Raw genomic sequence first — 40,884 nt, 5'->3', positions numbered from 1 at the left:
GATCAAAGCCCGCCGCATGAGACAGGACTTCTTCAGCTTCGAACCCACCCACAAACTGTGGCTCCTCGGCAACCACCGCCCCGAAGTCGGAACCGGCGGCTTCGCGTTCTGGCGCCGCATGCGCCTGATCCCCTTCGAACGCGTCGTCCCCGACCACCGCAAGATCGACAACCTGGCCGACATCCTCGTCATGGAGGAAGGCCCCGGCATCCTAAACTGGCTGATCGACGGCGCCCGCCGATACCTCGCCGGCGAACGCGACCTCACCGGCCCCGAACGCGTCCGCATCGCCACCACCGCCTACGCCGAAACAGAAGACCACACTGGCCGCTTCTACGAAGAGTGCTGCACCCTCGGCCCCGACTTGCGCGCCGAGCAGACCGCCCTCTACGCCGCCTACAAAGCCTGGTGCCAGAATGAAGGAGCGCCGGCCATGTCGTCCCGGGCATTCGCCGCCCGCACACGCGAACTGGTTGGGCTGGCCTCACCCAAAGAAATGATCCTGTCCAACCAGCGCAAGCACTACCCGGGCATCGGACTGCTCACCGACGACGAGAGGGACACCACCGCATGAGTTCCCTGATCAGCGCCGACGAGATCAGCCACGAAACCGAGATCGTCTGGCTGGAGGACATCGACACCCTCGACTACGTCCGCCAGAGCCTGGACCGCCTGCCCACCCGCAAAGGCAAACCGGCATACCACCGCGACGGCCGCATGGTCGGCTACGCCCTCCTCGGCCCCACCGCCAAGCCCTCCCGTGCCTCGGGGACCTTCCGCCGCCGCGTCTTCTGGCTCCTGCCTCACGACCGTGACAGCGAGCCCGACGGCCTGTACGCCAAGAGCGCGCCCGCCGAGGCCATTGACCCCCGCACCCTTGAGCCGCGGGTGAAGGGCTACAAGACCGAACGCTCCGAAGGCGGCCCGCCCTCCAAAGCAATGCAGGAGCTGGGCATAACACTGCCGCTGTAACTGGAGCCGTCTCGAAGCCATGGGGAAGTCACTTCCCCGTCGGCAGCGTAAGGGGCCTGCAGCCTTGAGTGCGGCTCCGGGTGAGACGGCAGCGAGTCACTGTGGTGCGGGAGGATGTCATAGGGCATACCGTGCAAATTGCTTCGCCTGACAGGACGGCGGGGTGGACGGTCCCGCGTTCGTTCGCACGCCACGCGGGACCGTCTACGAAGCCTGGCAAGCTGACTCCTGCTCGCTGATTGCAGCCTCAAGCTGCAGCGCGCCGCCCCTGGCGGGGCACCGGTGCTGGGGCGCGGGCGCGCGGTCAGCTCCCGCTGTTCATTGTGCCCCGGCTGCTTGCGACGTGACGGTGCGCGCTCGTGACGGTGTCCGTCGTCCCGTCACCGTCCCGCCGCTTCCCCAGATGACGCACGGCACCCGAGGCGTGCTGGGATGGTTGTAGAAGACGAAGTCCCCGCCGTCTCTCACCCGCCCGTCGGCACGGAGCAGCAGCGCCGAGGCGTCGGCACCCGGCGCACCGGGGCCGCCGGACCAGCTGAGCTCAACCTGCACCGCCTCGGCGGCGACGGGAAGGTTGCCGCCCTTGCTCATCGAAGTTCGCTGTCATGCGCCCAGTCTGCCCAGAGAACCCGGCACCGGGACCGTCCCATAGACAACTACACGCACACGGCTACGCGCAGGGCAGCGGTGGCACGGCACCGACGATCGCGCGTCGACCTGACGCCCTGCTCGTACGAGACGGCGGCCCTGCTTCGCCTGTCCCTGCTCCAGGCAGGAGCCAGGACGTTCGACACGATCGCGTTGGCGCTGTGTCTCATGCCGCTGGAGTTTGGACCCTTCGGGCCAGAGCCGCTGAGCATCCGGCCGAGCCGCGAGCAGGACAGGAGAGGAGACCCGTCCTCCAAGGGCAGGGCCCGGCCGTCTTGGATGCCACTCGATCGAGTGGCAGACCGTTCACGGTGCAACCACAACAGCTTGCTGCCGGTCCTGCAGATGCATCAGCATCCGTTCAACTGTGGGGGAGTACCTCTTGCGCACGCGTTCCATCCTGGCCGCCGCCGTCACCGCGGGCACCCTGGCCGCCCTCGTTCCCGCCGTGTCGGCTCAGGCCGCCGAGTACAGCTCGGCGCTGAAGGTCCGCGGGATCCAGTACGACGCCCCCGGCCGGGACTCCAACAACTGCTCGACGGGCAACACCGACGAGGAGTACCTGACGATCAAGAACTACTCGTCCTCGGCGACCGTCAACCTCAAGGGATACGTCGTCAAGGACGCCGCCGGCAACCGCTTCGCCTTCACCGCCAACCACTACCTGCAGCCCGGCGACTCCACCAAGCTGCGCGGCGGCCACGGGACCGACTCCGACGCCAGCAACGTGGTGTACCGCGACAACTGCAACTTCCTGTGGAACAACGACCAGGACACCATCTACCTGTACAAGCCCTCCGGCAGCCGCGCGGACGTGCACTCCTACACCAAGCGCGACAACGACCGCGACGGCAACGGATACATCAACTACCACGGCTGACATCCACCGGCGGCACGCCATCCCGCCGTGACCTGTCCGATCAATTTCGCCCGGCCGGGACTGCGTGAGCGGCCCGGCTGAGGGTAGACGGCTGATCGACTGGGGAGTGGAGCGCGAGGGCGGCGCGGACCTGCGGAGCAGGCGCGCCGCCCTCGCATGTGCGTGTGGAGGGACGTCACGCGGATCCAGCACAGAGGGGCGTGCTTCGGTGGTGGTGACGCCACCATCTGGCGACGACCACGCAGAATCCGGCGTGCGCGTCCAGGCCGGCCACCGCCTCGCCGACGCGGCGGGCTGCCGGGGCGCCTCCGGTGCCCGAAGCCATTCACGAGCCGGACGACGCTCCACCGCGCACCGGCAGGCCCGGCCCGGCTGGTGCCGGCCCATCTGCGACGCGCTCACACCCGTGCCGGGCCGCAACCGGCCTTCGGTGCCGCTCGGCTTGGATGGTCGTCGATGGCCGAGTTGGTACACAGCATGCGCAATATTGATATTGGACACTCCTAATGGTCTCTGATCTCCTTTTCCGCATGAGACGAAAATTTCGACTGCGGTTAGGGCTCGCGACGTTCACCGCTTCGGCGCTGCTGGGCGGCCTTGCCTACGCGTCGGGTACCGCTACCAGTGGCACCGGTGACGCGGGCGCCTCCGCAGACACGGACACCGCTGGGAAGACGCCTGCCTCAGGCGCCGACCTCCGGGCGCAGGACGACGCCTCCTCCGCTTCCGGCCTGACCAAGAAGCTGCAGGCACTCGAGAGGTCCTACGAGGGACGGATCGGCGCGGTGGGCATCGACCTGGAGACCAGCCGGACGGTCGGGTACCGGGCCGATGAGCGTTTTCCGTTCAACTCCTCCTTCAAGGTGTTCGCGTGTGCGGCGGTGCTGGTCAAGGCGCGCACCAGCGACCCGGGGCTGATGGACCAGGTGGTGCGCTGGACCCCCGCCGACATGGGCGGATTGACCGCGAACTCCCCGGAATCTACCGAGTACACCGACACGGGGATGACGCCCGCGCAGCTGTGCCGCGCTGGGATCACCAAGTCCGACGGTTTCGCGGGGAACATGCTCCTGGAGCAGATCGGCGGGCCGCGCGGGCTAACCGCGTTCTTCCGCGCCATCGGTGACCGGACGAGTCGCCTGGACCGGCCGGAACCCTTGCTGACCGAGTGGGAACCCGGCGAAGTGCGGGACACCACCACCCCCGCGGCGGCGGCGCGGACCTTCACTGAACTCACGACCGGGAGCACCCTTCGGGCCGGCGACCGGGCGCGGCTGGTCGGCTGGCTGAAGGCCAGCCTCACCGGGGCCAACCGGATCAGGGCGGGACTCCCGAAGGACTGGACGGCCGGCGACAAGACCGGCACCGGCGGCGCGAGCAATCATGGAACCGCCAACGACCTGGCGATCGTCTGGTCGCCCGGATCGGACGCGCCGCTCATCCTGTCGGTGTTCACAAATCGCACCCACGACAACACCGCACACGACGACAAGGTGATCTCATCCACCGCCACCGCACTGGCCACGGCCCTCGGTAGACGGAGCCTTCCCCCTGAGTAGTGGACACGCTGATAGTTGGCGGTCGGCCGACGTGGTGACCGCTCGAGCGCTGCTGCGGGCACCTTGCCAGAGCCGTGTCCGGCTGGCAGTGAACGAGCGCAGAAACCTGCTGGCGCAGTGCCCCGATAGCCTGCTGCCGGGTGGCCGGACGGCTCTGCCACTTTTCGCCGCCGCCCAGCACTCACCGGTGTGCACAGCGTCGACCTTCGAGCGGTTGAGCCGTACTAGAGCAGCCACTCGGGCGGCAGCGGCCGCATCGCCGCGCCCCGGCGCCGTTCTGCCTCGCATCGCTCCTCCACCGCAAGGCGACGGGCTGCCGCCGGTGCAGCGCCTAGGTCGATGGTAGGCCAGACTCTAGGGAGCGGTGACGTGCGCGTGATCGGACAGGGGGCGGGGGCGGTGAAGGCACGGTTGGCTGGTGGTGCGCCGCAGCGCGGGCCAGATGCCTTCGACGGGGTGGAGGTCGGGCGCGTAGGCGGCAGTCGGAAGAAGGTGAGAAGCGCGGCGAGAGCGAGGCCCGCGCGCCCGGCTGCTGCCGGACCCGGGTCGTGCAGCGCGACGGGCGGGAGCCGTCCGGGTTTGCCGCCGTGCTCCAGCAGGGCGGTCCTGGCGTTGACAGCCTGAAGGCGGAGTCGGCGACGACGCTTCGACGGTGCCTACGGGGCGATCGCCAACGATAACCTCAACGGTGGCCCGGTCCCCGTGGTTGCTCCACAGACACCGGGGACGTGGTGGTCAATTGTCCCTGATCGGGATCTCGGCGAGATCCGCCGTCGCCCATAGGCCCACCGGCTTGTCGTCCCCACCGGCGGCGAGGAAGCGGCCGTCGGGGGAAAAACTGACGGCGCGGAAGGAGCAGGCGTAGCGGGTGAGAGGCAGGCCGAATGGGCCGTGGGACACCGAGTCCCACAAGCGGACGGTGCGGTCCATGCTGACCGAGACCAGTAGCCGCCCGTCAGGCGAGAACGACATGCCCCGGACTGCGTTGCGGTGACCGGTGAGTGGATCGCCGACGGGATCACCGGTGCTCGGGTCCCAGAGGCGGACCGTCCCGTCCCAGTCGCCGGAGGCCAGGAGGCGGCTGTCGGGTGAGAACGCCAGTGCCCGGATCTCGCTGCCGTGTCCGAGCAGCGGTTCACCCTCTGGCTCGCCACCGTCCGCGCGCCACAGCCGTACCGTGGCACCGGCGCCTGCGGAGGCGAGCAGGCGTCCGTCCGGCGAGAACGCCACGGCTTCGACGCCGCCCGTGTGCCCCGCGAGCGGGGCGCCGACCGGCTTCCGGGTCACCGGGTCCCACAGCTGTACGGTCCGGTCACGGCCCCCGGTTGCCAGCAGGCTCCCGTCGGGAGAGAAGGCAAGAGTCCAGAGTGTGCCGTTCTCTGCGAATGGCTCACCGACGGGATCACCGGTGAGCGGGTCCCATAGCCGCACGCTTCGGTCGCGACCCGTCGTCGCCAGCAGGCAGCCGTCGGGGGAGAACGCCACGCACCTGACCCCGTCCCCGTGCCCAGTGAGAGGGACGCATGCCAGCTCGCCGGTGGCTGCGTGCCACAAGCGCACCAGCGGGTCGTCGTTCACAGTGGCGAGGAGCTTCCCGTCGGGCGAGAACGCCAAGGAGCGCGCGCCGCAGCTCTGTTCGCCGAAGAGGAGGCGGGCCGCCGAGGCATCGGATGCGACGGCGCGTGCGGTGGCAAGGGCTGGGACAGCGACAGGAACGGGCGAGGCGGCGGCAACGGCAGACGCCGTGGCCAGCGGATCGGGGTCCCGTCCCAGGGTGGCAGGGCGGCGGACCGCAGGCAGCGGCGCCGTACGCAACAGCTCCAGGTCACGCCAGCGCGTGCGCCAGACTTCCAGGCGCGGATCGTCACGGCCGAGCGGATGCGGGTGGCCCTCGTGATCGTGGGCGAGCAGTGTCCGCACCAGTGCCATCAGGAAGTCCAAGCGGGGCAGCCGCTTGCCGTTCAGCGTCTCGCTGACCGCCGCGGCCGATAGGGGCCGGTGCCGGGGAGCTCGCCGGGCGATCTCCCGCAGCGGCAGGTTGCCACGCTCGATCCGCAGCGCCTTCAGATCGGCGGCGAACACGGCCAACCGCCGCCCGAAGTCGTCCTCCGGCGCAGCGGCGGTGCCATGTACGGCATCACGGTCGGCCACCCGTCACCTCCTGGTGCGTGCCCACCAGGATAAGGAAGAGCCCGGTGTACCAGCGGCGTTCGGCGGTGTTCGGCGCAGTTCGGTTCGGTACGGGCTCGTTCGTGCCATGACGCCAACGGCGCTCGGCCGGGCTGTGCTTGAGGCATGACACTTCTTCCGCTGCTGATCGGCCCGCTTGGGCGCGTGCTGCTAGTTGCTCTGCTCGTCCCAGCCCTGCTCGTGGCCCTCATCGCCACCGTCCCCGCTTTGGCAGTCCTGCCCTTCCTGACCGACGGTACAGACCGCGCGGTCCGGCTCCTGCGGGCACACAACGCGTACCTCCGGACGCTGCTCACCACGAGCCTGCCCACGTGATGACGCCTGCAGCCGCGCCCCGGACAGCGCGGTGGTCGGCCGCACGCCGGCCTGCCTTGGTCGCAGCCGCTCGCCGAAGCTGCGACTAGCACGGTTGTCTGACAGAGCGTGACCTCCAGCGCGACACCGGAGCCGGTGAAGTGGGCATGCATGCCCCCAGTGATCGAGCGGAGCGTCTCGTTCAGTTGGGTGTGGTGGAGCTGGGACAGGGCGTGCCACAGGTCGCCCGGCAGATCCTGCGGTGCGGTCTCTTCTCGGCTGCGTCTCATGCGGCCTGTGTACGGCCTGCGGTGGGCCGGCAGACGGCAGGAGCTCCTGATCCACGAGGCCCACACTGCGGGCCTCACCCGGCCTTTCCCCCCCACGCCCCAGGCCGCCCTTCCGGGCGGCGTGGGACGCGGGCGGGTGACGCTGCCGCCCTCGCGCTGCACAGTGCTCGGCGGCCCGCGGACCAGCGCCCATCGTGTCTCGGCCGCGGGCTCTTGTTTGGCGTTACGTAGCACTGCGCAGGGAAGGAACGTGTCGGATGCTGACGTGACGCAGATCGCCGCGAGGACGTTGGGGGACGTACATGGTCTGGGCGATGAGTAACGATTACGCCGCCATTGTGACGACGATCAACGCGGCTGTCCTGCTGGTGGGGACGGTCCAGTACACCGGGCTGACCAAGCGGGTGGGCGACAGGATGCTTGCCGCAACGCGCGAGCAGGCCGAGGCCAAGGCGCTCTTGCTCGACCAGCGGCGCCTAGGCACTGAACCGTCACCGGAGTCCCTCGTCCGGTTGCAAGAGCAGCGTGACGAACTGCGTCGGCGGACCCGGGCCAACGCCGTGGCCAGTTTGATCTGGTCGGCGACGTGCGCGTTGCTGTTAGTACAGCAGATGCGCATCCTCGCGTGGACCGGGACGGCCCACCCCGGACCGGCGTCAGAGTTGGCGAGGTCATCGTTCTACGTCACCGTTACTGGGGTGCTCGTGCTTGTCGCGGAACCGTTGGTCCGTGGCTGCTATCGGCTCTGGCGAGGAGTCCGGTGGGGCTCGCTGGAGTACAGGAAGCACTACCCCCGGTCGGAAAGGCGTTGGCTGGACCGGCAGGTGCGCGGCGCGACCCGGTTGGCGGCAAGCCAGACCACGTCGCCGGCCCCCGCCCCGACGCTCGGCGCGCCACAACCTCGTCGGGCAACCCTGGGCGCCGATGACTAACTGATCATTCCAGAATGAGGTTCGGAGTCGTCGCAAGCAGATGATGCTGAGGCGAGTTGGAGCAGTCCGAGGTGGAGGTCGGCGCGTATCTCGTAGCGGGTCCGCAGGCGTTTGAACTGGTGGAGCCAGGCGAAGGTGCGCTCGATGACCCACCTGGTCTTGCCCAGGCCGGATCCGTGGGCGGTGCCCTTGCGGGCGATCTTCGGCGTGATGCCGCGAGCGCGGAGGAGTCGTCGGTGCTTGTCGTAGTCGTAACCGCGGTCGGCGAACAGCCGCCGCACCCGGTGACGAGGCCGACCCACCAGGCCGCGGATGCGGGGGATCGCGTCCAGCAGGGGTATGAGCTGGGTGACGTCGTGACGGTTTCCGCTGGTCAGCGATACCGCAAGAGGTGTTCCGTGCCGGTCGGTGATCAGGTGGTGCTTGCTGCCCAGGCGGCCGCGGTCGACCGGCGAAGGTCCGGTGTGAGCCCCCCTTTGAGGGCCCGGACGTGCGAGGCGTCGACCGCGGCGTCCTCCATGTCCAGCAGGCCGGCTCTGCGGAGTTCCGCGAGGAGGATCTTGTGCAGGCGGGGCCATACGCCGGCCTCGGTCCAGTCCCGCAGGCGCCGCCAGCACGTCACCCCGCTGCAGCCGATCGTCTCGGTCGGCACGTCCGCCCGGTCACACCCGTGCGCAGGACGTAGACGATCCCGCGCAGAGCCGCACGGTCATCCGCCGGCAGCCGGCCCGGATAGCGCCGACGCCGCGGCGGGCGAGGAGGGAGAAGCGGTGCGACACGTTCCCACAGATCAGCAGGCACAAGATCATCCGACACCCCCAGAACTGTGCCGCCCACCAGCCCAACTGCCAAGTCCCTGAACCAAACTCGTTCTGAAATGATCAGTAAAGCGTGCGAGTCCCACAGGGCTTAGAGTCGTCCGACGAGCAGCCCCAATAACAGCTCGTCCGCGAGGCGGCGCACCGGTTCACGGAGTGTGTGGCATCAGCCCGTGTGGCCTTCGGGGTGGGCCGCGTGTCGGCCCACTGGATGGCTGAGCAGGTGGCGGGGGTCGGTGGCGCGCGTGATGGCTCTCTCGACGGCGGCGACGCGGTCTGCGAGCAGGCTCAGGGCGGCGACGGCCCGGCCGAGGGCGTCGTCGCCGGAGCCGCCGAGGGCCTGTGCTCGGACGTACGCCGACGTGATGGCTGCCCAGCGAGCCTCCTGTTCGCCGGTGAGCGAGCCGCGCAGGGCGGCCAGCTTGAGGAGGTTGGCCTCCGCGCCGGCGGTGAGGGTCTGGGCCTCGCCGGTGTAGTGGTCCTCGATCACGGCGGCCAGTTCGGTGTCGTTCATGACCGGGGAGACCCGCGCCGCGATCTTGTTCATGTTGCGGTAGGAGCCCTGGAGCCTGAAGGGCGGTTCGGTACGGGTCTCTTCGGCCTGGGCGGCGGAGGCGATGTAGGCGGCGTTGACGGCGAGGACCGTTTCACGGGCGGTGAGCAAGTGGCGCAGGACGGCGATGACGCGGTCGAGTTCGGCGGGGGAGTAGGGATGGGTCAGCCGGTCGCGCCGGGCGGTCGGGTCGTCGGCGGCGAGGCGTACCAGCAGTTCCAGGTCGGCACGGTCTCGCCCGGCGAGGGGGGCCGTGACGGGGTGGGAGGTGAGGGCGTTCTCGATGAAGCTCAGCGCGAAGGCGTCCTCCTTGCCGGTCAGGACGTCGCCGAGGTTCCAGACGTCGGCGCGGTTGGCGAGCATGTCGGGGATGTGGAAGCGCTGCCCGGACTCGGTGTACGGGTTGCCGGCCATGCAGACGGCGAAGCGCTTGCCGCGCAGGTCGTGGCCGTCCAGGGTGCGGGTGGTGTCGCACAGCGGGATGAACTTCTGCAGCAGCTCGGGCGAGGTGTGCTGGATGTCGTCCAGGTACAGCAGGACGTTGTTGCCCGCCGTCAGCGCGAAGTCGATCTTCGCGAGTTCGTGACGGGCGGTGGCGTTGGGGGCCTCGGCAGGGTCGAGGGAGGTGACACCGTGCCCGAGGGCGGGTCCGTCGACTTTCACGAGGAGCAGGCCGAGACGGTCGGCGACGTACTCCATGAGGGTCGTCTTGCCGTAGCCGGGTGGTGAGACGAGCAGCAGCAGGCCGTGGTTGTCGGTGCGCTTGCCGTCTCCGGTGGCGCCGAGCTGTTTGGCGAGGTTGTCACCGATCAGCGGCAGGTACACCTCGTCGACGAGACGGTTGCGCACGAAGGAGGACATGACGCGCGGGCGGTGTTCGTCCAGCCGCAGACGGCGCCGCTCGGCGGCGAGGAGTGCGTTCCTGCGCTGCTGGTAGGCGCGGAATCCGGGAACCACGCGAGTGGCGAAGTCCGCCGTCCTGGCCAGGAACTCGTCGAGACGCAAGGGCAGGGCACGGCGGTCGATCCGCGGGTGGGAGCCGAGCATGCCCTCCACGCGCGCCGCGACCGGTCCGTCCAGGTCGTAGCGGTCCAGGCCGGGGCAGACCTCGATCGCCACGGCTTCGGCGAGGTCCCCGTCGTCGACCACCTCGCCGCACGAGGCGGCGTACGAGGCGAGCCAGCCCTCCACCAGACGCCGCGCGGACGCCAGGTCGCCCGCCGAGAGCCGGTCGCGGACGTCCTCGTCGTACGGCGTGGAGCCGGCCGCCCTGCGGAACTTGTCCAGCAACGTGCGCGCCGCCGGGCCCGCGGCGAAGGACTCGCCGGAGGACAGCTCCTCGACCAGGTACTCGGCGGCGCGGCCGGACAGCTGCCCCGCCTCGGCGAGTTCGGCACGCAGCGCCTCCATCGCCGGTGCGGCGCCGAACGTCTCCCGTGCCCTTACCAGCATGACGGCCTCCCGTGCCCATGCCTGCCGGGCCTCGGGATCCGTCCCGTGGGCCCAGAACAGCTGGGCGGCGGCGCGGTCGGCGGCCGGGTAACGCAGCAGCCCGGCCTGCTCGTACAGCCCGAGAAGTGCGGAGAGGACGGCGGTCGCGTCGTGGTCGTGGACGCCGCGTTCGTACCCTTCGTCGTACGCGGCCTCGGCCGCCTCCCGCACGAGTGTCGCGAGGTCCGCCCCCGCCAGGGCACCGGCGCCGTGCTCGGCCAGGAGCCGTGCCGCCAGGTGTTCGGCCCGGTAGACGTCGGCGTTCTCGGAGGGCAGGAACTGATCCCAGTGGGCACGGGTGTCCGCGAACCCGGGATCGGTGACCGGGCGCCGGTAGTCCGTGCCGGTCAGCGCGAACGCCATGCTCCCGTCCGCGTGTGGTACGAGGGTCAGTTCCGGAGGACGGGTGTTCACGGCGAACCGGTGGCTCCCCAGGCGGATGGTGTCACCACCGTCCGCGAACAGCTCTGCACGGTCCCGCAGTGCCCGGACGGCCTCCTGCCGGGCGGCCTTGAGGCGCCCCTCCAGCTCTTCCGCCCGCACGTGGTCGCCGAGTTCGCGCAGTTCGTCGGTGGTGCGCCGGACCTTGACGGCCATGGGGTCGGAGGCGAAGCAGGTGTTGACCGCGTCGATGCTGTCCAGGCCGCTCACGCGCCGGGCGATGGTCTCCAGGACGCGCCCGGCTGACGCGGCGAGACGCTCCGTGCGCCGGGCCCGGGCGTCCTGGAGTGTCTGCCTGCGCGCCGAGAACGTGTCGTGGACCTCGGTGCGCTTGTCGGTGATCTCGGCCAGGAAGCCGTCATGATCGGCGAAGCGTGACTCCAGGATGTCCAGCCGGAGCAACAGCCGGGCAAGCTGCGCGTCGCACGTCTCCGGAGTGTCCGCGGCGGTCAGGGCGCCGGTGACCGACTGGGCGAGCAGCGCGAACTCGGCGGCGAACTCCGCGCGCCCCTCCCGGTCCATCAGCTCGCGGCGGCGCGCGGCGAGGGTCGCGCGGGCGCGGTTGAGACCGCCCAGCACCTCGGCGATCCGTTCCAGGATGGCGGTCCGAACGGTGGCGTCGCCGATGTCCAGGCCGGTGACGACCTCCGTGAGGGCTTGCAGCCCGAGGACCTGGGCGTCGAGCCGCTCGGCCACCGGTGCGGCCGCGGCAGCCGTGGTGATCGCCTCGGCCTCGGTGGTGAGGCGCTCGACTTCCGCGTGGTGGGCGCTGAACGCGTCGTCGCGGCGGAGGAAGTCCACGGCGCGCCGCGCGGTGGAGACGATGTGGGCCTCCGCGTCCTCGGCGAGCGCGTCGATGGCGTCGGTGTCCGCGTAGCGCATCTCCTTGAGGGTTGCCAAGTGGCCTTGTGCCCGGCGCAGTCCGGTGATCCGCTCGATCCATTCCCCCGTGGTGGCGGGCGCCTCCCCGCGGACCCTGCGCACCAGACGCCGCAGTTCCCCGGTCGCCTCCGCGAGTGCTTCGGCCGCCTGCCGGGTGAGGGCCTGTACGGTCGCGAACTCCGCCAGCACCTGCTGCGCCGTGGCCCGCACCTCCTCCAGCGGGGTGCGCAGATCGCCGGCGTCCGCGTCGCCCAGCCAGTGGAAGCGGTCGGCGGCCCGGGTGCAGGCGGCGACCAGAGACTCGTACAGCTCGGCGGTGGCGGTGGTCTCCGTGGCCTGCCGGGCGACGGCGAGACAGGCGGAGATGCCGCGCACGAGGTCGGCGTTGCCGATGCGGGCGAGCGGTCCGTCCCCCACCGCCGCGGTGTGGGTGTCGGAGACGTACGGCGTGCTCCAGACCTGAACCGGGTGCGTCCTTGCGGGCTCGCCGGCCTCCGCGCGCAGCAGGGTGAGGGTGCCGTCGTCGAAGAGCGCGTACCCATGGCAGGAGAGCGGGGCGGCGACCTCCTTGCGGATCAGGTTGTACGGAAACAGGAGGGCGCGGCCCGTCGCGCGGGCGTGGAAGGCGAACAGCACGTCCTCGCCGTCGGGCGAGCGGATCGCACGCTCGAACTCCAGGCCCGAGACGTCCGTGTCGAAGGTCTTCACCGCACCCGTGGCGAGGCAGTAGCCGCCGGGGAAGACGATGCCGTGGTCGTCGGGAAGCCGACGGCACGACTGCCCGATCCCGTCCAGCCGGACGACGGACCCGGTGAGTGTGTGGAAGACCAGGTGCCGCCAGGTGTCCTCCTTGTAGGGACGGACGCGCAGCAGCACCAGGGCGCCGACGACCGCGTAGGCCACCTCGGCGTCCGCGAGGGACTGCAGCGGCTCGTCGACCGGCTCGCTGTGGATGCCGTCGGCCGTCTCGGTGTCGTTCTCGGTCTTCACGGTGAGCGCTCCGCCGACCGTCGAGACGAAGACCGTGCCGTCGGCGACGGTGATGTGCGGATGCCGGCCCGGGACGTGGTCGTCCCGGGTGGTGCCGATCCAGGTGACGTCGTGCGGGGCGGGCAGGACGTGGTCGCGCTCGCCGCGGGCGTCGAGGAAGCGGACCTCTCCCGAGGGGGCGAGGGACCAGCGCAGGACGCGGATGTCGTCGGCCTGTTCCCCTGTCCGGAACACGGCGAGCAGTTTGCCCTCCACATGGCGGAGCTGAAGGAGCCGCGCACCCTGGAAGTAGCGGTGCAGAGCGGCGTGTTCCCGCACGAAGTCGGGGTCGTCGAGCAGGCCGGGAACGGCATCGTCCGGGAGACGGTGCAGATCACGGTCGTACAGGGCGAAGACCTCGGCGGCCGGGGCCTCGTAGCCGACGAGCAGCGCGTCGCCGACGGCGACGAGGTCGCGGGCGACGAGGCTGCGCTCCGTGCGGAGGTGCCGCGTCCCGGCCAGGGCGAGTTCACCGGCTCCGAAGGTCTGCGCGCGGGCGGTGTCGAGGGCGTCGGCACGCCGCGCCAGCTCAGCGGCCCGGGCCCGGAGGCGATCGCGCAGGACCTCGTACGTACCGGCGTCCAGACCGCTTTCCGTCCCGGTCCCTGTCACTGTTCCGCTCCTCGTATCGGTGGGTTCGTCTCCGGAGCTGCCGCCCCCCGCGCGGCAGCTCCGGAAGCTGTTTCGACGGTGCGTCAGCTCTTGGCCGCGCCGTCCAGACCGGCGAGCTCGGCGACGGGCATGTCGGCCAGGCCCAGCTGCCGCGCCTTGCCGATGAGCTCCTCCAGCTGCCCCGACCCGGCCGGCATCAGCTTCATGAGCAGGGCGGACACGGTCAGGTTCTGCACGTCGGCGGTGGAGACGGAGCCGAGTACCTTCGCCAGGTCCTCGGTGAAGGAGGCGGAGCCGTCCAGCCAGGGTCCGGCCAGCGTCCTGGCCGTCTGCGAGTTGTCCACGAATCCGTCCACGGCCTTGCCGAGCGAGATCGACTGCAGGAGCCGGTCGAAGAAGACGGACTCGCCGCCGACGATGCTGATGTCCGCGTTCTCCAGTCCGGTGGCGAGCACCGTGGCCTGTGCCTCGGCGACCTGCCGCTGCACGTCCAGACCGGCGAGCCGGATGTCCTTCTCGGCCTCCAGGCGCAGGCGGTACTCCTCGTGGCTGCGGGACGCCTCGTCCAGCGCGGCCATCGCGGCGGCCTTCTCGGTGAGGCCCGCGGCCTCGGCCCTGAGTTTCTCGCCGATGGCGGTGGCCTCGGCGAGGGCCTTCTCCCGACTGCCGGCCGCTTCGGCGCGCAGCCGTGCCTCGGTGGCCCCGGCCTCCGCTCGGCCGGCCTTCTCGATGACGTCGGCCTCCTTCTCCCGTACCTGGACGGCGGCCAGGCCCTCGGCCGCGGCCTCCGCCTGGATGCCCTCGGCGAGGCGGACCTTGGCGCGGGCGTCCATGTCGGCGGCCTTGTGACGGGCCTCGGCCAGCGTCAGCTCCTCCGCCGCCCGGTGGATCGCGGCCTGCTCGGCGGCCTCGGCGGCCTTGATGTCCTTCACCAGCCGCTCCTGCGCCTCCGCCTCGGCCGCGATGATCACGGCCTGGCGCTGCCGCTCCGCCTCCTCGACCGCCCGCAGCCTCTTGATGGACTCCTCCTGCTCGGCGACCGTCCGGTCCACGGCGACCCGCTCGCGGATGACCTCGGCGATCTCCCGCTTCTCCGCCTCGACCTCCTTGGCGGCGGCGATCCGGGTCAGCTCGGTCTCCCGCTCCCGGCCGATGACCTCCAGCAGCCGGTCCTTCTCGATGCGCTCGCTCTCGATGGCGATGACCCGCTCGCGGTTCTTCTGCGCGACGGCGACCTCACGCGCCTGGTTCTCACGCTGGATCCCCAGCTGCTCCTCGGTCCTGAGGAAAGCGCTCTGGGCGCGCAGCCGCTCCTCCTCCACGACCCGCGCGGTCTCGGCCTCCTCCCGGGCCCGTACGGTCTCGATCTCCCGGCGCTGCTTGATCTCGGCGTCGGCCTGGCGGCGCTCCAGTTCCAGGATGGTCTCCCGGGCGTCGACGTTCTGCCGGGTGATCTCCTTCTCCTCGGTGCGCTGCGCCTCGTTGGTGCGCACGTGCTCGGCGGCGGTCAGCTCGGTGATCTTGCGGATGCCCTGGGCGTCGAGGACGTTGGCCGGGTCCAGCTGGGTCAGCGGCGTCTGCTCCAGGTAGTCGATCGCCGCGTCCTCCAGGTGGTAGCCGTTGAGGTCGACGCCGATGACCTCGATGATCCGGTACCGCAGCTCGTCGCGCTTGGTGTAGAGGTCGGTGAAGTCCATCTGCTTGCCGACCGTCTTCAGCGCCTCGGAGAACTTCGCGTGGAACAGTTCCTGGAGTGTGTTCCGGTCGCTGGCCCGGGCCGTTCCCACCGCCTGCGCGACCTTGATGACGTCCTCGGCGGTCTTGTTCACCTTCACGAAAAACGTGATCCGGATGTCGGCCCGGATGTTGTCCTGGCATATCAGACCGTCCTTGCCGGTCCTGGTGATCTCGATCGCCTTCACCGAGATGTCCATCACCTCGGCCTTGTGCAGCACGGGCAGCACCATCTGGCCGGTGAAGGTCACGTCGACCTTGCGCATCTTCGACACGATCAGCGCCTTGCCCTGCTCCACCTTGCGGAACAGCCGGCTGACCACGAACAGCACGGCGACGGCGACGAGCAGGACAACGGCGACGAGTACGCCGATTCCCAGAGTGATGGCATCCATGAGTAATCCCCGGATCTGAGGGTGAGAGCTGAAGTGAGTGGGCGCTGGTTCAGCCGCGCCGGCCGAGCACCGTGTCGGAGACGACTGCGGTGGAGCCGTCCCGGGTCGCGACCTGCGCTCGGCCGGCCCGCGCGCCCACCCGGCCGGTGCGCAGGGTGCGGGTCAGCGTGGAGGGGGCGTGCCGGGACGGCCCAGGTTCATCGGGGAAAAGCTTGGCCAGCGGGCGTACGGCCGCGCGGGTCAGACGCCAGGAGCCGAGGACCGAGAGGACCAGCAGGACGGCGCCGAGGAGATGCACCAGGGCATCCGGCCACCCCGTACGGCCGAGGAGTACGGAGCCGGTGACGGCGAAGAGCCAGGCCATGACGATCAGCAGGGTGACCGACACCGAGACGGGTACCCCGCCCAGGTTCAGAGCGTCGGCGTCCACGTCCGCGTCGAAAGCGTCGTGACCGGCGGCACCGAGCAGGACGAGGAACCAGAAGCCGACGACGACCACGAGAGCCGCCGTGAACGGCAGGGCGGGGAAGCCGGCGATGGCGTGCACAAACTCGACCATGACACTTCCCCCCTTTTCCGCGGCGCGGCACGCTGCTTTCCGGGCTCCGGCATGCGCATCACGCGACGACCCCGGCACCGGGCATGCTGACAGGGCGGCACGCCTGTTCGCATTGCCGTACACCGGCAATCTTCACGGCCCGTCCATGCCGGTCGCAGACGCCTGGCGTCCGCATGCCACCCTGGGTGCCGCGCGTCGGGAGATCATCACCGGCGCGATGGGAACGGGGAGGGGCCATGGCGGAACGGGACACCACGGACGAGTACCTGGAGGGGTACGCCCGGATTCTGGCCGGCGCCTGCGCCACCGGCCGGAGACTGACCCGGGACGAGCTGGAGGCACTGCGGGCACAGGGTGAGCGGGCCGCGGAGGCCGGGCTCGGACTGCGGCTCCTGGTGCGCGCCCACCTCTCCGCCGCCCAGGACGTACGGGCTCAGCTGCGGGGGGCCGCCGCCGATCACCTGCTCGTGGCTGTGGAGCAGGCGGTGGACGCCTTCGCGGAGGGCCACGAGCGGGCACAACGACTCGCCATCCGGCAACAGGAGGCGGCCCGACGGGAGTTCATCGACGACCTGCTCCACGGCCGCAGCGATCCCGGGCGTCTCGCCGAACGGGCCGAACGCTTCGGGCTGCTGCTGTCCCACGCCCACGCGGTCGCCGTCGCGCAGGGCCCGGAGCCGTACGACGACGGCTATTCCGTCACCCGCGGCATCGGGGCCTCCCTCGCGGCCCGCTTCAGCGACCGCCGCATCCTGCTGACCACCAAGAACGGCCGGCTCATCTGCATCGCGGCCGGCGATGAGGCCGATGTCCTCGGCTTCTTCGCCAAGCAGGCGTACGCCGCCACCCACGGTGGCCGGGTGGCCATCGGCCGCCCCCACCCGGGCGTCGGCGGAGTCGTCCACTCCTACGAGGAAGCGCTCAACGCCCTGGACCTGGCCGAGCGCATGCACCTGGAGGACCCGGTGCTCCATGCGGCGGACCTCTTGGTCTACCCGGTGCTCACCCGCGACCGGCAGGCCATGGCCGACCTCGTGGGCACCGTCCTCGGACCGCTCCAGCAGGCCCGGGGCGGCGCGCGGCCGCTGCTCGACACCCTGACCGCGTACTTCGACACCGGCTGCGTGGCCGCCGAGGCCGCGCGGCGGCTGGCGCTGAGCGTGCGGGCAGTGACGTACCGGCTGGAGCGCATCCACCAACTGACCGGCGTGGACCCCGGCGACCCCGTCGACCGCTACACCCTTCAGACGGCCGTCATCGGCGCCCGCTTGCTCAACTGGCCCGACCATACGTTGTGAGGGCCTACGGCGGACGACGGTGATGGCGTTCGTCCGTCCCGATAGGCCGTTTTAGCGGAGGCAGGCGTCAGCGGCTCGCCAGTTCATCAGTCAGCTTGGTCGCGGATCGGGACCGCGTCCGTTCAGTCCGGTGATCCGGACGGTCCAGCCGGCTCGGCGGTTTGCAGCAACTCCTAGTTCTTGCGGCCGGTGACTCTTGCTGCAGCGAAAAGCCGAGCGATGTTCCCTCGCGTGAGCCTCACCGCGGCATAGATGTCCGATGAACGGACCATGCTCTCCGCATAACGGTCTGATCTCGTTCGCTGGCACTTTCGAAGATTACTGACGGTTATGTGATTTGCATCACTAAAGATCTCGTAAAGATCGTGGTAGAACTGCGCAACTCCGCAGGTGGCACCACCCCCCGCCGCCCGGCGGAGCGTCGGCACACGCGCCGGCTGCACGACCAGGGTGATCACGTTCCGCGTCCACGGAGCGCACACCCAGTGTCGCCGATCGGACAACGGCGTTCGCTCAAAGACCGCACATCTTCCCGGCGCAGCCTCCCCTGCGTCGGTACTGCGCCATCGAGGTAGCCACAGTGTCACTCGACTCCATCACCACGTCCGTCGACAAAGCTGTCAGCGGATTCTTCGAGCCCATAGCCACCTGGCTCGTGGAAGTCGTCTTCTACTCCGTCCCCGTGGGGGGTACGGATCTTCCGCTGATCGTCGCCTGGCTGGTGGTCGCCGGTCTGGTGTTCACGGGTTGGTTCGGGTTCGTCCAGCTCCGCAAGTTCAAGCTGGCCATCGACGTGGTGCGCGGGAAGTACGACGAGAAGGGGTCGGCCGGCGAGGTCAACCACTTCCAGGCCCTCACCGCCGCCGTCTCCGGCACGGTCGGCCTCGGCAACATCGCCGGTGTAGCCGTCGCCGTCTCGATCGGAGGGCCCGGCGCCACCTTCTGGATGATCCTGTGCGGCCTGCTCGGCATGGCCACCAAGTTCGTCGAGGTCACGCTCGGCGTGAAGTACCGCGAGGTGCACGCCGACGGCACCGTCTCCGGTGGCCCGATGCACTACCTGCCCAAGGGCCTGGCGGAGCGCTTCGGCAAGAACGGCAAGATCCTCGGCAAGGTGCTCGCGGTTCTCGCCTCCTTCTTCGTGCTCTTCTTCGGTCTCTTCGGCGGCAACCTCTTCCAGGTCAACCAGTCCTACGCGCAGCTGGTCTCCGTCACGGGCGGCGACGACGGCCTGATGGGCTCCTCCGCGGGCGCCCTGTTCTTCGGCATCCTGGTCGCGGCGCTCGTCGGCATCGTGCTGCTCGGCGGTATCCGCTCCATCGCGAACGTCACCAGCAAGCTGGTCCCCGCCATGGCGGGCATCTACATCGTGGCGTGCCTGACGGTCATCCTGGTGCACGTCACGGCCGTCCCGGCCGCCATCGCGACGATCATCGAGGGCGCCTTCAACCCCGAGGGCGTCGCGGGCGGTGTGCTCGGTGCCCTGATCATCGGCTTCAAGCGGGCCGCGTTCTCCAACGAGGCCGGCCTCGGCTCCGCCCCGATCGCGCACTCCGCGGTCAAGACCAAGCACCCCGCAAGCGAGGGCCTGGTCGCGCTGCTGGAGCCGTTCATCGACACGGTCGTCATCTGCACCATGACCGCGCTGACCATCGTCATCGCCAACCCCGCCAGCTGGGCCGCAGCCCGCAAGGACCAGTCCATCGGCGGCGTCACGATCACATCCGACGCCTTCGCCACGGTGCTGCCCTGGTTCCCGTACATCCTCACCGTCGCCGTGCTGCTCTTCGCCATCTCGACGGTGCTGACGTGGGGCTACTACGGCCTGAAGGCCTGGACGTACCTCTTCGGCCGCAGCCGGGCCAGCGAGCTGTCGTACAAGGTCGTCTACACCCTGTTCGCGATCGCCGGTTCGCTGCTGACGCTGCAGACCCTCATCGACATGGCCGACGCTGTGCTCTTCATGCTCGCCGTCATCAACATCATCGGCCTGTACCTCCTCGCCCCGGTCGTCAAGCGCGAGCTGAACTCCTTCCTGGAGTTCGTCCGCGCCCGCAACGCGGGTGAGATCACCGAGGACGACGAAGACCAGGAGTCGGTGAAGACCACCGTCTGACCGCCCCGCGGCACCGCCTCCTGAGCGGGCCCGGTCACACCTCGCGCCTTGGTGTGACCGGGCCCGCTCGCCATGCCCCCCCGATGCCGTTTCGGCAGGTGAAACGTGGTCTGGCGACATCCGGGAGCGGCGGCTAGGGTGCAGGTAACGCGTCAACGCCCCGCCCCCGTGGCGAGCGGCCCGACGCGCGGTGTGCCGGGAAGTCTGGTCGGCGTCCTGGGGCTCGTATGCCCTGACATCGATGACCCGGAGGTCTTCCCTGATGGCTGCCGCCCCTCGCGAGCGCTCCCCCTTCCTCGGACTCCTGCCGCTGCCCGAACGCAACGCGGTCGTCCAGGCCCTGAGGACGGAGACGACCGGCGGACTGGTGCTCCTGGCAGCCGCCGTTGTGGCACTGGTGTGGGCGAACACCCCGTGGAGCGGGACCTACGAGCAGATACGTGACTTCCACTTCGGCATACCGTCCCTCGGACTGGACCTGTCGGTGGGGCACTGGACCGCCGACGGCCTGCTCACCCTCTTCTTCCTCGTCGCTGGCATCGAGCTGAAGCGGGAGTTCGTCGTCGGCGAGCTGCGCACTCCCGCCACCGCGGCACTGCCGGTCATCGCTGCGGTCTGCGGCATGGCCGTACCCGCCGCCCTTTACGCCGTCACCGCCATGGCGGGCGGTGGCAGCCTGGAGGGCTGGGCGGTGCCGATGGCCACCGACATCGCCTTCGCCCTCGCCGTCCTGGCGGTCCTCAACACCCACCTGCCCGCCGCACTGCGCGCATTCCTGCTCACGCTCGCCGTCGTCGACGACCTGGGCGCCATCCTCATCATCGCGGTCTTCTTCACCAGCGACCTGAACTTCGCCGCCCTCGGCGGGGCCTTCGCCTGCCTGGCCCTCTTCTACCTGCTGCAGCGCTTTCGCGTACGCGGCTGGTGGTGGTACGTCCCCCTCGGTCTCGTCACCTGGGCACTGATGTACAACAGCGGAGTTCACGCCACCGTCGCCGGCGTCGCCATGGGCCTGATCCTGCGCACCACCCGCGAGAAGGGCGAGACCGCCTCCCCCGCGGAGCGCACCTCCCACTTGATCCACCCGGTCTCGGCGGGAGTCGTGGTTCCGCTCTTCGCGCTCTTCGCCGCAGGAGTCGGCGTCTCCGGCGCGGCGCTGGCGGAGGTCTTCACCGAGCCCGAGCCACTCGGCGTAGTCCTGGGCCTGGTCGTCGGCAAGACTCTGGGCATCTTCGCAGGCACCTATCTGGCCGCCCGCTTCACCCGCGCTCGGCTCAACCCCGAACTCGCCTGGGCGGACGTCTTTGCCCTCGCGGTGCTCGCCGGGATCGGCTTCACCGTTGCCCTGCTCATCGGCGAACTCGCCTTCACTGACCCGATCATGACAGAGCACGTCAAGGCCGCAGTCCTCGCCGGCTCTGTCATAGCCGCCTGCCTTGCTGCCCTCCTCATCAAGCGCCGCAACGGCATCTACCGCCGCCTTTCAGAGGAAGAGGAGCGCGACGATGACCACGACGGCATCCCCGACGTGTACCAGCGCATCAAGGCCACCGAGCGCTGACCCGGAAGGCCTGCGTCGTGGACTCATCCGTGATGACGGTGGCCGTCATCGCTGCCGCCCTGGTCATCAGGACGGCACTGACAGAGATACGGCGCCCGGGCAGCGCGCGTGAGCAGTGGGCATTCACCCGCAACGGCAGAGCGATGGCCATGGGCCTGCTGACCGGACTTCTCCTGGCTGCCGTCGGCTGGAGGGCGCCGGGTACGGCGCCGTGGCATGGACGTCGCTGGCCGGTGTCCTCGTGGCCTACACAGTCGACCGCGGCAGCCCGGACGACTGAGCCCCCTCACTCACGGGAAACGCGTGAGACAGCGAAGGCTGCGACGCGTAGAGGATGAGCAAAGCACCGCAGACCAAGGTCGACATCATCGCGGCGTATGAGGCGTAGGTCAATGTGCCGGGTGTGGCCCGAGCCAGCCCGGCACGGTGTTGACCACGACCACCACGCACAGGGCGAGACCGGCCGCGCCGAGCAGCCGGACCGGGGGCCACCGTGACGCAGCCACGGAAAGGTCCAGCCACGGCACTGGGCGATGGCGAACGGCAGCCACAGGGTGATGAACGCGATCAGGAACGCCCAGTTCACGTACCGGTCCACAAGTCTCCCTTGTCGCTTGGACGGTTTCTCACCTGTGCAGGTACTCCGTCACGGCGAACAACACGGCTGCCAGAGGCAGCGCACGTGGAGCAAAGGCCGAGCCGGTCACAGTCCGGCCTGCCGGGGCCACAGGGCGCAGGGCGGCGTCGCGCGCCATCCCGGTCAGTACCTTCGCTGCCCGTGCTCCGGCTCCGGGGCGTCGGATGAGTCGGCCGGCCCACGACGGCAGGAACAGTCCGCCCATGGGTGTGGCCTCCGAGCCAACTAACTCAAGCAGTCCGTCATGTCGCAGCTCCACACGCCCGATCGCCGACCACGGCACGAAGGCCACCCTCCACATCCTGCGAATGTGGACGCCGTCCTGGTCGGCGGTGACGCGCCAGAGCCCCAACCGGCAGCACAACCAGGCCGCGACAAGCGACGTCCAGACGGCGAAGAACAACGCGCCGGACCGTGCGCCGGTCAGCGTCCCGCCGTCGGGGCGATCGACGAACGCCACGAACAACAGGCAGGACCCGACTGCCGCGACCCGCCCAGGCCATCCGGCGCGCCAGACGAGAGGGGCAGTTCGCATGCCGGTCACCGCCCCGAGCCGAACAGCCGCAGACTCGCCGGACCCAGCAGGATCAGCACTCCGGTGACCAGCACCGGCAGGCCTGGACCTGGGAGGACGTACGTCGCTGCCCCCAGCACCGTGAGGACCGCGCCCGCGAAGGTCAGCCACCTCACGATCCCTCGTCCCGGCCGGCGCACGCAGGCCTCATGCCTGCCGGTCACGGCCGTCCTCCTTGTCCCCGTCCGTCGACGGTCCGGCGCTCTGCGGCTCGGGAATGCCCGCGAGGTCCTCAACGTCGAAGATCCTTGCGATGGGCACGTCGGTGCTGCTGTGGGCGATGATCGAGAAGGCGATGCACACGGCGATGAGCGTGTACGCCTGCTCACCCTGCGGGATGCCGGCCTGGAGCACGAGCAGTCCGTACACCACTGAGGCGAAACCCTTGGGGCCGAACCAGGCGGCGACGAGCTTCTCCCGGCGGTCGAACCGTGTGCCGATGAGCGATATCAGCATCGACACCGGGCGGATCAGCACGATCGCCAGGAACACCGCGACGTACCCGCCGAAGGACAGGTCACCGAAGAGCTGCGGCGTGAGCAGCGCCCCGAAGACCAGCAGCGCGGCGAACTTCGCCAGCTCGGCGAGCGCTTCGCCCAGCGGCTCGAAGGCCGTCTTCGCCTCGGGCGATACGGCAGTGAGGACGGCGCCCGCGGAGAAGGCGGCCAGGTAGGGGTTGGCGTGGGTCAGGTGGCACGCGGCGTACAGGATGACGCCGGTGGCCAGCGGCAGCAGCGGCTGCAGTTTGGGCTCCGCGCCCAGCAGCCGGAACCGTACGAGTCCGTTCACCAGCAGCGGCAGCACCACACCGAAGACGAGTCCGAGGGCAAGCTCCAGCGCGATCTTCCCGAAGGACGCCTCCGCGTGGCCGCTTGTCGGCCCGGCGGCGGCAATGAGGATCAGCACCACCGGGAGCGCGAGCCCATCGTTGACGCCGCTCTCCACGTTCAGCAACTGCCGGAGCTTGGCGGGCACTTCCTTGCGGCCCACGATCGCCGAGGCGAACACCGGGTCGGTCGGCGCCAGAACGGCGCCGACGAGAAAGGACGTCGTCCAGTCCAATCCGACCAGGTAATGGGTGATCAGTGCCATGCCCACGAAAGCGAGCGGCATGCCCAGCCCGAGGGCACGAGCCGGATTCTTCCAGTTCTCCCTGAGCTTCGGGAACGACACGTGCATGCCATCGGTGAACAGCACTGCGAACAGCGCCAGATCGGCGGTGACCGCGACGATCTCGCTGTCCGGAGTGATGTGGATCAGACCGAGGAATCCGTCGCTGACGAGTGCGCCGCCGACCAGGAAGAGGAATGAAGTGGACAACACGGTCCGTGCCGCGAGCCCGGAGAGCAGAACCGCGATGAGGAGAGCGGCACCGAAGACCGCGACGAGCAACACGAAGACCAACCCCGATCGACGAAGACAACTTTCCCTGTCGCCGACCAGACTTCCCGGCACTCCGCGACGGACTTTACACGCTCCTTACGTCCTCATGACAGCTTCCCGCCGGACAGCACCGGCGACCCTGCGCTGCCGGGGACTGGCACAACGGGACCCCAGGGGCCCGCCCCTGTCCGGAGCAGATGAGTGGCCCAGCTCCCCGATCCGCCCGTTCATCTGCGGAAACATGGGTGCCAGCATGTATGGACGGACCCAGAGGCATCACAAAGAATCCACGTGATCACCAGCAAGATCGTCGTGTCGGGGCCAGGTCAGAGGAGGGAGAGATTCGGCTGTGTCACTGTTCTGGCGCATCTTCGCGATGAACGCCTCCCTCCTCGTCATCGCGGCTCTGCTTCTGCTCAGCCCGTGGATCACCGTCTCCTCTCCCGTCCTCCTCAAGGAAGCCGTCGTGGTGGCCGTCGGGGTCCTGGCAATGCTTCTTGCCAACGCGCTGGTCCTCCACCGTGCACTCGCTCCGCTGCAGCGTCTGTCGCACAGGATGGCGCAGGCGGACCTCAGTGCCCCGGGCATCCGGGCCGAGGCTGCGGGGCCGGCAGAAATGGTGCAGCTCGTGAGAACCTTCAACACGATGCTCGACCGACTGGAGAACGAGCGCGCTACCAGCAGCGCACGGGTGGCCGCGGCGCAGGAGGCCGAGCGACAGCATCTCGCGCGCGAACTGCACGACGAGGTCGGGCAGGCGTTGACAGCCGTGCTTCTGCAGCTGAAGTGGCTGGCGGACCAGGCGCCGACGCGATTGCGGAAGGACCTGCGTGGCGCACAGGAGACGACTCGGGAGAGCCTGGACGAGCTTAGGCGCATCGCGCGCCGGCTCCGTCCGGGAGTCCTCGAGGACCTGGGTCTGGCGAGCGCGCTTCGCGCTCTCGCGGCCGACTTCGCCAGGGTCGGTTTCACTGTCGTCCACCACCTCGACCACAAGCTTCCGACATTGCCACAGGAAGTCGAACTGGCGATTTACCGGGTGGCCCAGGAAGCCTTGTCCAACGCGGCGCGGCATGCGAGCGCCGCGCGGGTGGACCTGGAGCTGCGGCACACGAGTTCTGAAGCGGTGGAACTGGTGATTCGCGACGACGGACGCGGCTGCCACAGCGCTTCGGAGGGGTCCGGTATCCGAGGAATGCGGGAACGCGCCCTGCTCATTGGCGCGCGACTGTCCATCGAAGCGACTTCGCGGGGCGGCACGTCGGTGCAGCTGTGGGTACCAGTACCGGGGAAGGCCGAGTGATGACCGCGCCGCCACATCGGATCCTGCTTGCCGAAGATCATGCCCTGGTCCGTCGCGGAGTGCGGATGATTCTGGACTCCCAGCCCGACTTGACCGTCGTCGCCGAGGCAGGCGACGGGGCGGAGGCTATCTCCCTCGCCCGGACAGTCCCCATCGACCTAGCCATTCTGGACATCGCGATGCCTCGGATGACGGGTCTGCAGGCTGCCCGTGAGTTGGCTCGGATGCAACCGGACCTCCGAATCCTGATCCTGACCATGTATGACAACGAGCAGTACTTCTTCGAAGCCTTGAGGGCCGGTGCCTGCGGGTACGTGCTCAAGTCGGTCGCAGACCGGGACCTGGTGGATGCCTGCCGTGCGGCGATGCGAGACGAGCCGTTCCTGTACCCCGGAGTCGAGAACACCCTGATCCGCAGGTACCTCGATCACGTGGCGCAGGGCAGGCCCCTCCCGGAGAAGGCGATCACGAACCGGGAGGAAGAGATCCTCAAGCTCGTCGCCGAGGGGCACAGCTCCAAGGAGATCGGAGAGCTCCTGGTGATCAGCGCCAAGACCGTCGAGCGCCACAGGGCGAACCTGCTACAGAAACTCGGATTGCGTGACCGCGTGGAACTCACCCGCTACGCCATCAGGGCCGGCCTGATCGAGCCGTAGTTCCCGCCGACGGGGATTCCCTGGACGACCGCCGAGGGGGCACTTTGCCATGCCCGTAACGACCTTGAATCCGGTGACTCTCACCCCCTGAACTCCTGGGCCTTCGAGGCCCAGGTTGCGGAATCGGACCCTCCTTGTCCGATTTCGTAGCACCATCCATCCTCATAGGAGCAACGTGAGAAGCCCTGAACCGGAATCCATAACAGGATTCCAGGAACGGCCCAGAGCCAACCACCGGCCAGGCAGACGTGCGGCCGCGACCGGACTCGCTCTGCTGATGGCGGTTTCGACTCTCTACGGCGCGGAAGCGGCCCTGGCCGCACCCCCGGAGCAGACGGCCGCTCAGCCGCAGAAGCCGGTCTACGCGACCAGCGCCGCGGACATCCCGTCGGCGCGTGTGACAGCCCGGCTCTCAGGACATCGGGTCGAGGCGCTTTCCGAGCGCACCGAGACCTCGACGACCTGGGTGAACAAGGACGGATCACTCACCACCGAGCTGTCGGCTGGGCCCATCCGATTCCGGGACACCGCCTCCGGCGCATGGCGTGACGTCGATGTCGACCTTATGAGGTCGTCGGACGGGAGGGTCGTCTCCCGGGCGCACCCAACGGGCCTTACGCTTGCGGGCAAGTCCGGAACCAAGGCCCGCTCGCTGAAGGCCGCTCAGTCGGCCCCGGCCACCGACCTCGTCACCCTCGGCACCGGGGATGAAGCGGTCACGCTCCAGTGGCGCGGCGGCTTGCCGACTCCGAAGCTCGACGGTAACCGCGCCACGTACGAGGACGCCGTACCCGGAGCCGATGTTGTGGTGGAGGCCACCCGTACCGGCTTCGAGCAGTTCGTCGAGGTGAAAGAACGGCCCGCCGACGGCTTCTCCTACACCCTGCCTTTGAGGACCAAGGGCCTGAAGGTGGAGCAGCAGGCTGACGGCAGCGTGCTGTTCAAGGACCAGAAGTCGAAGAAGACCGCGGTCATGCCCGCCCCGATCATGTGGGACGCCACCATCGACCCGGTCTCCGGCAAGCACACGCGCCAGGTCGCGGTCGACATGAAGGTCGTCAAGACCAAGGGCGGCGTCGACCTCGTCCTCACACCGGACGCGAAGTTCCTCGCCGACCCGGCGACGAAGTACCCGGTGACGGTCGACCCGTCCACCTCCTCTTTGTCCAACGTCTTCGACACCTACGTGCAGCAGGGCACGACAGTCGACTGGTCCACGGACGTCGAGCTGGACCTGGGCAACCCGGGCACGAAGAACGCCGACGGCACCTACCGCACCGCGCGTTCGTTCATCTCCTGGAACACCGCGCCGATCGCCGACGCGCTGGTCACGGACGCCAAGCTGTCGCTGTGGAACTTCCACTCCGGCAACTACACCGGCACGTCGTGCCCCAACCAGCCCTGGGAAGTGTGGTCCACCGGCGCCGCGACGACCTCGTCGCGGTGGACGGCCCAGCCGACGTGGATCGCAGAGAAGGCCACCTCCTCGGAGACGAGGGGCAACGCCTCCTGCTCGACCCAGCCGGACGGCTGGATCAACGCGAACGTGACCACGATGGTGCAAGAGTGGGCCTCGGCCAAGGCGGCCAAGTCCCACATGGGCCTGCGCGCGAGCGATGAGAACGTCACCGGGCAGTGGAAGCGGGTGAACTCCGCCAACGCGGCATCCAACCCGCCCAAACTGGTCGTGACCTACAATTACCGGCCGCGCACGGGCACGAAGCAGGAAGCCGGCCCGCCGTACTACTCCTACAGCGGCGCGTATGTGGTCAACACCCTGACCCCGACCCTGCGGGACACGTTCGTCGACCCGAACGGTGACAAGGTCAACGGCACCTTCCAGATCTTCGACTCCGCCACCAACACGCAGGTCGGAAACGTCATCGTCTCGCCGTGGGTGAACTCCGGGCAGGTCGCGTCCGTGACCGTCCCGTCCGGTGTGCTGGCCAACGGCAAGACATACAAGTTCCGCACCTCGCCGTACGACGGCACGCACTACAACCTCGGCTGGTCGGAGTGGAAGACCTTCACGGTCGACACCACCGCACCGTCGGCTCCGACCGGCATCGCGTCGACGGACTACCCGTCCGCCGCCTGGGTCAAGGGTGCCGGCCAGGCCGGCACCTTCACCGTCACTCCCCGCGGGACCGACCACAACTGGCTCGAGTGGTCCCTGGACGGTCTGACCTGGACCAAGGTTGCGACCGGTGGCTCCTCCACCGCCAAGGCGATCGCCATCACCCCGCCCAAGGACGGAACCCACACCCTTCACGTCCGTCAGGTCGACAAGGCGGACAACAAGTCCGAGGCGCTGGAGTACACCTTCCACGCCGGCCCCGGCGGCTTCGTCCAGCCGAGCGAGGGCGAGAGCACCGCGCGCCGGCTGCCGCTGGTCGCCGAGGCCGAGGCCGGGAAGTACGACTCGGTCGCGTTCTCCTGGCGCCGTTCCGAGGCCGACCCCTGGACCCGGATCCCCGTCGCCGATGTGTCCAAGGACGGACAGGCGCTCGCCGCCTGGCCCGTGCCGCTGACCAACGGCAGGAACGCCGCCCTGACCTGGAACGCCACGAGCACGGTCGACCCCGACGGCAGCGTCCAGATCAAGGCCGACTTCACCGGGCCCAACGGGGCCGCGGGAAGCACGCAGCCGCTCCCGGTGGTCGTCGACCGCAACGCCGATGGCGCCGCCGGATCGCAGGTGGGACCGGGCTCGGTGAACCTGCTCAACGGTGACTACTCGCTCGGTGCCTCGGACGCCGAGGTGATGGGCCTTTCCGTGACGCGCACGGCCTCCTCGCGCGTTCCGGACAAGGGCGCAAAGCAGGTCGGCCAAGCCCCGATCTTCGGCAAGGAATGGGTCTCCGGCACCGTCGCTCCGGAGGTGGACTCGGGCTACTCCCACATCGAGAAGACCTCGAACACCTCGCTGAACGTCGTCTCGGCCGACGGCTCGTCCGTCTACTTCTCGGCCAACCAGGCGCAGACCGGCTGGATCCCCGAGACCGGATTCGAAGAGCTCACCCTGACCGGCGGCTTCACGTCCTCCTTCGTCCTGAAGGAAGACGACGGGTCGGTGACGACGTTCAAGAAGGCCGCCGCCGACGCCCCGACCTGGCAGGTGTCCAGCTCGGTGCAGTCCGGCATCGACGGTGGTGAGAGCCTGGTCGTGTCCGAGGCCGTCACCATCGACGGCAAGCGGGTCAGCCGCCCCAAGCGCATCATCGGGGCCACAAGCGCGGCGACGGCCACGACCTGTGAGGCCACTCCCTCCACGCGCGGCTGCAAGGTCCTCGACTTCGTCTACGCGACCACCACCACCGCCACCACCAGCGCCTTCGGCGACATCGCCGGCCAGGTCTCCGAACTCAAGGTGTGGGCCACCGAGCCGGGAGCTGCGAACGCGACCGCGCGAACCGTCGCCCGGTACGCCTACGACGGGCAGGGCCGACTGCGCGAGGCGTGGGACCCGCGGATCAGCCCCGCGCTGAAGACCGCCTACAACTACGACTCCGCCGGTCGCGTCGTCACGCTGACCCCGCCCGGCCAGCTGCCGTGGACGTTCAATTACGGCAAGGTCGCCGCGGTGACCGGCGCGTCGGACGGCATGCTGCTGTCCGTGCAACGCCCCACGCTGGTGGCGGGCACGAAGGACCAGGTCTCCGGCACGGCGACCTCCACGGTCGTCTACAACGTGCCGCTGAGTGGAACGACGGCACCGGCCGCGATGGCACCGACGGACGTGGCCAAGTGGGGGCAGTACGACACCCCGTCGGACGCGACCGCCGTCTTCCCCGCCGACAAGGTGCCCGCGTCGTCGGACGGATCACAGCTGACGAAGGCCGACTACGCCCGCGCGATGGTGGTCTACCTCAACGCATCGGGGCGTCAGGTCAACCAGCGCAACCCCGGTGACCACATCACCACCACGCAGTACGACCGGTACGGCAACACGGTGATGGAGCTGTCGGCGGCGAACCGGGCCCTGGCGCTCGGACTGACCGCCCGGGACAGGACCCGGCTCGCCGGACTCGGCCTGGGCACCGACGCGGCCGGAAGCGCTGAACGGGCTCGCCTGCTGTCCAGCGAGACCACCTTCTCCGCCGATGGATCCCGCTCGACCGACACACGCGGCCCGCTGCGGATGCTCACCCTGGAGAAGGACCTCAAGGCCGCTGACGGCACGGTCCTGCTGGCGGCGGGCACTGCGGCTCCCGGCCGTACCTGGACCACCACCCAGTACGACGCCGGCCGTCCCACCGACGGCTCCGCTACCGTGGTCAACCAGCCGACCAAGGAGACCGTCGGCGCCGAACTGATCACCTACCCCGGCCAGATGGCCGACGGACGCGTCACCACGACCGAGTACGACTGGGTCAAGGGCCTGGCCACCAAGAACGTCCAGGACCCCGGCGGCCTGGCGATCACCCGGATCACCGAGTTCGACGACAAGGGCCGGCCGGTCAGGTCCCTCATGCCGAAGTCGAACGGCACTGACCCCGGTACCCAGCTGACGACCTACTGGTCCGCGACCGGCACCGGCACCTGCCAGGGCCGACCCGAGTGGGCCGACCAGGTCTGTGAGGTCCGCTACGCCGGTACGGCGGCGGGCACCAACGGCGCCCTGCCGGTCATCTACAACGAGTACAACGCCTACGGGCAGCCCGCGAAGGTGGTGGAAACCGCCAACGGCGCCACCCGCACGCTGATCACCAGCTACGACGCCGCCGGCCGCCAGTCCTCCGTGACCACCAGCGGCACGGCCGGCGCGTCCATCCCCGACCAGACCTTCATCTACGACACCGAGGCCGGACACCTCACCAAGACCAGCTCGACGAGCGCAGGGAGTATCACCCGCACGTTCGACGTGCTCGGGCGTCAGATGACTTACACGGACGCTGACGCCAACACCACCACGGTGCACTACGACCAGCTCAACCGGCCCGTCAAGAGCACCGACAGCGCCCCCTCCACCGTCACCTACACATACGACGCGACGGCGGAGCCGCGCGGACTGCTCGTCTCCCTCACCGACTCCGTCGCTGGCACCTTCCGTGCCACCTACGACGCGGACGGCAACGTGGCCACGGAGGAGCTGCCCGGCGGCTACACCATGACGCAGTCCACCGACCCCGCCGGCAAGCCGACGGAGCGCGCCTACACCCGCGACTCCGACGGAGCCCTGCTCCTCAGCGATGCCGCCACGGTCACGACGCACGACCAGTGGGCCACGCGTGCCGGAGGCGCCGGGCAGAACGCCAACCGCGCCTACCGCTACGACGCCGCAGGTCGCCTGACGACGGTCGAGGAGACCGCCGACAGCGTCTGCACCCGCCGCTCGTACGCCTGGGACAAGCACTCCAACCGCACCTCCGTCACGACGGCCGCCGGCGCCCCCGGCCTTGACTGCCCGACGACCGGTGGTACGACCGTCACCAGCACTTACGACACAGCGGACCGCCGGACCGACAGCGGCTACGGGTATGACGCGTTCGGCCGCGCCACCTCGGTTCCCGGTGAGGGCACCCTCAGCTACTACCTCAACGACCTCGTGAGGCAGCAGCTGCTGGGCAACCAGCGCCAGACCTGGGCGCTCGACGCCACCCGACGGATCCGTTCCTGGACCGTCGAGTCGAACGCCTCAGGCAGCTGGGTCACCACCGCCACCAAGACGAACCACTACAGCAGCGACAGCGACAAACCGACCTGGATCGTGGAGAACCCCACCACGGGCGCCATCACGCGCAACGTGGAGTCCGCGGGCCGCAGTCTGGGAGCGACCACCAGCAAGACCGGCGACGTCGTCCTGCAATTCGTCGACCTGCACAACGACATCGCTCTCGCCCTCCCGCTCGACACCACCAAGCCCGCCACCGCGTTGACGACCGACGAGTTCGGCAAGCGCACGGGCACCGACCAGGCTCGCTACGCCTTCTTCGGTGGCGAGCAGCGCTCCGCGGACACCCTCGGCAACCTCGTCCTGATGGGCGTGCGCCTGTACGACCCGGCCTCCGGCCGGTTCCTGCAGACCGACCCGGTGGCCGGCGGCAGCTGCAGCAACTACGACTACGTCTGCGGCGACCCGGTCAACGCCGAGGACATCTCCGGCTGCCTGCCCTGCAAGATTCCGTGGTACGCCTGGACCGGATGGCGAAGCGACATCAAGATCACCTGGTCCGGCAAGTGGTCCTACACCAGCTGGCGAACCAAGAAGTACTCCTGGATGTGGGACGCGCTCGCCGACTGGACACCTCTGGCGATCGTGGGCTGGAAGGAGCGCTGGCGCTGGCGCACCCAGCGCGGTGTTCGCTGCACCCTGTTGTCGTGGAGCCGCGAGAAGGTACTCGCCGAGTGGGTGTCGGTCTACACGACCCAGTACCAGGACCGCATCACCTACCGGAAGACGTACACCAACTTCCGGTTCTCGGAAACATCGTCCTGGTGGACCACCTATCGACGGGTGTACGTCTACTCGTCGAAGATCTACTGGGGATACTGATCACTCGTCGGCGCGCCTGATGCCTGAGCACTGGCGCCAGTGATACCCCCCCTCGAACGTTGCCCGGGCCGCCGTACGGCGGCCCGGGCAACCGGCAGGTTCACTCACGCATCCTTTCGTCCGAATCCCATCAACCAAAAAGGAATCATCATGTCCCAGCCTCGTGCCGGCGTTCTAGTGTTTTCGATCGGTGCCGCCCTCACCGTCGTCGGAGCAGCCATGTACGTTCTCCCGGGCCCTGGCCTCCCCGTCCTCACCCTCGGCCTGACAGCGGTCGCGATCGGAGCAGCGCTGTGGCTCACCGGCCGCAGGAAGTCGCGCTGACCCCTGCCTTCCATGGGCTGGCAGCCAGCCATGGTCCTAACCTGCCGGTGACTGCCGTACCGCCCCGCCCAGCAGCGTGGCGTAATGAGACTGCCGTCGGCAGCACGACGAAACAGCCCCAACTGCGGTAGGTAGGTCTGCACGGTGACGTGTCTGCCGACCGGTGGGGCGGGAAGCCTGGACGGCGATCCTTAGCTGACTGCGCCGGCAGTCCGTTCACTGATCGGGGGTACGGCGAATGTCCATTTCGACGTTCAGGGTGGTCCGCGGGGCACCGAACATCCCACCGCGGTTCTTCCCTTGCATCGCCCACCGGAGCCGTACCTCATGATCACGGTGCCGTGGCCGGCACGCGGTGTGCCGCGTGCCGGAGACATGATCGTGTGCGGTGACGGTGCGCTCGCCGAGCGACTGGCTGCCGAGCTTGCCCACGTGTACCAGGAACGGGTGACGCTCGTCGTACCTCCGTCGCAGCGGTCCGGTGGTGAGCGACAGGCACGGGTCGCGACACTTTTCGGCCGGGTGCAGGCGGCCGTGAACCGCCCGCCCTCGACTGCGGGCGCCGCCACGGACGCACCGCGGGTCGTGGAGGCCGCCGTACTGGACGAGGCTACGTTGGCCGAGGTGGGCGTGCGGGACGCCGCCGCGCTGGCGGTCGTGTACGACGACGACGAGACCAACATCCATGCCGCGCTGGCCGCTCGCCGCCTCAACCCCCGCCTGCGTCTGGTGATCCGGCTCTACAACCGCAAGCTCGGCCAGCACTTGGAGGAACTCCTCGACCAGGCTGCCGTCCTCGCTGTGCCGGGGTTGGACCCCGCGGTCCTCGACATCTCCACCACTGTCCTGTCGGACGCCGACACCGCCGCTCCCGCGCTGGCAGCCACCGCGGTCGCCGGCACGAGCAAGGTGGTGCAGGCGGACGGGCTGCTTCTGCGCGCGGTGGAGCGCACCCCGCCCGCACCCGGTGAGGCGGCCCGTCCGGGACTGTGCACGCTGGCCCTGCTGTCATCGACAGCCAACGACCCGGCAGGAGCGGAGGGGTCTGAGGGCAGCGGGAGCGCGGGGCCCGTTCTGCTGCCAGACGACGACATGGTGGCCGCCGGCACCGGACGTGGCACGGTGGTACTGGAGACGGTCACGCACACTGCCTCCGGTTCCTCAGCATCATCACGGCTGACGGGCCGGGGACTGCCGCTGGCCTCCCTCTTCTCCCGACGGCTGCGGTGGTCACTGGCCGGACTCGTGGCCTGCGTCGTGGGCGTGGCTGTCGCGACCTGGCTGACCACCGGTGATCACCCGTTGCACGCCGCCTATCTCACCTTGCTCGACCTCTTCGCGATCGGAGACCCGGCGCTCAACGAGGCCCCGGCACGTCAGGTACTCCAGCTCCTGGCCGGTCTGGCCGGGCTGTTGCTGATGCCCGTGCTGCTGGCGGCTGTCCTGGAGGCTTTCGGTACATTTCGCACCGTCTCCGGGCTGCGCCGTCCACCTCGCGGCCTGTCCGGACACGTCGTCCTGCTGGGCCTCGGGAAGGTCGGCACCCGGGTGCTCGCACGGCTCAGAGAACTCGGCATTCCCGTGGTGTGCGTGGAAGAGGACCCCGAAGCGCGCGGAATCCCGCTCGCCCGCCGCCTTCGCGTCCCCACCGTCATCGGGGACGCCACGCAGGAAGGCGTACTGGAAGCCGCCAGGATCGACCGGGCACACTCCCTGCTCGCCCTCACCACCAACGACGCGACGAACCTGGAAGCGGCCCTGTACGCGAGGTCGGTCGAACCGGGCCTGCGCGTGGCCCTGAGGCTGTACGACGACGAATTCGCCACCGCCGTCTACCGCACCCTGCGCACCGCCCACCCGCGCGCCCTCACCCGCAGCCGCAGCGTCTCCACCCTCGCGGCGCCGGCGTTCGCCGGGGCCATGATGGGACGGCAGATCCTCGGCGCCATACCCGTCGAACGCCGGGTGCTGCTCTTCGCCGCCTTGAACGTCGCCGGGCACCCCCAATTGGAAGGACGCACGATCGCGGAGTCGTTCCGGCCAGGAGCCTGGCGCGTCGTCGCGCTCGACACGGCCGAGCCGGACGAGCGGCTGCCGGACCTCGCCGCCACGCCGGCGCACGACTGCGAACACCAGGGCACCGGGCTTATCTGGGACCTCCACCCCGGCTATGTCCTGCGACCAGAGGACCGCGTCGTGCTGGCCGCGTCGCGTCATGGTCTGGCCGAGCTTCTGGGCCGTGGGCCACATTCCCGCGTCCGCACCGCCGACGCGTAGCCTCCGGCAAGCGGTGGTCCTGGCGTGGCGTGTCGGAGATGCCGTCGGCGTCGAGGTCGTCCTCTGACGGCGTGCCCCTCACCAGGACCCAGGCACACAGCACCATAGTGGGACGTCATGAGTGCAGAGACGAACGAAGAGCGCCCGCCGGGGAGTGCGCTCGGTGCACCGGTGGCCGGGGCGCCCGACCGTGCCCTCGTGGGTGTCGGCATAGCAGCGGTCGCCGCGGTGGTCCTGTGGGCCTGGCTGGGCGAGGGGTCGTTCGACAACGTCTCCTCGACAAGTCTGGCGTGGGTGCTCGACAACTTCGGCTGGCTGTTCGTGGTGGCCGCCGATGTGTTCCTGGTGCTGTGCCTGGTGCTTGCGTTCAGCCGCTTCGGGCGGATCCGGCTCGGCGCCGACGACTCCGAACCGGAGTTCGGGAACCTGGCCTGGATCGCCATGATGTTCAGCGCGGGCATGGGCATCGGCCTGATGTTCTACGGCGTCGGTGAACCGCTCACCCACTACCTGACGCCACCTCCCGCGAGCGGTGTCCGGCCAGAGTCCGCCGCGGCTGCGGCCACCGCTCTGGAATACTCCTTCTTCCACTGGACGCTCACCCCTTGGGCGATCTACGGGATCGCGGGGCTGGCCCTGGCCTATGCCGGCTTCCGCAAAGACCGCGGCAACCGCCTCAGCGCCGCGTTCGTGCCGCTCATCGGCAGCGAGCGGGCCGAGGCGTGGCCGGGCAAGGTGATCGACCTGCTCGCCGTCTTCGCCACCGTCTTCGGCACCGCGACCAGCCTGGGCCTGGGCGCGCTCCAGGTCGCGGAAGGGCTCGACCTCACAGCGGCCATCGACGCCACGCGGACCACCGAACTCCTGATCATCGCTGCCCTCTCGGCAGCGTTCGTCGCCTCGGCGTTCTCCGGCCTGCACCGGGGCATCAAGTGGCTGTCGACACTGAACATCGTCCTCGCGGCGGCGATGATGCTGTTCGTCTTCCTGCTCGGCCCGACGGTCAACATCCTCAACACCATCCCCGCCTCGGTCGGCGGGTACCTCGGCAACCTGCTGCCCATGGCCACGCGCACCGGTGCCTACACCGATCAAGCCTGGCTGGGGGCCTGGACGATCTTCTACTGGGCCTGGTGGTTGTCCTGGGCCCCGTTCGTCGGGACGTTCATCGCCCGCATCTCGCGCGGCCGGAGCATCCGCGAGTTCCTCATTGGGGTGCTGCTCGTGCCGAGCGGCGCGACCGTCGTCTGGTTCTGCGTGATGGGCGGCACCGCGCTGCGGTTGCAGTCGACCGGGCAGGCCGACCTCGCGGGAGCGGTGGCGGACGGAGCCGAGGCATCCCTGTTCGGGATGCTCGACGCCCTGCCGATCGGTGCCGTCACCTCCGTCGTCGCCATGGTCCTGGTCATGACGTACTTCATCACCAGCGCCGACTCCGCGTCCCTGGTGATGGGGTCGCTGACCAGCCGCGGCGCGCTGCACCCGCCATCGTGGCTTGTCGTGCTCTGGGGCGTTCTTATGGCCGCGGTGGCCGCAGTGCTGCTCGTGGTGGGCGGACTCGACTCGCTGCAGACGGCGACGATCCTGGTGGCGCTGCCGTTCGTCGTCGTCATGCTGCTGCTCTGCTGGGCGTTACTCAAGGAACTGCGCGAAGATCCTGGGGCAGGGCTCGCCCGGCACCACGGGCTACACGGACTGCGGGACGTCGTCCGGGCCATGGTCGGGGACGCCGTCACCGAGCAGGGCCCCGCACGCCACCACCGGCTACGGCGCGCGGCGAGGGCGCGCAGTGAGGATGACGAGGTGAAGTGAGCTTCACATGCTCGGGCACTGGTGCAGCAGCGAGACTCTCCGGCTGCCAGCCCTCTACGAGCGCCCAATGCGGGAGGCTGACTCTCTGGATGATGCTGCGCGCGATGCCGTACAACACCTCCTCGAAACCCATCGAAATAGTAAGTTCGGTAGGTGTTGTGGCCTCGTCCCGTAGACCCAAACCCGTACAGACCGCAGCCCGTAGAGCACGCCCGGCGGTGCGACTAACCATGCGCACGGGTGATCGGACCCCGGATGCGGCGCCACCGCGCCGTCTGTCCCGCTACGAAGATCACGACCAGTCGGATCTTCCTGAGAGGGACTGCCAGTGCGCATCCTCACCGCCCTCGCGGCCGCCACCGTCGCCGTCGCCGCCTTCATCACCCCCGCCCACGCCGCCGGACCGCTCGGCGAGGCGGGCGGCACCCTGGCCCTGCCGCTGCACGACGCGGTCCAGGTCCTGCCGGCCGCCGATGAGAGCCGGGCCGGCTACCAGCGCACTTCCTTCCGGCACTGGGTGGACGCCGACAGGGACGGCTGCTCGACCCGCAACGAAGTCCTGCTCAATGAGTCGTTCCTCGCCCCGGAGCAGACCGCGCCCTGCCGGCTCATCGGAGGGGAGTGGTACTCCGCCTACGACAACCTCTACATCAGCTCGCCGGGAGCCTTGGACATCGACCACCTGGTCCCGCTCGCGGAGGCCTGGGACTCGGGCGCCTCGGCGTGGACGCCTGCTGAGCGCGAGGCCTACGCCAACGACCTGGGCGACGAGCGTTCGCTGGTCGCGGTCAGCGCCCGCAACCGCTCGAAGGCCGACCAGGACCCGGCCGAGTGGCTGCCCACCTTTGAGCCGTACCGCTGCCAGTACCTCACCGACTGGGTCGCCACCAAGATGCGCTGGCAGCTCGCTGTCGACGATCGCGAGCGCGTCGCTCTCACCAACGCCGTCGCCGACTGCCCGAATGTCTCGGTGGAGGTCACGTTCGCCCGGTAGCGGTGTGCGTGGACACGTCGTCGTGCAGGCGCGATTCGCCCGCAGGTGCGGGAAGTCAGACGAGACGCCCCCCGGCCAGGCGTCCGGGAGGGGTGCAGTGGCGCGCGCGTCGGCCCTTGAGTGTGTGGGCCGGGGCCGATGCCTGCTGCCGGTTGCGGCCGACACGGATGGTGCGGGGGGTCAGCCGCAGTCGTTGCGGTTGATTTTCAGGGAGCGTGTCTGGTCGTTGAGGTTGTAGCTGCGCAGGTCGTGGATGGAGCCGCCGCTGCGGGTGATGCAGACCCAGCGGCCGGAGTGGTTGCGCTTTTCGTAGACGCGGGCGGTGCGGTCGGAGTTGTTGCGGATCGAGCTGCCGCGGTCCCGGATCGCGGTCGGGAGGTCCTTCACGCTGCCGTCGGAGGCGCGGCGGACCCAGGGCTGTCCGCCGAAGTTGATCTCGGGGTAGATGCAGACGTAGCCGGACGGGCAGTCGATCCCAGCGCGGCGCGGGGCTCGCTGGAGGCGGAGGCCGGAACAGCCAGCAGGGTGAAGGCGAGCGCGGCGACGGCCGCCGCTTGTCCGCCCGCAGTTCATCTCGTCTATGGCTGCACCAGGGTGCGGTCACCCGCCCTCAGGTGTGACTGCGGGCGTTTCTCCTTCCCAGTGACCGATCGGTCGGCGAAGATCCCACCTGCGGCTGCGTGGCACGGTGCTGCGCTGCTTGATCGCTGGCGAAGGAGACCGAGATGGCCACCGGCACGGTGAAGTGGTTCAACGCGGAAAAGGGCTTCGGCTTCATCGAGCAGGACGGTGGCGGGCCCGATGTGTTCGTTCACTACTCAGCCATTGCCGGCGGTGGCTACCGGGAATTGCACGAGGGCCAGAAGGTCCGCTTCGACGTCACGCAGGGGCAAAGAGGGCCGCAGGCCGAGAACGTTACACCGGCCTGAGCGATGACACCGGCTCTTGCCCGGCCGCAGGTTTCTGGCCTGTCCGGATGAGCGTCTAGGAGCTTCTCGGGAACCCAATGGTGCGCTGCTGGCGCGCCGTAGTCGGCCAGCAACCGCATGAACAAGCCTCCCTGCCACACCCCGCGGTGGCGCGCCGATGGGCGCAGGGTGAGCTTGCGCTCAGTGACGGAGAGGCTGCTCGTGTCTCATTGCATCGGCCAACTGCTGGCGAGCCACATAAAGAGCCGTGTCCAACTGGCATGTGCCAGTGACCACACACAGCGTGTACGTCGCATCCTCAAGCTGGCGCCTGGCCTGCGCACTCCCACCGGACGCCACGCGCCGCCTGAGAGTCTCGCAGCGCTCGACGAGCTCCCGCAGGAGCGAAGGACGAGCCCTCATCATGACGGTCACCTCCGTAATCCCTCGCTCCCCCGCTCGAAGCCACACCTGACTCCTACCGTCGCAGTCCTCGGCGCCGACCGCACCCGGAAGGCGCGTTCCACCTGGTCGACCTTCCAGGATGCGTTCGGAAGCCCCGGATTGCCCTTCTGTGAAATACCGTTCGGGCGTGCGAAAGCGGCCGGCGACATGTGCGGCTGCACCGCCGTTGGGAAGACGGTGCAGGCAGGCGGGCTCTCGCAGGCTGCGCAGGACCTGCGGGACTGAGCAGACGCCGTCGGGGATCCAGGTCCGCCCCGCCCGTCCGCGTGTTCATCCTGCGCCCCACCCGGTTGTTGGCTGGCCGTGGCGCGCCAGCACCGCACCACCGATTCACCGAAAGGCGCATAAGCTCACCTGGGAGGCGAGACACCAGGGCGGACACCACCGCGGCAAGTGCGGCGCCTTCGAGGTGGATCATGTGAGTTGGGGCGTGTGTATGGGGTAGGCCGCGGGGGACGAGGGGCGGAAGAGCGGGGACAGCCGTTTGCTGTCGGTGTCTGCCGCGTATGGCGGTGACCCGTCCTGTATCGGGGCCGCCCGTCATCTGGCGGTCGGCTTCTTCGCCGAGAGAAAGGCCGTGCACGGGCTGCCGGTGTCCGAGCGGGCGATGGGCATGACGCAGCTGGTCGTCAGCGAGCTGGTCACCAGCGCCGTGAAGTACGCGCCCGGTCCCGTCGTGCTCGATCTGCGGATCAGCGACGGCGCGGTGCGGGTGTCGGTGTGGGGCAGCGATCCGGTGCTGCCGGGCGTCGCCGCCCACGACCCCCAGCGTGTGGGCCGCCACGGGCTGGAGATCACCCTCGCCGTCAGCCAGGCCTACGAGGTACGCCGCGAGCCGGACGGCAAGCACGTCACCGCCGAGATCGCCCTGGCCGACGACCTTGGCGGGATCATCGCCGGCAGCCCCACCACCTGATCCTGCCCCACAGCACCCGAGTAAACGCTCCGCCCCGCGCCCCCATGGGACAAGCGGCCGTCTACCGCCGCCGCGTCTCCTGATACGCGGCGATGCTCGGCGCCCGGCCGTGCAGCACCGTCGGCTTGCCATGTGCAAGAGTTGAAGGTTTGGTTCTCGAATCGCGGGGCAGGCGCATTTTCGTGTCTCTCGTGCAAGCCGATCTGCAGGCGCAGGTTCGGCATGCCTTGAGTCAGGCGGGATTCCACGTTGTCGACGAGGATGCCGGTGACGGCGGGCCCGGGCTTGTGGTGACGGCGGTGTCTGCCGGGGTGCTCGTCACATGGAGGGCGTCGGACCGGTTCACGTCGCTGGTAAGGGAGCAGTCAAGAGCGTCGGGCGACAGCATGCAGGCGATCGTGCACGCCGCGGTCTCGGGCCTGCTGATCCAAGCTGGGGCACACCGTTGAGGAGCTGGCAGACGGCGGTGACTTGCTGGTTCTGTCCAAGGCTCAGGGCCGGTAGCTGACCCCGTACTCGCGGGCGTACCGGTTGGTTTCGCTGGCTGATCCGGTCAGGGCGTGCAGCCACGGCGCGTACGCCACCGACTCCACGTGTTTCCGGGACAGATGCAGCTGCCAGCGTCCGCCGCCGTGGTCGCGCCGGACGGCCCGGACGGACTCGGCCAGGCTCGGCGCCGGCGGGGTGTCCGGCTCGTCGGCGAGGCCGGTGAAGGTGCGCACCCGCGGTCGTCGGGGGGGGGCGGGGGGAAGCTCGACCAGTTGCTGCCCGTGCGCCCGGGCGGTTGAGGTGGGCCGCCCGGCATAGGACCGCTCGTCCGGCCAAGCCGCCACTCAGGTGGCGGTGCCCGGCGGCATCCTCCTCACCTAGGTTCTGTCTCTTTGG

General features: G+C 69.3%; 28 protein-coding genes and 2 pseudogenes. 18 read left to right on the top strand and 12 right to left on the bottom strand.

The genetic code is table 11. The features are described 5' to 3' along the window. Both CCN42_RS19195 and CCN42_RS19190 read left to right on the top strand, forming a co-directional pair. A partial coding sequence (locus CCN42_RS19195; protein ID WP_245877367.1) for a phage/plasmid primase, P4 family occupies window positions 1-574 on the top strand: 574 nt, incomplete at its 5' end. Continuing rightward, on the top strand, window positions 571-972 hold the full coding sequence (locus CCN42_RS19190) for a DUF6009 family protein (RefSeq protein ID WP_086737315.1): 402 nt from the start codon (window positions 571-573) through the stop codon (window positions 970-972). The genes CCN42_RS19195 and CCN42_RS19190, both read left to right, overlap by 4 nt. Before the next feature lie 361 nt (window positions 973-1,333). Here CCN42_RS19190 and CCN42_RS19185 read toward each other — a convergent pair. After that, a pseudogene (locus CCN42_RS19185) lies at window positions 1,334-1,563 on the bottom strand (TerD family protein); the annotation flags it as partial. A gap of 439 nt (window positions 1,564-2,002) precedes the next feature. On the opposite strand from CCN42_RS19185, the gene CCN42_RS19180 reads away from it, so the two are divergent. Continuing rightward, window positions 2,003-2,500 (top strand): lamin tail domain-containing protein, encoded by a 498-nt coding sequence (locus CCN42_RS19180; RefSeq protein WP_086737313.1) that lies wholly within the window; start codon window positions 2,003-2,005, stop codon window positions 2,498-2,500. A gap of 530 nt (window positions 2,501-3,030) precedes the next feature. After that, window positions 3,031-4,059: a class A beta-lactamase gene (bla, locus tag CCN42_RS19175; protein ID WP_086737323.1), complete on the top strand. Its 1,029-nt coding sequence runs from the start codon at window positions 3,031-3,033 to the stop codon at window positions 4,057-4,059. Between the two features lie 735 nt (window positions 4,060-4,794). Here the strand turns inward: bla and CCN42_RS19170 are convergent. Next, window positions 4,795-6,141, bottom strand: coding sequence for a WD40 repeat domain-containing protein (locus CCN42_RS19170; protein ID WP_158102105.1), 1,347 nt, complete (start codon window positions 6,139-6,141; stop codon window positions 4,795-4,797). 213 nt (window positions 6,142-6,354) lie between these two features. Here CCN42_RS19170 and CCN42_RS19165 point away from each other — a divergent pair, with 213 nt between their 5' ends. Both CCN42_RS19165 and CCN42_RS19160 read left to right on the top strand, forming a co-directional pair. After that, window positions 6,355-6,564, top strand: a complete 210-nt coding sequence (locus CCN42_RS19165) for a hypothetical protein (protein ID WP_086737309.1) — start codon at window positions 6,355-6,357, stop codon at window positions 6,562-6,564. Window positions 6,565-7,147: 583 nt separating this feature from the next. Then, window positions 7,148-7,765, top strand: coding sequence for a hypothetical protein (locus tag CCN42_RS19160; protein WP_143661952.1), 618 nt, complete (start codon window positions 7,148-7,150; stop codon window positions 7,763-7,765). Between the two features lie 15 nt (window positions 7,766-7,780). Here the strand turns inward: CCN42_RS19160 and CCN42_RS19155 are convergent. The 4 genes and pseudogenes from CCN42_RS19155 to CCN42_RS19140 form a co-directional block, all read right to left on the bottom strand. Beyond that, window positions 7,781-8,581, bottom strand: a pseudogene (locus CCN42_RS19155) (IS5 family transposase); the annotation flags it as partial. A 168-nt stretch (window positions 8,582-8,749) separates the two neighbouring features. After that, the gene (locus tag CCN42_RS19150; protein WP_107427615.1) at window positions 8,750-13,591 is read right to left on the bottom strand and encodes a DNA repair ATPase; all 4,842 of its coding nucleotides are present in this window, start codon (window positions 13,589-13,591) and stop codon (window positions 8,750-8,752) included. Between the two features lie 83 nt (window positions 13,592-13,674). Beyond that, window positions 13,675-15,720, bottom strand: a complete 2,046-nt coding sequence (locus CCN42_RS19145; protein ID WP_086737305.1) for an SPFH domain-containing protein — start codon at window positions 15,718-15,720, stop codon at window positions 13,675-13,677. A 49-nt stretch (window positions 15,721-15,769) separates the two neighbouring features. Further along, window positions 15,770-16,279, bottom strand: coding sequence for a hypothetical protein (locus tag CCN42_RS19140; protein ID WP_086737303.1), 510 nt, complete (start codon window positions 16,277-16,279; stop codon window positions 15,770-15,772). A gap of 236 nt (window positions 16,280-16,515) precedes the next feature. Here CCN42_RS19140 and CCN42_RS19135 point away from each other — a divergent pair, with 236 nt between their 5' ends. The 3 genes from CCN42_RS19135 to nhaA all read left to right on the top strand — a co-directional run bounded on the left by CCN42_RS19135 (window position 16,516) and on the right by nhaA (window position 21,254). Continuing rightward, window positions 16,516-17,577 carry a PucR family transcriptional regulator gene (locus CCN42_RS19135; protein ID WP_086737301.1) on the top strand — a complete coding sequence of 354 codons (1,062 nt, stop codon included), beginning with the start codon at window positions 16,516-16,518 and terminating at the stop codon, window positions 17,575-17,577. A 580-nt stretch (window positions 17,578-18,157) separates the two neighbouring features. Continuing rightward, the gene (locus CCN42_RS19130; protein WP_086737299.1) at window positions 18,158-19,693 is read left to right on the top strand and encodes an alanine/glycine:cation symporter family protein; all 1,536 of its coding nucleotides are present in this window, start codon (window positions 18,158-18,160) and stop codon (window positions 19,691-19,693) included. 262 nt (window positions 19,694-19,955) lie between these two features. Further along, window positions 19,956-21,254, top strand: coding sequence for a Na+/H+ antiporter NhaA (gene nhaA, locus CCN42_RS19125; protein WP_086737297.1), 1,299 nt, complete (start codon window positions 19,956-19,958; stop codon window positions 21,252-21,254). A 626-nt stretch (window positions 21,255-21,880) separates the two neighbouring features. Here nhaA and CCN42_RS19115 read toward each other — a convergent pair. The 3 genes from CCN42_RS19115 to CCN42_RS19105 form a co-directional block, all read right to left on the bottom strand. Next, window positions 21,881-22,351, bottom strand: a complete 471-nt coding sequence (locus tag CCN42_RS19115) for a PH domain-containing protein (RefSeq protein WP_158102104.1) — start codon at window positions 22,349-22,351, stop codon at window positions 21,881-21,883. Window positions 22,352-22,431: 80 nt separating this feature from the next. Further along, window positions 22,432-22,629, bottom strand: a complete 198-nt coding sequence (locus CCN42_RS19110; RefSeq protein WP_086737293.1) for a hypothetical protein — start codon at window positions 22,627-22,629, stop codon at window positions 22,432-22,434. Next, window positions 22,613-23,860 (bottom strand): cation:proton antiporter, encoded by a 1,248-nt coding sequence (locus tag CCN42_RS19105; RefSeq protein WP_245877366.1) that lies wholly within the window; start codon window positions 23,858-23,860, stop codon window positions 22,613-22,615. The genes CCN42_RS19110 and CCN42_RS19105 overlap by 17 nt, the downstream gene beginning before the upstream one ends. 337 nt (window positions 23,861-24,197) lie before the next feature. On the opposite strand from CCN42_RS19105, the gene CCN42_RS19100 reads away from it, so the two are divergent. The 6 genes from CCN42_RS19100 to CCN42_RS19075 all read left to right on the top strand — a co-directional run bounded on the left by CCN42_RS19100 (window position 24,198) and on the right by CCN42_RS19075 (window position 37,710). Further along, window positions 24,198-25,151 (top strand): HAMP domain-containing sensor histidine kinase, encoded by a 954-nt coding sequence (locus CCN42_RS19100; RefSeq protein ID WP_086737292.1) that lies wholly within the window; start codon window positions 24,198-24,200, stop codon window positions 25,149-25,151. After that, window positions 25,151-25,807 (top strand): response regulator, encoded by a 657-nt coding sequence (locus tag CCN42_RS19095; protein WP_211294744.1) that lies wholly within the window; start codon window positions 25,151-25,153, stop codon window positions 25,805-25,807. The genes CCN42_RS19100 and CCN42_RS19095 overlap by 1 nt, the downstream gene beginning before the upstream one ends. 277 nt (window positions 25,808-26,084) lie before the next feature. Continuing rightward, window positions 26,085-32,303, top strand: a complete 6,219-nt coding sequence (locus tag CCN42_RS19090; protein WP_086737288.1) for an RHS repeat-associated core domain-containing protein — start codon at window positions 26,085-26,087, stop codon at window positions 32,301-32,303. Window positions 32,304-33,002: 699 nt separating this feature from the next. After that, window positions 33,003-34,904: an NAD-binding protein gene (locus tag CCN42_RS19085; RefSeq protein WP_086737321.1), complete on the top strand. Its 1,902-nt coding sequence runs from the start codon at window positions 33,003-33,005 to the stop codon at window positions 34,902-34,904. A gap of 117 nt (window positions 34,905-35,021) precedes the next feature. Then, window positions 35,022-36,716 (top strand): BCCT family transporter, encoded by a 1,695-nt coding sequence (locus CCN42_RS19080; protein WP_086737286.1) that lies wholly within the window; start codon window positions 35,022-35,024, stop codon window positions 36,714-36,716. A gap of 328 nt (window positions 36,717-37,044) precedes the next feature. Then, window positions 37,045-37,710 carry an HNH endonuclease family protein gene (locus tag CCN42_RS19075; protein WP_086737284.1) on the top strand — a complete coding sequence of 222 codons (666 nt, stop codon included), beginning with the start codon at window positions 37,045-37,047 and terminating at the stop codon, window positions 37,708-37,710. A 180-nt stretch (window positions 37,711-37,890) separates the two neighbouring features. On the opposite strand, the gene CCN42_RS19070 is transcribed toward CCN42_RS19075, so the two are convergent. Beyond that, window positions 37,891-38,283 (bottom strand): peptidase inhibitor family I36 protein, encoded by a 393-nt coding sequence (locus tag CCN42_RS19070; protein ID WP_169731484.1) that lies wholly within the window; start codon window positions 38,281-38,283, stop codon window positions 37,891-37,893. A 152-nt stretch (window positions 38,284-38,435) separates the two neighbouring features. On the opposite strand from CCN42_RS19070, the gene CCN42_RS19065 reads away from it, so the two are divergent. Beyond that, window positions 38,436-38,639: a cold-shock protein gene (locus tag CCN42_RS19065; protein WP_086737282.1), complete on the top strand. Its 204-nt coding sequence runs from the start codon at window positions 38,436-38,438 to the stop codon at window positions 38,637-38,639. Window positions 38,640-38,819: 180 nt separating this feature from the next. Here the strand turns inward: CCN42_RS19065 and CCN42_RS19060 are convergent, their stop codons facing one another. Continuing rightward, window positions 38,820-39,041 carry a DUF5133 domain-containing protein gene (locus tag CCN42_RS19060; RefSeq protein WP_245877368.1) on the bottom strand — a complete coding sequence of 74 codons (222 nt, stop codon included), beginning with the start codon at window positions 39,039-39,041 and terminating at the stop codon, window positions 38,820-38,822. 526 nt (window positions 39,042-39,567) lie between these two features. Between CCN42_RS19060 and CCN42_RS19055 the strand changes: the two genes are divergently transcribed. After that, on the top strand, window positions 39,568-39,999 hold the full coding sequence (locus CCN42_RS19055) for an ATP-binding protein (RefSeq protein WP_086737280.1): 432 nt from the start codon (window positions 39,568-39,570) through the stop codon (window positions 39,997-39,999). 191 nt (window positions 40,000-40,190) lie between these two features. Beyond that, window positions 40,191-40,448 carry a hypothetical protein gene (locus tag CCN42_RS19050; protein WP_143661951.1) on the top strand — a complete coding sequence of 86 codons (258 nt, stop codon included), beginning with the start codon at window positions 40,191-40,193 and terminating at the stop codon, window positions 40,446-40,448. 42 nt (window positions 40,449-40,490) lie between these two features. Here CCN42_RS19050 and CCN42_RS19045 read toward each other — a convergent pair whose 3' ends face one another. Next, window positions 40,491-40,832 carry a DUF6417 family protein gene (locus CCN42_RS19045; RefSeq protein WP_245877364.1) on the bottom strand — a complete coding sequence of 114 codons (342 nt, stop codon included), beginning with the start codon at window positions 40,830-40,832 and terminating at the stop codon, window positions 40,491-40,493. Between the last annotated feature and the right edge of the window lie 52 nt (window positions 40,833-40,884).

The organism is Streptomyces glaucescens (assembly GCF_002154375.1).
Lineage (GTDB): Bacteria > Actinomycetota > Actinomycetes > Streptomycetales > Streptomycetaceae > Streptomyces > Streptomyces glaucescens.
This window is presented reverse-complemented; position numbering and strand designations above follow the sequence as displayed.

Excerpts from the sequence above, each read along its gene's own strand:
- CCN42_RS19190 (WP_086737315.1), top strand. The coding sequence starts at position 571 with ATGAGTTCCCTGATCAGCGCCGACGAGATCAGCCACGAAACCGAGATC.
- bla (WP_086737323.1), top strand. The coding sequence starts at position 3,031 with ATGAGACGAAAATTTCGACTGCGGTTAGGGCTCGCGACGTTCACCGCT.
- CCN42_RS19165 (WP_086737309.1), top strand. The coding sequence starts at position 6,355 with ATGACACTTCTTCCGCTGCTGATCGGCCCGCTTGGGCGCGTGCTGCTA.
- CCN42_RS19160 (WP_143661952.1), top strand. The coding sequence starts at position 7,148 with ATGAGTAACGATTACGCCGCCATTGTGACGACGATCAACGCGGCTGTC.
- CCN42_RS19145 (WP_086737305.1), bottom strand. The coding sequence starts at position 15,720 with ATGGATGCCATCACTCTGGGAATCGGCGTACTCGTCGCCGTTGTCCTG.
- CCN42_RS19140 (WP_086737303.1), bottom strand. The coding sequence starts at position 16,279 with ATGGTCGAGTTTGTGCACGCCATCGCCGGCTTCCCCGCCCTGCCGTTC.
- CCN42_RS19135 (WP_086737301.1), top strand. The coding sequence starts at position 16,516 with ATGGCGGAACGGGACACCACGGACGAGTACCTGGAGGGGTACGCCCGG.
- nhaA (WP_086737297.1), top strand. The coding sequence starts at position 19,956 with ATGGCTGCCGCCCCTCGCGAGCGCTCCCCCTTCCTCGGACTCCTGCCG.
- CCN42_RS19095 (WP_211294744.1), top strand. The coding sequence starts at position 25,151 with ATGACCGCGCCGCCACATCGGATCCTGCTTGCCGAAGATCATGCCCTG.
- CCN42_RS19090 (WP_086737288.1), top strand. The coding sequence starts at position 26,085 with ATGGCGGTTTCGACTCTCTACGGCGCGGAAGCGGCCCTGGCCGCACCC.
- CCN42_RS19085 (WP_086737321.1), top strand. The coding sequence starts at position 33,003 with ATGATCGTGTGCGGTGACGGTGCGCTCGCCGAGCGACTGGCTGCCGAG.
- CCN42_RS19080 (WP_086737286.1), top strand. The coding sequence starts at position 35,022 with ATGAGTGCAGAGACGAACGAAGAGCGCCCGCCGGGGAGTGCGCTCGGT.
- CCN42_RS19070 (WP_169731484.1), bottom strand. The coding sequence starts at position 38,283 with ATGAACTGCGGGCGGACAAGCGGCGGCCGTCGCCGCGCTCGCCTTCAC.
- CCN42_RS19065 (WP_086737282.1), top strand. The coding sequence starts at position 38,436 with ATGGCCACCGGCACGGTGAAGTGGTTCAACGCGGAAAAGGGCTTCGGC.
- CCN42_RS19060 (WP_245877368.1), bottom strand. The coding sequence starts at position 39,041 with ATGAGGGCTCGTCCTTCGCTCCTGCGGGAGCTCGTCGAGCGCTGCGAG.